The sequence below is a fragment of the Pseudomonas fluorescens genome (assembly GCF_040448305.1).
GTDB lineage: Bacteria > Pseudomonadota > Gammaproteobacteria > Pseudomonadales > Pseudomonadaceae > Aquipseudomonas > Aquipseudomonas fluorescens_BH.
Genome location: NZ_CP148752.1, coordinates 6,256,999 through 6,314,669, shown reverse-complemented (window position 1 = coordinate 6,314,669; position 57,671 = coordinate 6,256,999). Strand labels below are relative to the sequence as shown.

Below are 57,671 nucleotides of genomic sequence, written 5' to 3'. Positions count from 1 at the left end.
GGGCGCGCTGTGCTTCGGACGGCGCCACCAGGCTGATCGCAAGGCCTTTCTCACCGGCGCGGCCAGTACGGCCGACGCGGTGGATGTGGATTTCCGAATCACGGGCCAGTTCGACGTTGATCACCATGTCCAGGGAATCGATATCGAGGCCGCGTGCTGCGACGTCGGTCGCTACCAGCACCGAAGTACTGCGGTTGGCGAACATCGCCAGCACCTGGTCGCGGTCACGCTGTTCCAGATCGCCATGCAGGCCGACGGCGGAAATGCCTTTGGCGGTCAGGTGGTCGACGGTTTCCTGAACCTGCTGCTTGGTGTAGCAGAAGGCCACGCAGGAGGCCGGGCGGAAGTGGCCAAGAACCTTGGTCACCGCACTCATGCGGTCATCCGGGGAAATCTCGTAGAAGCGCTGCTCGATCTGCGTGTCGTCGTGGAACGCCTCGGCCTTCACCTGCTGCGGGTTGCGCATGAACTTCGAGGCCAACTGCTTGATGCCTACCGGGTAGGTGGCGGAGAACAGCAGGGTCTGGCGACGCTCCGGGGCCTGCATGATGATTTCTTCGATGGAATCGTAGAAACCCATGTCGAGCATGCGGTCGGCTTCGTCGAGGATCAGGGTGTTCAGGCCGTGGAGCACCAGCGAACCCTTGCGCAGGTGCTGCTGGATGCGCCCTGGGGTGCCGACGATGATGTGCGCGCCGTGTTCCAGCGAAGCGATCTGCGGGCCGAGGGACACGCCGCCGCACAAGGTCAGGACCTTGATGTTGTCTTCGGCACGGGCCAGGCGACGGATTTCCTTGGCGACTTGGTCGGCCAGCTCGCGGGTCGGGCACAGGATCAGCGCCTGGCAACCGAAGTAACGCGGATTGATCGGGTTCAGCAGGCCGATGCCGAAGGCCGCGGTCTTGCCGCTACCGGTCTTGGCCTGGGCGATCAGGTCCATCCCCTTGAGGATCACCGGCAAGCTTTGCGCCTGGATCGGCGTCATCTGGGCATAACCGAGGGAGTCGAGGTTAGCCAGCATGGCGGCGGACAGCGGCAAAGTATTAAATTCGGTGGCGATGGTGGTCACGGGACTGGCCTGCAAAACAAAATGTCGCGCAGTGTACCAGTCCGGTGGCCATTCGCCCTAAGGCTCTATGTGTTCTTCCGGACGCTTAACTCGCCGTCCGTCATTTTTTGACAGTTGCGAGAAGATCGTAGCGGCCAGCATCGCCATGATTCCTACGGTCACGAAGGTCAATTGGAATGCCCCCAAAACAGTGTCCACGCCATCATTGCCAATCTCCGCTGTAAAGCCACCGAGCAATGCCCCCGCGCACGCAACCCCCAGACTCAGGGACAATTGCGCGACCACCGACAGCAGGCTGTTGCCGCTGCTGGCGCTGGCATCGTCGAGGTCGATCAGGGTCACGGTGTTCATCGCGGTGAACTGCAAGGAGTTGATCGCGCCAAGGATCGCCAGCAGACACAGCAGTAGCCAGTACGGCGTCTGCTCGCTGACCAGGCCCATGCTCGCCAGCATGATCCCCAGCGCCAGGGTATTGCCGGTGAGCACGATGCGGTAACCCAGACGCTCGATCAGCGGCCGCGCCACCCACTTGGCGATCATCGCCGCTGCCGCCAGTGGCAGCATGCTCATCCCGGCCTGGGACGGCGAATAGCCCAGCGCCACTTGCAGCAGCAATGGCACCAGAAAGGGCAGGGCGCCGCTGCCGAGGCGGGCGAACAGGTTGCCGAGAATGCCCACGGCAAAGGTCCGGGTCTTGAACAGCGACGGCGCGAACAACGGGTTCTCGATATGCCCGGCGCGCAGCCAGTACGCCGCCAGACACGCCATGCCGCCGAACAGCAGCAACATCACCCGCAGGTGCGGCAGGTGCAGTTCCCCCAGGCCTTCCATGGCAATGGTGATCAGAATCATCGCCGCGCCGAACAGCACGAAACCCAGGCTATCGAAGCGCGTGCGCTCGGAACCGCGCAGGTCGGGGATGAATTTCCACACGGCGTAGCAACCGACCAGCCCCACCGGCAGGTTGATCAGGAAGATCCAGTGCCAGGTCAGGTATTGCACCATCCAGCCGCCCATCGTTGGGCCGATCAAGGGGCCAAGCAGCCCGGGAATGGTGATGAAGCCCATGATCCGCACCAGTTCCGAGCGCGGATAGGCACGCAACACCACCAGCCGCCCGACCGGCAACATCAACGCCCCGCCCAGGCCTTGAATCACCCGGGCGCCGATCAACTGGGTCAGGCTGGTCGACAATGCGCAGAGCAGCGAGCCGAGGCTGAACAGCAGAATCGCACTGAAGAAGATCTTCCTGGTGCCGAAGCGATCGGCGATCCAGCCGGACGCGGGAATCAGCAAGGCGACGGTGAGCATGTAGGCGATGATCACGCCCTGCATGCGCAATGGATCTTCGGCTAGGTCCCGGGCCATGGCGGGCAGGGCGGTGTTGAGGATCGTCCCGTCGAGGGACTGCATGAAGAAGGCAATGGCGACAACCCAGGGAATCCAGCGGGCGGTGATAGCGTCGAGAGGTGGGCGGTTGGGCATGGGACCTCTTGTTGTCGGGGGTTAATGCACATCCAATGTGGAACTCGATCAATGTGGGAGCGAGCTTGCTCGCGATAGCGGTAAATCACTCGACATGAATGTTGAATGAATTGGCCTCATCGCGAGCAAGCTCGCTCCCACAGGGTTCCCTGTGTGCCAAGAGATGGTGTTTACAGTGTCAGAGTCAATCGGCGGACCAACGCCCCCGGCAACAACGCCGAAGCCGTCGCCCGCTGGCTGTAAGTGCTCGCCGACAACAGCAACTCCCGCTCCTCGGTCAACGCTTCCAGTTGCGAACCGAGCAGGCTGAAAGCGCTGTCATCAAAACGCATGGTGCTGACCGGTGCCTGGATCTCGCCGTTCTCGACCCAGAACGTGGCAAACCGGGTCATGCCGGTCAGGCGTGCGGCCGGTTGGTCCGAGAAGTTCAGGTACCACAGGTTGCTGATGTACAACCCCGTGCCCAGTTGCTTGAGGATGTCCGCGTCAGGCAATGCCCCGGCTTTCATATTCAGCGCGCTCGGTGATTCACCGCCGCTGGCGCCATTGGCGGTCAAGCCGTATTCGGCGGCGCTGCGCGAGCTGACCAGTCGTGCCCCGGCCTTGCCGTCGACGATCAACCCCAGATCGCTGCGCGGATAACCTTCATCGGAAAACGCCGGACTCAGCGAACCGCTGACTTTTTCATCCAGCGAGACCAGCGGGCTGAACGCGCTGTCGCCACCGTAGAGCTTTTGCAGCGGGCTGCTTTTGCTGGCAATCGACTGTGCCGAGAAACCACCCCAGCACAGCATGCCGATGATTTCTTCCAGCGCCGCCGGTGCCAGGTAGGCGCGGTACTGGCCGGGCGGCAAAGTGCGCAGCGGCCGGCCCAGAAACTCAAGCTGCTCGCGAGCTTGCTGGAAGCGTTTGGCAAAGCCTTCGCTGTTCCAGTCGTGCCCGGCGTAGCTGGCTTTCACGGCCTGGCCGTTCTCGTGGAACAGGCTGAAGTCGAAGTTGAAGCTGTTGGCCTGATGCCAGCCGAAGGCGCCCGAAGAGCTGGCAAAGCCACGACTGATCGGGCCGGCAGCGTAGAAACCGACAAGATCCAGGCCTTCGGCGGCCTGGGTGATTTGCGCGACCACCTCTTCAGTGTCCGGCAGCGGATGCGACTGCACGTTGTTGCTCTGCCAGCCATTGTGGTTGAGCAGCAAATAAGGATCCTGAGGCAGCAGCGGCAAGGTTTCCCGCAGCTGTTGCAGGCCTTCGGTCAAACGTCGCAGATCAACCTGGGGATCGCCGGCCAGGGTAATGTTCAGGTCGGCATGCCGGCCTTCGTTGATCAGTTTCAGGCCGATGCTCGCCTGCTGCACCTGACCGGCCTGACGCACCTTGGCATGGTTGAAACGTACGAAGGCCGACGATTCTGCGGCGTAGCTGAGGGTGAACTGCTCGGGCTCGCGCAGGGCTTCACGCAGGCTGTTGACCAGCGCCTTGAACGACGCGGACTGGCTGTTTGAAGGATTCATCAGGCGTCTCCTCCGAATACATCAACGTTGCTGAACACACAGGCCGGTGATGCGTGGCCGACGCGGATCACCTGGTTCGGTTCGCCCTTGCCGCAGTTCGGTGTGCCGAGGACCTTGAGGGTACTGGCATCGCCGACGGCGCTGAGGCTTTTCCAGAACTGCGCGGAGATGCCCCTGTAATTGGGATTCTTCACCACACCCTTGAGTTCGCCGTTTTCGATCAGTTGGCCCCACTCGCAGCCGAACTGGAATTTGTTGCGGGCATCGTCGATCGACCATGAACGGTTGGTCGACATCAGCACTCCGTGTTCGATACCGCCGATCAGCTGTTCGATGGACTGATCCCCCGGCTCGATATTGAGGTTGGCCATGCGGTCGATCGGCGGGCGGTTCCAGCCACAGGCACGACTGTTGGCGACGCCGTCCATACCGGCACGGAATTGCGACAACGCACCGCCCAGCGGGCGCAGCAACAGGCCTTCACGGATCAGGAACTGTTTGCTGGCGGGCGTGCCGTCGTCGTCATGGCCGTAGCTGGCGAGCTCCTCGGGGATGTCCGGGTCGAAGGTCACGTTGAGCAGGCCGGAGCCGTATTGCAGGCGGCCGAAATCACTGGCTTTGACAAAACTGGTGCCCGCGTAATTGCGCTCGTCGCCGAGGATGCGGTCCAGCTCCAGCGGATGGCCGATGGACTCGTGGATTTGCAGCATCATCTGGTCGGGCATCAGCAGCAGGTCGCGCTTGCCTTGCGGGGTGTTCGGCGCCAGGAGCAATTGCAGGGCCTGATCGGCCACCTGGGCACCGGCACCGATCAGGCCGCAGCGGCTGATGACGTCCGCCGCGCCTTGCTGGCCGAAGTTCTCGCGGCCAAGGCTGCGGGTCTGGCTGTCGTTGCCGTCGTAGGCCGTGACGTCCAGGCCGGGGTACACAAAGCGTTGGGCCTGGCGCAGTTCGGCACCGGCGCTGTTGAGGTAGATCTGCTCGACGTGGGTGATACCGAGGCTGACCTGCCAGTTCACCAGGCGGTCGTCCTTGGGTACGGCGGCGGATTCGGCGCCGAGCAACTGGTAGCAGTCGCTCAGGGACGGGAAGGCTTGGTCGAGGTTGGGTGAAAAGTAATCGGCGCGGTCGCTGGAAACAGCCTGCTCGCGCAGGTCCAGCAAGGCGTGGGGCTTGAGTCGACGGGCCTGGAGTTCGGCGCGTTCGAGGGCGGCTTGCAGGCCTTGTTGCGACAAATCGTTGGTGGCCGCATAGGCCTCGACGCCATTGACCCGCACGGTCAGCATCGCCCCTTCGTCACGGCTCAGGCTCGGCGGTTCGGCGACGTTCTTGCGCACCGACAGGTACTGCCCGGATTCGCGCACATAACGCAGGGAAAAGAATTCAGCACCCGTGCGCAAGGCAGCGAAGCGCTGCTTGAGCTGGGGGTAGAAATCGAACATTCGTGAACCTCCTGAGTATGGAGTGGCGGTGGAGCGGTGCTGCGAGGGGAGGGGTGAAACGATTGCGTGGCGCTAGATTAGGCCTGCGAGGGGGGAGGATCAAGGGTGGAGCGGTCTAGAGCGGAGATACTTTGGGAGGGGTGGTGTCTGGTCGGGCCTCATCGCGAGCAGGCTCGCTCCTACATTCAACCGCATTCCCATGAGGGAGCGCGATCAACTGTAGGAGCGAGCCTGCTCGCGAATAGCCGTAACGCGGTGTAACGCCTTAAGCGATCTGGCTCACTTCCCGCACTGGCTTGCCCTTCACCGGCGCTTCACCCGCCACATAGTAAGTGGCAGTGCTGCGCGGCAACGGCTTGCGGCCACGGATCTTGTCGGCGATTTTCTCGGCCATCATGATCGTTGGTGCGTTGAGGTTACCGGTGGTGATGATCGGCATGATCGACGCATCGACCACACGCAGGCCTTGCATGCCATGCACGCGACCTTCGCCATCGACCACGGCCATTTCGTCGGTGCCCATCTTGCACGAGCAGGACGGATGGAACGCGGTTTCGGCGTGCTCGCGGATGAACTTGTCCAGTTGCTCGTCGCTCTGCACATCGATGCCCGGGCTGATCTCGCGACCACGGAAGGCATCCAGTGCAGGTTGCTGCATGATTTCACGGGTCAGGCGGATGCCGTCGCGGAATTCCTGCCAGTCCTGCTCGGTGGCCATGTAGTTGAACAGGATGCTCGGGTGCTGGCGCGGGTCTTTGGACTTGGCCTGGATGCGCCCGCGGCTTGGCGAGCGCATGGAGCCCATGTGCGCCTGGAAACCGTGCTCTTTCACACCGTTGCTGCCGTTGTAGTTAATCGCTACCGGCAGGAAGTGGTACTGGATGTTCGGCCATTCGAATTCCGGACGGGTACGGATGAAACCGCCGGCTTCGAACTGGTTGCTGGCGCCGATGCCGGTGCCGTTGAACAGCCACTCGGCACCGATGGCCGGCTGGTTGTGCAGGAGCAGCGAAGGGTACAGCGACACCGGTTGGGTGCAGGCGTATTGCAGGTACAGCTCAAGGTGATCCTGCAGGTTTTCACCGACGCCCGGCAGGTCGTGAACCACCGGAATGTCGAGCTTGTTCAGCAGCTCGGCCGGGCCGACGCCAGAGCGTTGCAGGATCTGCGGCGAAGCGATGGCGCCGGAGCACAGCAGCACTTCCTTGCGTGCCTTGACCTCAACGCGCTCTTCAGCGGAGCCGATCAGGTAACGCACGCCGACCGCACGCTTGCCTTCGAACAGGATCTTGTCGGTCAGGGCGTGGGTGACGATGGTCAGGGTCGAACGCTTCTTGGCCACGTCCAGGTAACCGCGGGCGGTGGAGGCACGACGACCTTTCGGGGTCACGGTGCGGTCCATCGGGCCGAAGCCTTCCTGCTGGTAGCCGTTCAAGTCTTCGGTACGCGGGTAACCGGCCTGTACGCCGGCTTCAACCATGGCATGGAACAGCGGGTTGTTGCCGGCTTTCGGCGTGGTCACGCTGACCGGGCCGTCGCCGCCGTGGTAGTCGTTCGGGCCGATGTCGCGGGTTTCCGCTTTACGGAAATACGGCAGGCAGTCCAGGTACGACCAGTCTTCCAGGCCTGGCAGTTTCGCCCAGCCGTCGTAGTCCATGGCGTTGCCGCGGATGTAGCACATGCCGTTGATCAGCGAGGAACCGCCCAGGCCCTTGCCGCGACCGCATTCCATGCGACGGCCGTCCATGTGTGGCTCAGCATCGGTTTCGTAGGCCCAGTTGTAGCGACGGCCTTGCAGCGGGAACGCCAAAGCGGCCGGCATCTGCGTGCGGAAGTCGAAACGGTAGTCCGGGCCACCCGCTTCGAGCAGCAGGACGGTGACGCCGGCGTCTTCGGTCAGACGGGTCGCCAGGGTGTTACCGGCGGAGCCGGCACCGATGATGATGTAGTCGAATTCTTGGGACATTGAATGCACCCTCTTTGATGTTGGTCAGGTCAGGCCTGGCGAGTGCTGCGCACTCGATTCGCGAGCAGGCTCGCTCCCACAATGGAATGAGGTCTCCTGTGGGAGCGAGCCTGCTCGCGATGACGGCCTCGCAGGCGAAGCGGATATCGCCTTAGAACACCGAGACGTAATCGCCCAGCTCGACCTGTACCGATTTGATGCGGGTGAAGTTGTTCAGCGAGCTGATCCCGTTCTCACGGCCGACACCCGACTGCTTGTAGCCGCCAACCGGCATCTTCGCGTCGGACTCGCCCCAGGCGTTGATCCAGCAGATACCGGCTTCCAGCTGATGAATCACGCGGTGCGCGCGGTTCAGATCCTTGGTGACGATACCGGCGGCCAGGCCGAAGTCGGTGTCGTTGGCGCGGCGGATCACTTCTTCCTCGGTTTCGTAGGACAGGATCGCCATCACCGGGCCAAAGATTTCTTCACGGACGATGGTCATGTCGTCGGTGCAGTCGGTGAACACTGTCGGCGCTACGAACGCACCCTTGGCGAATTCGCCGTCGGTCAGGCGCTCACCGCCGCACAGCAGGCGGGCACCTTCTTCCTTGCCCTTGGCGATGTAGCCCAGCACGCTTTCCATGTGCGCAAAGCTGACCAGCGGACCGAAGTTGGTGTTTTCGTCTTCCGGGTTGCCGATGCGGATGCGTGCAACGCGTTCGGCGATCTTGGCTTCGAAAGCGGCTTTCAGGTGGGCCGGAACGAACACACGAGTGCCGTTGGTGCAAACCTGCCCGGAGCTGTAGAAGTTGGCCATCATCGCGGTGTCGGCAGCGCGATCGAGGTCGGCGTCGTCGCAGATGATCAGCGGCGATTTGCCGCCCAGTTCCATGGTCACGTCCTTGAGCGAAGAGCTCGAAGCGCTGGCCATGACTTTCTTGCCGGTGTCGGTGCCGCCGGTGAACGAGACTTTCTCGATGCGCGGGTGTTCGGTCAGCCAGGTGCCGACTTCACGGCCGCTGCCGGTCAGGACGTTGAACACACCGTTTGGCACGCCGGCTTCGGTGTAGATCTCGGCCAGTTTCAGGGTGGTCAGCGAGGTGACTTCGCTTGGCTTGAAGATCATCGCGTTACCGGCCGCCAGGGCTGGTGCGGATTTCCATAGGGCGATCTGGATCGGGTAGTTCCACGCGCCGATACCGGCCACGACGCCCAGCGGCTCGCGACGGGTGTAGACGAACGAAGTGGTGCGCAGCGGAATCTGCTCGCCTTCGATGGCCGGTACCAGGCCTGCGTAGTACTCCAGCACGTCGGCACCGGTAACGATGTCTACGTAGCGGGTTTCGGAGTAGGCCTTGCCGGTGTCCAGGGTTTCCAGGGCGGCCAGTTCGTCGTTGCGCTCACGCAGGATTTCCACGGCGCGACGCAGGATGCGCGAACGCTCCATGGCGGTCATGGCGGCCCAGATCTTCTGGCCCTTTTCGGCGCTGACGACGGCGCGTTCGACGTCTTCCTTGGTCGCACGTTGCACTTTTGCGAGGACTTCACCGTTAGCCGGGTTGATGGCTTCGAAAGTGGCGTCGCTGCTGGCGTCGCTGTACGCGCCATCGATGTAGAGTTTTTGCAGTTCGAAACGGGCCATAAAGTCCTCGCAAGTGCATTAAGTGGTTGGCGCGGTTCGTGGGTTGAGCGTTTCTATGTGTGCTCTAACTCACCCGCTTGGCCAGTTGGAAATCCATGTATTCGTAAGCAATCTGGTGCGCTTGCCCGGTGTCGAAAGCATCTCCCGACAGCGCGCCGCGCAACCACAAACCGTCAATCAATGCGGCCAGGCCCCGGGCGGCGCTGCGCGCGTCATCGAGCGGCAGCACACGGCGGAACTGACAGCACAGGTTGGAATACAGACGGTGATCGTTGATCCGCTGCAACCTGTGCAAAGACGGGTGGTGCATGCTGGTGGCCCAGAAGGCCAGCCAGGTTTTCATTGCCGGGCCATTGACCTGGCTGGCGTCGAAGTTGCCTTCGATAATCACCTGCAGATGCGCCCGGGGGCTTTCATCTTTCAGCGCCTGACGGCGCAGGGTGACGTTCTCGCTCAGGACACTCATCAGGTACTGCGCCGTGGCAGCGATCAGGCCGTTCTTGTCCTGAAAGTAGTGACTGATGATGCCATTCGAGACACCGGCCAAACGGGCGATCAGCGCAATGCTGGCGTCCCCCATTCCGACCTGATCGACGGCCTGCAAAGTGGCTTCGATCAATTGCTGGCGACGGATGGGTTGCATACCGACCTTGGGCATCTTGCACATCTCCTTAGGCCTTCCGGTGGACGTGGAACGGCTACCGGGTTGAAGGCCAGTCTATTTTGTTTTGATTGAACGTTCAATCAACAAAGAATAAGATCTGCGACAAATCGTCGCTGCCTACAGATTTTTCCTACATGTAGCGGCGGAAAAAACGACTTCCGAAACTGCTCGAAACCTACGCGCTGCGGCGCTCCAGGGGTTTCGGGCTTTTTTCGGGCTGTCTTTATATCACCCGCCGGTCGGCTGCCCACTAACCGATTGGTCGGGTAACTCGTTTGCCTTGCGTTCTTCTCTCGCACTGCCCGGAGCATCTGTGCCATGAGTTCTGCCTCGCTAATAAAGACCCCACCCGAGAAGGTGACGGTCAACGGTTGGGTGTTCTACACCTCTACCGCGTTGATTCTGTTGTTGACCGCCATTCTGATCATCGCCCCGCAAGAGGCCGGCAGAATGCTGGGTACGGCGCAAGCCTGGTTGTCCCGCAGCTTCGGCTGGTACTACATGGTGGTGATTGCCGCCTACCTGATTTTTGTCGTCGGCCTGGCGTTTTCGTCCTACGGCAAATTGAAACTGGGCAGCAAGGACGACACCCCGGACTTCAGCTACGGCGCCTGGGCGGGGATGCTGTTCTCGTCGGGTATCGGCATCTCGCTGCTGTACTTCGGCGCGTCCGAGCCGCTGGACCACTACTTCAACCCGCCGGAAGGCGTGGCAGGCAGCAACCTGGCGGCACGACAGGCGGTGCAGCTGACGTTCCTGCACTGGGGCCTGCATGGCTGGGCGATCTATGCGCTGGTGGGGTTGGCCGTGGCGTACTTTGCCTACCGGCATAACCAGCCGCTGGCATTGCGTTCGGCGTTGTATCCGCTGGTGGGCGAGCGTTGGGTCAAGGGCGCGGCCGGGCATGCGGTGGACGGCTTCGGCATGTTCGTGACCTTGCTGGGGCTGGTGACCAACCTGGGGATCGGTTCGCTGCAAGTGTCGTCGGGGCTGGAAAACCTGTTCGGCATGGAACACAGCAACACCAACCTGCTGATCGTGATCATCGTGATGAGCACCGTGGCGACCATCGCTGCCGTGTCGGGCGTGGAAAACGGCATCCGTCGCCTGTCCAACCTCAACATCGTGCTGTTCAGCGGCCTGCTGATTTTCGTCCTGCTGTTCGGCCCGACCCTGCACCTGCTCAACGGCTTCGTACAGAACGTCGGTGACTACCTGAATGGCGTGGTGCTGAAGACTTTCGACCTCTATGTGTACGAAGGCGACAGTGAGAAGTCCGACCGCTGGCTGGGCCTGTGGACCCTGTTCTACTGGGCCTGGTGGATTTCCTGGGCGCCATTCGTGGGCATGTTCATCGCGCGTATTTCCCGTGGTCGCAGCGTGCGCGAACTGGTAGCAGGCGTGCTGCTGATTCCGCTGGGTTTCACCCTGGCGTGGCTGTCGATCTTCGGTAACTCGGCTTTGGACCTGGTGATGAACCATGGGGCGGTGGAACTCGGGAAGACGGCGCTGGAACAGCCGTCCATGGCGATCTACCAGTTGCTTGAGCATTACCCGGCGTCGAAGGTTGTAATCGGCGTGTCGATCTTTGTCGGTTTTGTGCTGTTCCTGACCCCGGCGGACTCCGGCGCGGTGATGATGGCCAACCTTTCGTGCAAGGGTGGCAATGTCGATGAGGATGCGCCGCACTGGCTGCGGATCTTCTGGTCGGCGGTGATCACCCTGGTGACCATCGGCCTGCTGTTCGCCGGCAACTTCGAAGCCATGCAAACCATGGTGGTGCTGGCCGGTCTGCCGTTCTCGGTGGTGCTGGTGTTCTTCATGTTCGGCTTGCACAAGGCCATGCGCCAGGACGTGCAGATCGAACAGGAGCAAGCGGAACTGGCGGCACGCGGTCGCCGTGGTTTCAGCGAGCGCTTGACCCAACTGGACCTGCAACCGAGCCAGTCGGTGGTGCAGCGCTTCATGGACAAGCACGTGAGCCCGGCGCTGGAAGATGCGACGGCGCAAATGCGTGCTCAAGGTCTGCAAGTGCAGACACTGTTGGGCAAGTCCAAGCGTTGTATGGGTGTACGGGTGGAGATGGAAGAGGGCAACCCTTTCGTCTACGAAGTGAGTCTGGACGGCTATCTGGCCACGCCGACCGAGTCGGCGCAGGTCGATGAGGTGCGGGCCGATGAAGCGCGTCAGCGTTTTTATCGTGCCGAGGTGTACCTGCACAACGGCAGCCAAGACTACGACTTGATGGGTTTCACCCAGGATCAGATCACCCGTGACGTGCTCGATCAGTTTGAAAGCCATCGGCAGCTCCTTGGCCGGGTTTATAGCTAAAGTGTGAGTGGCGCGGTGTTTCAGTCAGAAGCACCGCGTCGCATTCTTCGCGAGCCAGCTCGCGAAGGGGCCATCAGCCTCAAAGCTGCATTACCCGATATCCCATAAACAAAAACGCCGCGATCTCTCGCGGCGTTTTTGCATCTGTTGCCTTACCCCAGGTTCTTGCCGAGCAGTGCGTGATACAGCTCGCTGTCGCCAAGGATCCCCACCACCTTGTTGTTATCGTGCAGCACCAGTTTGTTGCCGGTCTGATAACGAATCTGCAACGCGTCGCGCATGCCGATGCTGGAGTCCACCAGAGTCGGCTTGCGTTCCAGGCCTTCAACGGCTTGCCCCGGCATCCAGTTCTGCAGGTCCATGTTCGAACCGTTCTTGCGTGCGCCTTTGATGGTGTTGCCTTCAGCCAGGTCCAGCCACGAATCGCCGCCCGGATCGAGGCATACCGAACCGTTGATGCGTTTGCAGTTGTCCAGGCTGCGCATCAGGCTGCGGCCGCACAGCACGTTCAGCGGGTTGGTGTGGGCTACGAAGGTCCGCACGTAGTCGTCCGCCGGGTTGAGGACGATTTCTTCCGGTTTGCTGTACTGGATGATCCGGCCGTCCTTCATGATCGCGATACGGCTGCCAAGTTTCAGCGCTTCATCAAGGTCGTGGCTCACGAAGACGATGGTCTTGTGCAGCTTGCGTTGCAGTTCCAGCAGTTCGTCTTGCAGGCCCTGGCGGATCAGCGGGTCGAGTGCCGAGAACGGTTCGTCCATCAGCAGAATGTCGGCGTCCATCGCCAGTGCGCGAGCCAGGCCCACGCGTTGTTGCATACCACCGGACAGCTCGTTGGGTTTCTTGTTGCGCCACTGGGTCAGGCCCACCAGCTCAAGCTTGTCATCCACCAGTTTGCGACGTTCTTTCTCGGGACGACCCTGCATCTCCAGGCCGAAGCTGATGTTTTCGCGAACGGTCAACCAGGGCATCAGGGCGAACTTCTGGAACACCATCGCGATGCGCTTGGTGCGCATCATTTTCAGTTCTGCCGGCGTGCACGAGGCAATGTCGATCTGCTTGCCTTCGTGCTCGACGAACAGCTTGCCGCGGCTGACGGTGTTGAGGCCGTTGATGCAGCGCAGCAGGCTGGATTTGCCGGAGCCGGACAGGCCCATCAGTACGCAGATTTCACCTTTTTCGACATCCAGGCTGGCCTTTTCGACCCCCACGATCTGCCCGGTCTTTTTCAGGATCTCGTTACGGGTCATGCCTTGATCCAGCAGCTTGAGCGCCTCGCGTGGATCCTTGGAGAAGATAACGTCAACGTTCTCGAAGCGAATAATGCTCATGCGTCACCCCCTACTTTGGCGTCGGGTTGTTTGCAGATACGGTCGAGCATGATCGCCAGCAGTACGATCGCCAGGCCTGCTTCGAAGCCCAAGGCGATATCAGCAGTGTTCAGTGCGTTGACCACCGGTTTGCCCAGGCCATCGGCGCCCACCAGTGCCGCAATCACCACCATCGATAGGGACAGCATGATGCACTGGGTGATACCGGCCGCGATGCTTGGCATGGCGTGGGGCAGTTCGATTCGCGAGAGCAGCTGACGTCGCGAGCAGCCAAAGGCCTTGCCAGCGTCCATCAATTCTTCCGGAACATCGCGGATACCCAGGTAGGTCAGGCGGATGGGCGCGGCAATCGCGAACACCACCGTGGAGATCAGGCCCGGGACCACACCCAGCCCGAAGAGGGTGAGGGTAGGAATGAGGTACACGAAGGTTGGTACGGTCTGCATCAGATCGAGTACCGGACGCATTACAGTATAGAACATCGGCTTGTGCGCGGCGACGATGCCCAGCGGCACGCCGATGACCACGCAGACCAGGGTGGCGAACAGCACCTGGGCGAGGGTTTCCATGGTTTCCTGCCAGTACCCCAGATTGAGGATCAGCAGAAAGGAGGCAACGACAAATGCGGTCAGGCCCCATTTGCGTTGAATGAAGTGTGCCAGTAGTGCGATCAGGCCGATCAATGCCAGCGGGTTGAACCAGGTCAGCGCAAACGTCACGCCGTGGATCATCGTTTCCAGTGTCACGGCGATGGCGTCGAAGGTGTTGGCGCCGTGTTGCGTCAACCATTCAACGAAGCCTGCGATGTACTGGCCTAAGGGTATTTTCTGATCAATCAGCATGGTAGTGAACGTCCGCATGCAAGGTAATTAACAGCCCGGACAGGCGAACCTGCCCGGCATAAACGATGCTCCCTAATTCAAGGCGTCAGTTTGGCTTTCACGGCCTCCAGGCCAGGTTTACCGTCAATGGTGGTCACGCCAGCGAGCCAGGTATCGAGCACCTGTGGATTCTTTTTCAGCCAGGCCTTGGCGGCCGCGTCAGGCTTCATCTTGTCGTCCAGGATGTTGCCCATCAGTTCGCTTTCCATGTCGACGGTGAACTCCAGGTTCTTGAGCAACTGGCCGACGTTGCTGCACTCCTGCGCATAGCCCTTGCGGGTGTTGGTCGCCACGGTGGCGGCACCGAAATCCGGGCCGAAGAAGTCATCACCACCGGTCAGGTATTGAATCTTGAAGCGCTTGTTCATCGGGTGCGGCGCCCAGCCGAGGAATACCACGGCGGTGTCGCGTTTCTGCGCGCGGTCGACCTGCGACAGCATGCCGGCTTCGGAGGATTCGACGACTTTGAAACCGGCGGTCTTCAGGCCGAAGGCATCCTTGTCGATCATGCTCTGGATCAGGCGATTGCCGTCGTTGCCAGGCTCGATGCCGTAGATCTTGCCGTCGAGCTCTTTCTTGAATTTGGCGATATCGGCGAAGTCATGCAGGCCCTTGTCGTACAGCGCCTGAGGGACGGCGAGGGTGTACTTGGCGCCCTTGAGGTTGGTGCGCACGGTTTCCACGGTGCCGGCATCGCGGTAGGCCTTGATGTCGTTTTCCATGGTCGGCATCCAGTTGCCCAGGAACACGTCCATGTTCTTGCCGTCGGCCAGGGACTTGTAGGTCACGGGCACGGAAATCATGGTGGTCTTGGTCTTGTAGCCGAGGGCGTTGAGCACGACGCTGGTAGTCGCGGTGGTCGCGGTGATGTCGGTCCAGCCGACATCGGAGAAGTTTACGGTGCTGCATTGGGCCGGTTCTGCGGCTTGCGCCAGAACCGGCAGACTAAGCATGGCGGCCAACAACAACGACGGGGAACCTTTCATGGATGGACTCCTTGGTGTTTTTTTTGGCAGTGTTCCGACTGGACCACCGCACTTATAGGTTGCGGTTGGATGGCGTTCTGGAGACAGCTCTACCGCGGCGCCTTGCAATCGAGTCGATATGATCATGTACCAGTGAAAATCTGACGCCTACAGGGTGCGTCGTATCCAGTACAGGGATGGTCGCATCCAGTGTCGGTGACGTCGTTTACAGATTTTTTCAGCCCGTTTTCTCCCTCTGAACCGCAAAAAAACGGCGAAAACACGGCGTAAAAGACACGCGGCGCTGGTGGGCATGAGTGCGTCGGTTAGAGACGTCGAACAACTGGATAAAAGCTTGATGATGCGGTCATCTCGGCGGATTGCAGCTTGAGCGTAGCAGCTCCGTCACCGTGCGCTTTCGCGTGCGCAGTGGGCCCATCCAGGAGTTCGGCAGTAATGGCTATCAGTGTTTTCGACCTGTTCAAAATCGGCATCGGCCCTTCCAGTTCACACACCGTGGGACCCATGCGGGCGGCGGCGTTGTTTGTGCAGGGCCTGCGCGAGCGCGGGCTGCTTGAGCAGGTGCGGCGTGTCGAAGTCCAACTGTTCGGCTCGTTGTCGGCCACCGGCATCGGCCACGGCAGTGACAATGCGGTGATCATGGGCCTGATGGGCGAGTGGCCGGATGCGATCGATCCGTCGCAAATAGGCATCCGTATCGTCACCCTGCGCGAAACCGATACGCTGTTGCTCGACGGTCGCTTGTCGGTGCCGTTCATCTGGGCAAGGGACATGCGCCTGATCGACGAGAACCTGCCATTCCATCCCAACGCCATGACCCTGATTGTCGAGGGTGATGACGGCGAGTTGCATCGTGACACCTACTATTCGGTCGGCGGCGGTTTTGTCGTCGATGAGGCTCAGGCCTCCAGCGGTGTCGTCGACCTCGATCGCACCGTGTTGCCTTATGACTTTTCCAGCGCTGCTGAGCTGCTGGAGCTGTGTAAAAAACACAATCTGCGCGTAGCTGAATTAATGATGGCCAACGAGAGGGTGTGGCGCAGCGAGGATGAAATCCGCAGCGGCCTGATGAAGCTCTGGCGCGCCATGCAGGATTGCGTCGAACAGGGCCTCAAACATGAAGGCATCCTGCCCGGCGGGCTGAACGTGCGCCGCCGTGCGGCCAAGCTGCATCGCAGCCTGCAGGAACTGAACAAACCCAACGTGATCGGCTCGACCTTGAGCGCCATGGAATGGGTCAACCTGTTCGCCCTGGCGGTCAACGAAGAAAATGCCGCCGGCGGGCGCATGGTCACGGCACCGACCAACGGCGCGGCGGGGATCATTCCGGCGGTGCTGCACTACTTCATGAAATTCAGCGAGGCCGTGACCGACGCCAATGTCGTCGACTACTTCCTCGGCGCGGCGGCGGTGGGAATCCTGTGCAAGAAGAACGCCTCGATCTCCGGTGCCGAAGTCGGTTGCCAGGGCGAAGTCGGTTCGGCCTGCGCCATGGCGGCGGCGGGGCTGGCGGAAATCCTTGGCGCCACACCAGAGCAGTTGTGCAACGCGGCGGAGATCGGTCTGGAGCACAACCTCGGCCTGACCTGCGACCCGGTGGGTGGGCTGGTCCAGGTGCCGTGCATCGAGCGCAACGCGATTGCCGCGGTGAAAGCGATCAACGCTGCGCAAATGGCATTGCGCGGTGATGGCCAGCACTTTATTTCGCTGGATCGGGTGATCCGCACCATGCGCGATACCGGTGCCGACATGCATGACAAATATAAGGAGACATCGCGGGGTGGGTTGGCGGTGAGTGCGGTGGAGTGTTGAGATCGCATCGACCCCTCGCCACAGCAGACCAGTCAAAACTGCGCGCTAAGTGAACACCCGCTCGAAAACGCGCCACCTTTTGGCGCGTCGCTCACAGATAAATCGTCTTGCCACTGATCGGGGGCCAACCGGCCTTCGACCGCCTGTCACCCGTGCCTGCGGTGACACTCCTTTCCATCGCGGCGCAACGCCGTTCCCACAAGTGCTACCGAATTGCTCACGGCTTGTGGGCCGGGGCGCTTGCCAGTCCTGATGGCCATTTAAATCCCCCTGCCTTGCAAGACATATATAGACACATTCCGACGTCGTTTTTAGGAGTTATTGAACGCGCATTCAAATTTAGGCATGGCAATTGCTCTGTCATTACAAAGCCCGTCTCCCACGCGAGAACGATGGCAATAAAAAGAGCCTCCGCCTGAGGCCATCACCCGCTTTGTGTGAGGAGATACCGCGATGACGACGTTCAACTCCGGGGCCCAACCCCAGAACCGTGCGCCTCAATCCATCGGCTTTCTGCTGCTGGACAATTTCACGCTGATTTCTCTGGCCTCCGCAGTGGAACCCCTGCGCATGGCCAACCAATTGTCCGGTCGCGAGCTGTATCGCTGGACCACCCTCACCGTCGATGGCGGCCAGGTCTGGGCCAGTGACGGCCTGCAGATCACCCCCGACGCCTCCATGCACAAAGCCCCGCCAATGGACACCGTCATCGTCTGCGGCGGTATTGGCATCCAGCGCACTGTTACCCGTGAACACGTGTCATGGCTGCAAAGCCAGGCCCGCCAGTCCCGCCGCCTCGGCGCGGTGTGCACCGGCAGCTGGGCCCTGGCCTGCGCCGGCCTGCTCGACGGTTTCGATTGCAGCGTGCACTGGGAATGTCTGGCGGCGATGCAGGAAGCTTTCCCGCGTGTAGCGATGAGCACCCGCTTGTTCACCCTCGACCGTAACCGTTTCACCAGCTCCGGCGGCACCGCGCCGCTGGACATGATGCTGCACTTGATCAGCCGCGATCACGGTCGTGAGCTATCGGCGGCCATTTCGGAAATGTTCGTCTACGAGCGCATCCGCAACGAGCAGGATCACCAGCGTGTGCCGCTCAAGCACATGCTCGGCACCAACCAGCCGAAGTTGCAGGAAATCGTCGCGTTGATGGAGGCCAACCTCGAAGAACCGATCGATCTGGACGAACTGGCAGTGTATGTCGCGGTGTCCCGTCGTCAGCTCGAGCGGTTGTTCCAGAAATACCTGCACTGCTCGCCGTCGCGTTACTACCTCAAGCTGCGCCTGATCCGCGCGCGCCAGCTGCTCAAGCAAACGCCGATGTCGATCATCGAAGTGGCGTCGGTCTGTGGCTTCGTGTCCACGCCGCACTTCTCCAAGTGCTACCGCGAATACTTCGGCATTCCGCCGCGTGACGAGCGCGTAGGGTCCAACACCACCCAGCAAGTGGCAATGATGCCTTTGCCACAGGCGCTGGTGCTGTCACCGTTGTCCGGCCCGTTGTCGGCGCTGAGCCAGGCGCGCAATGAGTCGACGTTTGCCAGTGTAAGGCTCTAGACCGGGTCGACTTCATTCGCGAGCAGGCTCGCTCCCACATTTGATCTGTGTTGTTCACAGAACCAATGTGGGAGCGAGCCTGCTCGCGAAGGCGTTTTATCGGGCGGTGTGGCTCTGCTGGTACTCCGACAACGCCGGCAGCAATTGTTTGTCGATGGCCTGGCGCACTGCCGGCAGGATCGTCGCGCTGCTGGTGTACATCTCCTTGACCATCTTGCGAAGTTCATACGCTCGAGCATCGTCCAAGCCCCTTACCACGCACTCGCAAGCCTGCTCGGCGGTGGCTCCACTGGGCACGTTGAACCCCAACGACTTGAGCTGGCCCAACAGGTCTTCCTGGTCTATCAAATCGGCGTGCATCATGACGCAATCCTTCTTCAGGGAACGGTGTCGTGGTTCGATTCTGGTGGGGGTGCCGGGTGTCGGCAAGGGCGAATTGTCGCAATGGCTCAATTGGTTATGAACATGTCGTTTTCGGCTAACCTGGTTCGCGGGGGAGTGGGCACACTGGACTCAGCTCGCTTCACGAAGGTTTGGTCACCCTCGCACGGCAGCTCCTCAACAGTACCCTCTGCCTCGATCCTGTCACGGCTTGATCGGGGCTTTTTTTTGCTTGTGAATCGGTGAGTTATGCAGTGACTGGGCCGACGCCTTCGCGAGCAGGCTCGCTCCCACATTCAACCGCGTTCCCATGGGAGAACCCGATTAACTGTGGGAGCGAGCCTGCTCGCGATGAACGATGATGCGGTCTAGCGCTGTAACACCAGAATCCGCGACAACAACTCATCCCGGTCCACATAGCAGCCCTGGAAATGCCGTGCCCCGGTGGCGGGGTCGAAGGCGTTGCGGGCATGCAGGGTGCGGCGGTTGTCGAAGCACCACAGCTCCCCGGGATTGAGCCGCTGCATCAACCTGAATCGAGGCTCGCGGGTCATCGCGATAAAGCGCCGGTAGGCCTGATACAGCTTGGGCATTTGCTCCGCCGAGGCATCGAACGGCCCGCGCAGAAAGTTCGCCATGCGGATTTCCGACACCTGCCCCAAGGCATCCAGGGCAATGATCGGTGCCAGGCAGCGGTAGTCGCTGTGACGGTCCTTGTTGCGAAACTCAACGGGGATTTCGCAGAGGCTTTTGAAAGCCTCCGGATCTTCCCGGCGCAAAGCATCGGCGATGGCGAATCCGTCGACAAAAACGCTCTCGCCACCCTCGGCGTCATTGACCAGGCAATGCAGGAATTGCAGCCCCGGTTGCAACTCCCGGGTCGGCAAATCGCTGTGCAGTGGCAGGTTGAAGGCGGTGTAGGCGTTGCTGTCGGCGTCGGCCTTGGATTGCACGTTGAACAGCACGCCGAAATTGCTCTCGCGGATGAAGGAAATGCGTTGGGCGATCAGCTTCAGAGAACCGGGTTCGGTGGGCACGCCTCGGACCTGGGTCAATCCGACATCCCGTACTGCCAATAACCATTGCAACAAGGCGTCGGAGTCGTTCATCAGTGCTTGATACTCGAACACTGGCAGCTGTAAATCGCTGTGCCAGAGCCTGGCTTTTGGCTTGCGTGCCTGACGCTCGGCGCGGGACTCGTCGTCATAGGCATGGGCGCGCAGCCAGCCGGGGTCGAAGCGGCTGCTGTGGCCGTCCTGCCAGTCAACCGACAGGCAACCTTCGGTGTCGATGTGCACTTGTTCAGGCGTCAGGTCTTGAGCCACATCGACGATTTCCAGCACTTGTTCGCGGGTCACGGTATAGACGCACTGCGGGCACGGGCAGTTATCCCGCAGCCATTGATGGTGGAAAGGGCTGACACGATTGTCGGCCCACTTCACCAGAACACGGTCCGCCAGGGTCTGCACGCCAGTCAACGCGCTGATCAACGGATAGGTACGAAAGTCGGCAAATGCAGCGGCGGTGTTCATGGTGATCTCCTTGTTATTTTTTTGGCGGTAATGCGATCACTCGGCCAATGTAGTCGGGCATTGGCAGGTCCGCCTGTTCGGCGATGATGGCTTGCAGCCGGCCCAAGGACAGTTCGCTGAACGGCGCCGAACGCGGCCCGGCGAGATCCACGTGCAGCAGCATCTGTTCGTTGCCAGCAAGTTCCTGGGCATCACCGACCAGGTGCAGGCTGTGATAGAGGTGCACGCGTTTGCTGTCGTGGGCGATGATTTGGGTGTGCACTTCGACCTGGGCGTCGAGCTTCACTTCGTGCAGGTAATTGAGGTGCAGTTCGAGGGTGAACAGCGAGTTGCCGCTGGCCTCGCGGCTGTTGCTGTCCAGGCCCAGGCGATCCATCAGGGCATCGGTGGCGTAGCTGAAAATCAGCAAGTAGAAGGCGTCGCGCAGGTGGCCGTTGTAGTCGACCCAGTCGGGGATGATGGTGGTTTGGTAGGTGGTGAGGGTGGGCATGGTTTCTGATCCAATTTGTGTGGTGACTGGACTGCCGCTATCGCGAGCAAGCTCGCTCCCACAGTGATTTGCAGTGTGAATACAATCTATGTCACTCAGCAGATCCCCTGTGGGAGCGAGCTTGCTCGCGATGGGGCCAGTGCTGCTGGCCCCAAGCCTGGGGGTTACTCGGCGAAAGCCATCCCATGCTTCTCTTTGGTGGTCTTCACCGCTTCCAGCACCGCCAGCAGGCAGTCATCACGATAGCGCTCCAGCGCCGAAATGCTGTGTTTGCCCAGTTGATCGCTGGTGCCATCGACCACATCGTCGATCAGTTTGTCGGTCAGCTCCGGCGCCGGCAAGTAGGTCCACGGCAACTGCAACGCCGGGCCGAACTGGGCCATGAAGTGGCGCATACCGGCATCGCCACCGGCCAGGGTGTAGGTCAGGAACGTGCCCATGAACGACCAGCGCAAGCCCGCGCCGAAGCGGATCGCATCGTCGATTTCGCCGGTGGTCGCCACGCCGTCGTTGACCAGGTGCAGCGCTTCACGCCACAGCGCTTCGAGCAGACGGTCGGCGATGAAACCCGGTACTTCCTTGCGCACGTGCAGTGGGCGCATCCCCAGGGATTCATAGACCTTCATCGCCGCTTGCACCGCTTCAGGGGCAGTGTTTTTGCCGCCGACCACTTCCACCAACGGCAGCAGGTAAACCGGGTTGAACGGGTGACCGACCACGCAACGTTCCGGGTGCGTGGCACTCTCGTAGAACTCGCTCGGCAGCAGGCCAGAGGTGCTGGAACCGATCAATGCATTGGGCTTGGCCGCCGCGCTGATTTTGCTGTGCAGGTCCAGTTTCAGCTCCAGCCGTTCCGGGGCGCTCTCCTGGATGAAATCGGCATCGCGCACGCATTCTTCGATGGTTGCGACAAAGCGCAAGCGATCCTGCGATGCACCCGGCGCCAGACCTTGTTTCTCCAGTGCTCCCCAGGCATTGGCGACGCGTTTGCGCAAGGCGGCTTCAGCGCCTGGGGCCGGGTCCCAGGCCACTACATCCAGACCATGGGCGAGGGCGCGGGACACCCAACCGCTGCCGATGACACCGCTGCCTAACGCTGCGAAGGTTTTGATTTCGGTGATAAAGCTCATGGCAATTTCCTGAATTTGGCTCGGAAAAAACTGTGGGAGCGAGCCTGCTCGCGATGACGTCGGTACATCCGATGCATCAATTGAGGCAGGTAAACCGCTATCGCGAGCAGGCTCGCTCCCACAGGGGGAAAGTGTGTAAGGGTCAACCGCGCTTGGTCAGGCCCATTTTTGCCCGGCCTTCAGCCGGGGTCAGGACGCGGGCGCCGAGGCGGCTGAGGATTTCGCCGGCGCGCTCGACCAGTTGGCCGTTGGTCGCCAGCACGCCCTTGTCCAGCCACAGGTTGTCTTCCAGACCGACCCGCACGTTGCCGCCGAGCAACACCGCTTGCGCCGCCATCGGCATCTGCATGCGACCGATACCGAAGCCGGCCCAGACCGCGTCGGCCGGCAGGTTGTCGACCATGGCTTTCATGGTGGTGGTGTCCGCCGGAGCGCCCCAAGGGATGCCCAGGCACAGCTGGAACAACGGGTTATCCAGCAGGCCTTCCTTGATCATCTGCTTGGCGAACCACAGGTGGCCGGTGTCGAAGATTTCCAGCTCGGCTTTCACGCCCAGTTCCTGGATGCGTTTGGCGCCAGCGCGCAGCTGGGCCGGGGTGGACACGTAAATGGTGTCGCCGTCGCCGAAGTTCAGGGTGCCGCAGTCGAGGGTGCAGATTTCCGGCAGCAGTTCTTCGACGTGGGCCAGGCGGGTCAACGGGCCGACCAGGTCGGTGTTCGGGCCGAACTCCATCGGATTTTCACCGGCACCGATTTCCAGGTCGCCGCCCATGCCGGCGGTGAGGTTGACGATGATGTCGACGTCCGCCTCGCGGATGCGCTCCATCACTTCGCGGTACAGCGCCACGTCACGGCTGAACTTGCCGGTTTGCGGGTCGCGCACATGGCAGTGAACCACTGTGGCACCGGCCTTGGCGGCTTCCACGGCGGCAGCGGCGATTTGTTTCGGGGTGACCGGCACGTGTGGGCTCTTGCTGGTCGTGTCGCCAGCACCGGTGAGTGCGCAGGTGATGATGACGTCGTGGTTCATGAGGCGGTTCCTTACAGGCGGGTTTTTGGTTTTGGCCAGGCGTGATAGTCCCGTTCGCAGCCCATTGGGCTGCGAGCCGGTGGTTCAAATCAGGGTTATTGGCTGGTCAGTTTCAGGTTTTCAGCGGCCGGTTTGCCATCGAAGGTGGTGACGCCTTCAAGCCAGCGTTTTTTGTCCTGCGGGTGATCCTTGAGCCATTGTTTGGCCGACTCGAAAGCGTCCTTGTGATCCAGCAACGGCTGCATCATCCGGCTCTCGTCTTCGGCGGTGAACGTCAGGTTGCTCAGCAGGCGACCGATGTTCGGACATTGTTCGGTGTATGTCGGTGCGGTGACGGTCCACACGGTGGCCTTGCCTTCGTTCGGGCCGAGGGCGTCGTCGCTGCCGGTGAGGTAGGTCATCTTGACGTTGACGTTCATCGGGTGCGGCGCCCAGCCGAAGAACACCACGGCTTCGTTGCGACGTACGGCGCGATCCACGGCGGCGAGCATGCCGGCTTCGCTGGATTCGACCAGCTGGAACTTGCCGAGGCCGAACTGGTTCTTGGAGATCATCGCCTTGATCTGGGTGTTGGCGCCCGAGCCAGGCTCGATGCCGTAGATCTTGCCGCCCAGTTCTTTTTCAAACTTGGCGATGTCCGCGAAGGTTTTCAGGCCCTTGTCGGCGAGGTAGGTCGGCACGGCGAGGGTCGCGCGGGCGTCCTGCAGGCTTGGCGCTTCAAGCACCTTGACCTGTTTGGCGTCGACGAACGGGGTGATGGTCTGGGTCATCAGCGGGTTCCAGTAACCGAGGAACAGGTCCAGACGCTGGTCGCGGATCCCGGCGAAGATGATTTGCTGGGAGGCGCTGGTTTGTTTGGTGCTGTAGCCGAGGCCATCGAGCAATACCTGGGTCATGGCACTGGTGGCGATCACGTCGGTCCAGTTCACTACACCCATGCGCACGTTCTGGCACGCGGCGGGTTCGGCGGCCATGACACTGGCGCTCAGCAAAGCGGTACCACTGAGTGCAAGAACACAGCTGCTGATCAGTCGTTTCATTCTCAGGTTCCTCGGCAGGTCGTTTATTGTGAGTTCCGGTGTCTGGTGCGCCGGTGATGCCAAGTTACGCAGCAAAGCACCGATGGAAGCGCACTGCGGCGACCAGCTCTTGCACTGCAGCGACCTGTGCTCTTGAATGCCGCTCGCAACTGGCGTATCAACATCCCTACGCTGCCCGCCCTCTCGTTACCTTGCCTCTTGTTACCTGCTAAGCGAGTGCGCTCCATGTCCCAGGATTTCTACTTCTTGTTGATGCCGGGTTTCTCGGCCATTGGATTTATCTCGGCCATCGAGCCGTTGCGGGTCGCCAATCGCTTTCGCGGCGAGCTGTATCGCTGGCATGTGCTGAGCGCGGATGGCGGGGCGGTGCTGGCCAGTAACGGCATGTCGGTCAACGCCGATGCGGCGCTGGAGCCGCTCAAGAAAGGCGCGACACTGCTGGTGGTCGCCGGTTTCGAACCCCTGAAATTCACCACCCCAGCACTGGAACACTGGCTGCGCCGGCTGGACAACGAAGGCGTGACCCTCGGCGCCATCGACACCGGCAGTTTCATCCTCGCGGAAGCCGGCCTGCTCGATGGCCATCGCCTGACCCTGCACTGGGAAGCCATTGACGCCTTCAAGGAGTCTTATCCACAGCTCAGCGTCACCCAGGAGCTGTTCGAGATCGACCGCCGACGCATCACTTCCGCCGGCGGCACCGCTTCCATTGACCTGATGCTGGATCTGATCGCCCAGTCCCACGGTCCCGAACTGGCGATCCAGGTCAGCGAGCAATTCGTGCTCGGCCGCATCCGCCCGCGCAAAGACCACCAGCGCATGGAAGTCGCCACGCGTTACGGCATCAGCAACAAGAAACTGGTGCATGTGATTGGTGAGATGGAGCAGCACAGCGAACCGCCCCTGAGCACGCTGGAGCTGGCGGAATCGATCAAGGTGACGCGGCGACAGCTGGAGCGCCTGTTTCGCCTGCATCTGAACGACACACCGAGTAATTTCTACCTGCGGTTGAGGCTGGAGAAGGCGCGGCAGTTGCTACGGCAGACGGACATGAGTGTGCTGGAGGTGAGCATTGCCTGCGGATTTGAATCGCCGTCGTACTTCACCCGCAGTTATCGGGCGAAGTACGAGCGCTGTCCGCGGGAGGATCGGCGTACCGCCAAAGCCTGAACAAGCCTGGGGTTCACCCTGTTTTGGCAACAGCAGAGAAACCTGTGGGAGCGAGCCTGCTCGCGATAGCGGTCTGTCAGACACCTTGATGTTGACTGATGCGCCGCTATCGCGAGCAGGCTCGCTCCCACAGGTTGACCTGCGGTGTCCTTACTTCTTCACTAACGCCGAACACGCCGCTTTGTAAGCCTCATGCTGATACTTGTTCAGCGTCCCTGGCAGTTCGAAATTGTGCTTTTTAGCCTGGGCATTGATGGTCTGCGGCGACAGCAGGGTCACCTCGCAATTCTCCAGCAACTGGAAAACCCCCTCGATCTTGAACGTGGTCGGCCCGCCGGCGAACTCGCCTTTCTTGCTGCGCTTCTTGATCGCAATGCGGTCGATGGAGTTCTCACGGACAAACGAAGCGACCTGAGCGGCGAACACTTTGACGTTGGCGGCTTCGTCGTCATCGTCCAGGGCTATTTTCTTGGTGGCGAGCGCGACATGGCCCAGCGCCTGACCGTCCAGCATGGCCACGGCGATGATCGCTTCGCTGCCTTTGATTTCGATGCCGCAGACTTTCATGTTGAATCCCTTTACTGGCTGATGGCATGCAGCTTACAGCTCGAGTTGACTGGCGGTGATGCCAAACGCCGAGGCAATTTTTTCGCGAGTGGCTTTACGGGGCTTGGCGACTGTTTCCTGTTGGGCGAATGCGGGTTGAGAAATACCCATGCGTTTGGCCACTTCATCCTGGGTAAGGTTCAAGTGTTCGCGCCAGGCGCGGATGGGAGTGGCTCCATCGACGATACGGCTGACCACCTCGTGGGGGATCAGGTCTGGCTCAATCCTTTGCGCGACATATTGCGCATAGGGGATGACCACGAATGCGGGGTTGCCGTTTTCGTCGTTGATGATTTGAACGTCAGTAGGTGCGTTCATCGCGTTTTTTGACCTCTTGAATACTGACCACTTTGATCGCGCCATCCCAGTTGAACATGACCCTGTAGTTACCGACGCGCAGTCGATAAGCGTAGTCATGATCAACGAGTGCCTTGACCTGACTCACATCAGGCATGTCAGCGAGCGCCGTGATGGCATCACGAACCTGAATCTGGTGAACGGAATGCAATCTCAAGAGTTGCTTAACGGCCTTTCGAGTCCAGTGAATGCTGTTCATGGAAGAATATAAGTCTTTTATAAGATTTACGAATCTTTACTTATATTTTTATGCTTAGCCATCAACAACATTTGTCGGCATGTTGCGTGAAAAGTCCGCAGAGCAGCGGCTTTGGAAAGAAGCTGTAGGTCAGATCAGAGTGCTTTGTGGGAAAAGGGTTTTTTGGCGATTGAAAGCTGGTGGTAGTGCCAGCTTTCAGTGGGATCTTCAGGACTATTCCTGCCCAATCGACTCCAAAAACTCCGACCGTTCATCGCTCATCCGCGCCACACAATCGTTCTGGGCAATGGTGAGCGCCTTGCTGCCGGCGGTGGCCGGGAAGGCTTCGACGGCGCAGTCTGCGTCGCGGGTCTTCAGCCATTGCTGTTGGGCGGCTTTGATCTTGGCGGTGATGTCGGCCAGTTGCGACGGGGTTTTGCCGTACTGCGACTGCATGCGCTCGGTCAGGCCCTGGAGGTTCTCCTTGAGCAGGTCTTCGGCGGAGGTTTTGCTGAAGGCCGAGCATTCCAGTGTCTGGACGTCGTTTTCGACTTTGTCGCACGGGTTGTCGTCGGACACCTCCGCTGCGTGTACGCCGGTCGCAATCAGTGCCATTGCCAGAATGATCGATTTCATTATCGTCGCCGCTCTTGTCCAGTGAAGCATCCAGTGATGCGGCGAATTCTGGCCCAAGCCGAAGGCCTTGAACAGGTCGGTGATTGTGCCTGGCGACGACCCTTTGTCGCGGATTGACGCTTTCGGCAAACCCCCTGTCGTTTTTGCACCCGGCTGCCCCCGCACCGAGGCATATGCTGGCCCCAAAGCGCCGGCAGACGATTCGGCGCATGAATCGCTAATAGGGGACAGCCTGATGAGCCCAGCCGAATTACACGCCGACAGCATCGTTATCGACGGTCTGATCATTGCCAAATGGAACCGCGAGCTGTTCGAAGACATGCGCAAGGGCGGTCTGACGGCAGCCAACTGCACCGTGTCGGTGTGGGAGGGCTTTCAGGCCACCGTCAACAACATCGCCGCGAGCCAGAAGCTGATCCGCGAGAACAGCGATCTGGTGATTCCGGTCCGCACCACCGCCGACATCCGCAAGGCCAAGGAGCAGGGCAAGACCGGCATCCTTTTCGGCTTCCAGAATGCCCACGCCTTTGAAGACCAGATCGGCTATGTCGAGGTGTTCAAGCAGCTCGGCGTCGGCATCGTGCAGATGTGCTACAACACCCAGAACCTGGTGGGCACCGGTTGCTACGAGCGTGACGGCGGCCTGTCGGGCTTCGGTCGCGAAATCGTCGCCGAGATGAACCGGGTTGGCGTGATGTGCGACCTGTCCCACGTCGGTTCCAAGACTTCCGAAGAAGTCATCCTCGAATCGAAGAAGCCGGTCTGCTACTCCCACTGCCTGCCGTCGGGGCTCAAGGAGCACCCGCGCAACAAGTCCGATGAAGAGCTCAAGTTCATTGCCGACCACGGCGGCTTTGTCGGCGTGACCATGTTCGCGCCGTTCCTGGCCAAGGGCATCGATTCGACCATCGACGACTACGCCGAAGCCATCGAGTACGTGATGAACATCGTCGGCGAAGACGCCATCGGCATCGGCACCGACTTCACCCAGGGCCACGGCCAGGACTTCTTCGAATACCTGACCCACGACAAGGGCTACGCCCGCCGTCTGACCAGCTTCGGCAAGATCATCAACCCGCTGGGCATCCGCACCGTGGGCGAGTTCCCGAACCTGACCGAGACCCTGCTCAAGCGCGGCCACTCCGAGCGCGTGGTGCGCAAGATCATGGGCGAGAACTGGGTAAGCGTCCTGAAAGATGTCTGGGGCGAATAAGCCGCCGCACTTCTGAATCCTTTCCCGCTGCCGTCCGTGCAGCGGGCAACACAACGAATTTTCTGGAGTTAAGTTTCCATGGCCAAGATCGCCCCGCAATTGCCAATCGAAGTCGACAGCGAAACCGGTGTCTGGACCTCCGACGCCCTGCCGATGCTGTATGTGCCACGGCATTTCTTCGTCAACAACCACATGGGCATCGAGGAAGTGCTGGGCGCTGAAGCCTATGCCGAAATCCTCTACAAGGCCGGCTACAAGTCCGCCTGGCACTGGTGTGAAAAAGAAGCCGAATGCCATGGCCTGGAAGGCGTCGCGGTGTTCGAGCACTACATGAAGCGCCTGTCGCAGCGCGGTTGGGGCCTGTTCAAGATCCAGGACATCGACCTCGACAAGGGCACCGCCAGCGTCAAGCTCGAACACTCGGCATTCGTCTACGTGTACGGCAAGGTCGGGCGCAAGGTCGACTACATGTTCACTGGCTGGTTTGCAGGGGCCATGGACCAGATCCTCGCCGCTCGCGGCAGCAAGATCCGCACCGTGGCCGAACAAGTCTACGGTGGCTCCGAAGAGGGCCACGAAGACGGCTTGTTCACCGTCAAGCCGTTGTAAGTCGAGGAACCCGCCATGGCTTTCGAAGCAATGTTCCAGCCGATCCAGATCGGCAAACTGACCATCCGCAACCGCGTGCTCAGCACCGCGCACGCCGAGGTCTATGCCACCGACGGCGGCATGACCACCGACCGGTACGTCAAGTATTACGAAGAGAAAGCCAAGGGCGGGATCGGCCTGGCGATTTGCGGCGGCTCCTCCAGTGTGGCCATCGATAGCCCGCAAGGCTGGTGGAAGTCGGTGAACCTGGCGGACGACCGGATCATTCCGCACTTCCAGAATCTGGCCGATGCCATGCACAAGCATGGCGCCAAGATCATGATCCAGATTACCCACATGGGCCGTCGATCCCGTTGGGACGGCGAGCACTGGCCAACCCTGCTGTCGCCGTCGGGCATCCGTGAACCGGTGCACCGTGCAACCTGCAAGACCATCGAGCCGGAAGAAATCTGGCGGGTGATCGGCAACTACGCCAGCGCTGCGGCGCGGGCCAAGGCCGGTGGCCTGGACGGCGTCGAACTGTCGGCCGTGCACCAGCACATGATCGACCAGTTCTGGAGCCCGCGGGTCAACAAGCGTACCGACGAATGGGGCGGCAGCTTCGAGAACCGCATGCGTTTCGGCCTGGAAGTGATCAAGGCTGTGCGCAAGGAAGTCGGTCCGGATTTCTGCGTCGGCATCCGTCTGTGCGGTGATGAGTTCCACCCGGATGGCTTGTCCCATGAGGACATGAAGCAGATCGCCAAGTACTACGACGATACCGGCATGATCGATTTTATTGGTGTCGTGGGTTCAGGGTGCGACACCCACAACACCCTGGCCAACGTTATCCCCAACATGAGTTATCCACCGGAGCCGTTCCTGCACCTGGCGGCCGGTATCAAGGAAGTGGTCAAGGCACCTGTGCTGCACGCGCAGAACATCAAGGACCCGAACCAGGCGACCCGTATTCTGGAGGGCGGCTACGTCGACATGGTCGGCATGACCCGCGCCCACATCGCCGACCCGCACCTGATCGCCAAGATCAAGATGGGCCAGGTCGACCAGATCAAGCAGTGCGTCGGCGCCAACTACTGCATCGACCGTCAGTACCAGGGCCTGGACGTGCTGTGCATCCAGAACGCCGCGACCTCCCGTGAATACATGGGCGTGCCGCACATCATCGAGAAGTCGACCGGTGTGAAGCGCAAGGTAGTGGTGGTCGGTGCCGGCCCGGCCGGGATGGAAGCCGCTCGTGTGTCGGCCGAACGTGGCCACGACGTGACCCTGTTCGAGAAGAAAGAATTCATCGGCGGGCAGATCACTACAGCTTCGAAAGCCCCTCAGCGCGACCAGATCGCCGGTATCACCCGCTGGTTCCAGTTGGAGCTGGCGCGGTTGAAAGTCGATCTGCGCCTGGGTACCGCGGCGGATGCGGCGACCATCATGGACCTGCGTCCGGACGTGGTGGTGCTCGCCGTCGGCGGTCATCCGTTCCTGGAGCAGAACGAACACTGGGGCGCGGCTGAAGGCCTGGTGGTCAGCAGCTGGGACGTGCTCGACGGCAAGGTCGCGCCGGGCAAGAACGTGCTGGTCTACGACACCATTTGCGAGTTCACCGGGATGTCGGTTGCCGACTACCTGGCCGACAAGGGCAGCCAGGTCGAGATCGTCACCGACGACATCAAGCCGGGTGTGGCCATTGGCGGTACGTCGTTCCCGACTTACTACCGCAGCATGTACCCCAAAGAAGTGATCATGACCGGCGACATGATGCTGGAGAAGGTCTACCGCGAAGGCGACAAGCTGGTGGCGGTGCTGGAAAACGAATACACCGGCGCCAAAGAGGAGCGGGTGGTCGACCAGGTGGTGGTGGAAAACGGCGTGCGTCCGGACGAAGAAATCTACTACTCGCTGAAGGAAGGCTCGCGCAACAAAGGCCAGATGGACATCGAAGCCTTGTTCGCGATCAAGCCGCAACCTTCGCTGAGCACAACGGGCGATGGCTACTTGCTGTTCCGTATCGGCGACTGCGTGGCTCAGCGCAATACACACGCTGCGATCTATGACGCGCTGCGGCTTTGCAAGGATTTCTAAGAGCTTGCACATAACCCTGTGGGAGCGAGCCTGCTCGCGAATGCAATTTGTCACTCGACGATGATGTCGCCTGACCCACCGCTTTCGCGAGCAGGCTCGCTCCCACAGAACCGCCGACCGTGTTTCTCCAAGATGTACTGGTGGGAGCTTCACCATGTTGAACACCCTTCTTCCAATCCTGTTGTTCGCAGCCCTTGGCCTTGGTGTCCTGGGCGCGTTGCGGCGGGTGGCCATGTGGCGCCGGGGCCGGGCTTCGAAAGTCGACCTGATCGGCGGCCTGTTCGCCATGCCCAAGCGCTACATGGTCGATTTGCACCATGTGGTCGCGCGGGACAAATACATTGCCAACACCCACGTCGCCACGGCCGGCGGTGCGGTGGCGTCCATCGTGCTGGCGATTCTGGTGCATGGTTTCGGCCTGCATAACCGTTTCCTCGGCTATGCGCTGCTGCTGATGACAGCGGTGATGTTCGTCGGCGCGATCTTTGTTTACCTGCGTCGGCGCAACCCTCCGTCGCGCTTGTCGAAAGGCCCGTGGATGCGCCTGCCGAAAAGCTTGCTGGCGTTCTCGGTCTCGTTCTTCCTGTTGACCCTGCCGGTGGCCGGGATCCTCCCGGAAAACTTCGGTGGCTGGCTGGTGGCGGCGGTTCTCGGGGTAGGCGTGTTGTGGGGCGTGTCGGAACTGTTCTTCGGCATGACCTGGGGCGGGCCGATGAAGCACGCCTTCGCCGGTGCGCTGCACCTGGCCTGGCACCGTCGCGCCGAACGCTTCGGCGGCGGCCGTTCCACGGGCCTCAAGCCTCTGGACTTGAACGACCCGACCGTGCCACTGGGCGTGGAAAAACCCAAGGATTTTACCTGGAACCAATTGCTCGGCTTCGACGCCTGCGTGCAGTGCGGTAAATGCGAAGCAGCGTGCCCGGCCTTCGCCGCCGGTCAGCCGCTGAACCCGAAAAAACTGATTCAGGACATGGTCGTCGGCCTGGCCGGTGGCACCGATGCAAAATTCGCCGGCAGCCCGTATCCGGGCAAGCCGATAGGCGAACACGGGGGCAATCCGCATCAACCGATCGTCAACGGTCTGGTGGACGCCGAAACCCTGTGGTCGTGCACCACCTGCCGTGCCTGCGTCGAGGAATGCCCGATGATGATCGAGCACGTCGATGCCATCGTCGACATGCGCCGCCATCTGACCCTGGAAAAAGGCGCGACTCCGAACAAGGGTGCCGAAGTCCTGGAAAACCTGATCGCCACCGACAACCCGGGCGGTTTCGCGCCGGGCGGGCGGATGAACTGGGCGGCGGATTTGAACCTCAATTTGCTCAGCGAAAAGAAATCCACCGACGTGCTGTTCTGGGTCGGCGACGGCGCCTTCGACATGCGCAACCAACGCACCCTGCGCGCGTTCGTCAAAGTGCTCAAGGCGGCGAAAATCGACTTCGCCGTGCTCGGCCTCGAAGAACGCGACAGCGGTGACGTGGCCCGGCGCCTGGGCGACGAAGCGACCTTCCAGCTGTTGGCCAAACGCAACATCCAGACCCTGGCCAAGTACAGCTTCAACCGCATCGTCACCTGCGATCCGCACAGCTTCCACGTGCTGAAAAACGAGTACGGCGCCTTCGACGGCAACTACCTGGTGCAGCACCACAGCACCTACATGGCAGAAATCATCGATGCTGGCGCGCTCAACCTCGGTCAGCACAAAGGCGACAGCGTGACCTACCACGACCCGTGCTACCTCGGCCGCTACAACGGCGAATACGAGGCGCCGCGTCAGGTGTTACGCGCGCTCGGGATTGAAGTGAAAGAGATGCAACGTTCCGGTTTCCGCTCGCGCTGCTGCGGCGGCGGTGGCGGCGCGCCGATCACCGACATTCCCGGCAAGCAACGCATTCCCGACATGCGCATGGAAGACATCCGCGAAACCGGCGCCGAACTGGTGGCCGTGGGTTGTCCACAATGCACCGCGATGCTCGAAGGCGTGGTCGAACCCCGACCGATGATCAAGGACATTGCCGAGCTGGTGGCCGACGCGTTGCTGGAAGAAGCCGCGTCCAAACCCTCTACGCCGGCCCAACGTGAACCCGCGGAGGTGCACTGATGAGCGACATTATCCGCCGCGACCCTCGGGCCGAATGGATTGCCCGCAACCGTCTGCACCCGCTGCACGCGGCCATGCAACCGGCGCAACACAGCTGGATGGGGCCTAACGGCGTCATCCGCAAGAATCCCCATGGCATTGGCTTTATCGGCCCCAACGGCATCAAGCGCATCGACCGCAGCGGCGCTCAGCAGGGCGGGGCGACCAAACGCTCAGCCGCGGTTGAAGTGCAATTGCCGCTGCATCAAGTGGCTGCACCTGCGTTCTACATCAGCGTGGTGCCGGATATGGTCGGCGGCCGCTTGAGCAGCCACGACCGTGACTTGCTCGGCCTGGCCCATCAGCTGGCCGGCAAGGACGGCGCAGTGCTGGCCGTGGTGTTCGGCGAACACAAGGAAAACGCTTTCGCTACGGCGGGCGTCGACCGCCTGCTGGTGCTGGAAGGCGAAGAATTCAACGGTTATGCACCGGAACAACGGGTCCAGGGCCTGCGGGCTGTGGATAACCAGTTCAGCCCGCGTCACTGGTTGCTGCCGGACAGCCGCAGTGGCGGTGGTGAACTCGGCCGACGTTTTGCCGCAGCACTGGGCGAGCGCCCGGCCACGCGGGTCTGGCAGGTCAAGGATCAGGAGTGCATCGGCCGCGCTGGCGCGGGTCTGCAAGACCTTGCCCGGCCGCTGGCGCGTTTGATTCTGGCGGCTGTCGAGTGCGCCGAACCGGTCAGCGAAACCCGTCACGAAGCCTTGCCGGTGGAGTTATCCACAACCGTGGCGCGCAGCCTGTCGCGGATCGAAGATCTGGGCGCGGTGGCCGTCGATCCGGCGGCAATTCCCATGGCCGAAGCCGAGTTCATTTTCTCCGGCGGCAACGGGGTCAAGGACTGGGGACTTTTCCACAGGACAGCCGAAGCCCTCGGCGCGACCGAAGGCGCCTCGCGGGTGGCGGTGGACGACGGCTTCATGGCCCGCGACCGTCAGGTCGGCGCGTCCGGCACCTGGGTCACCGCACGGGTCTATGTGGCGGTGGGGATTTCCGGGGCGATCCAGCACCTGCAGGGCATTGGTGCCTGCGACAAGGTGGTGGCGATCAACCTCGACCCCGGCTGCGACATGATCAAGCGCGCGGATCTGTCGGTGATCGGCGAGAGCGCGGAGATTCTTCAAGCCTTGATCGAGGCGGTAGAGGCTTATCGCAACGACGCCAAGCGCGATGCGGCTTAAGGGAAGGAAAGGGTTATGAGCACGAAAATCATCAGCCTGGTGTCCATCGGCGCCCACCCGACCTCCGGTCGGCCGCGTCGCGCGGAGCAGGATGCGCGGGCGGTTGAACTGGGCCTGCAACTGGCTGGGGATAACCTGCAAGTGCTGCATGCCGGCGACATTGCCGAGCCTGCATTGCGCGCTTACCTGGGCATGGGGCTTGAGCAACTGCATGTGCTGGAGCAACCCCAAGGCGCCGACGCGCTACCGGCACTGACCGACTATTTGCGCGATGCCGGGGCGCAGGTGGTGTTGACCGGCAGCCAGGCGGAAACCGGTGAAGGCTCGGGCATGCTGCCCTTCCTGCTGGCCGAAAGCCTGGGCTGGCCGCTGGTGGTGGGGCTGGCGCAGGTCGAGTCCATCGATGGCGGTTCGGCGCTGGTGCTGCAAGCCTTGCCCCGTGGTCAACGCCGTCGCCTGAAGGTACGCCTGCCGTTTCTGGCGACGGTGGATAACGCCGCCCCCAAGCCTCGGCAGAGCGCTTACGGCCCGGCCCGACGCGGCGTGCTGCAAGCGCAGGACGTCGAGGTCATCGACGATGAACTGCTCGCGGTCGCCACCCTGCAACCGGCCAAGCCACGGCCCAAGCGCCTGAAGGTGATCAAGGCCAAGAGCGGTGCCGACCGCATGAAAGCCGCGACGGCCAAGGCCAGTGGCGGTGGCGGGCAGGTGCTCAAGGGTGTCACGGCGCAAGCCGGGGCCGAGGCCATCCTCAAATTGCTGATTGAAGAAGGTGTGGTCCGCTAACGTTTTTTGTAGGAGCTGCCGCAGGCTGCTCCTTCATGTGGACTGGATAAATCTGGCAGAGAAAAAACAATGGCAGTTGAATTTCGTTCGGCAGTGTGTGCAGACGCGCGCGCGATTGCGCGTCTGTTCCAGATTTCCTCAGAGGGCGCTTCGGATTACATCTGGAGCCAGTTATCCGAGCCCGGTCAGGACTTGCTGGATGTAGGTGCCATTCGATACGCCCGGGACGACGTGGATTTCTCCTACCAGAACTGCCTGATTGCCGAGGCCGGTGGTCAGGTCATTGGCATGATGCACAGCTACGTGATGCGCCACGATCCACTGGCGGTGCCGACGACCGACCCCGTACTGGCGCCTTACGCCGACATGGAGGTACCCGATACCCTGTACATCTCCAGCCTGGCCCTGCATGAAGGCTGGCGCAATCGAGGGCTGGGCGTGCAGTTTCTCGCCCATGCTCAAGAACGCGCCGACCAACTGGGGCTCAATGGCCTGAGCCTGATCGACTATGCCGCCAACACTGGCGCCCGGCGTTTTTACGAGCGGCACGGTTTCGGGATCATCAAGACCTGCCAGGTGACCCCCCATCCAATGATTCGCGTCATCGGTGACGCCTATCTTATGCACAGGCCCTGAGCTTGCTCGAGCGCTCGGCCGGCGACGGTTATCCACAACGCCACGAACCCTAACTCTCGTCCCACGCTGACGAGGGCGGTGAACTACAGTTTCCTATGCGCTGATCAAGGGTGCGGCACGCTTTCGGGAGCTTTCAGACATTCAGCGCTGACTCATAAAACCTGATTTTTATGACTGGCCTGAATATGAAGACTATCGCTCTTCTGGCGCTCCTTGCATTGGCCATGTGGCTATACACAGGATTGATCTCTGCTGCCCAGACAAAAGTGCCCATGGCACCGGCTGAGGCTGATCAGGATTTTTATCGCTGGATAGACTCCGAACAGGGGCGCAGCGCGTCCCTGGCGCAACTGCGGCTACAGTGCGACAAGGTACTGGATGCCGATAGACACCTCAGCTGTTCAGTGACGGTCTTCGCCAGAATGCTCGAAGCCAAGGTCGCCAACCAACTCCCCGAATACTATCTGGCGATCAAGGCCAGGCATGCCCAGGCGATTGCGGCCAACGCCTATCTGAAGCCCCTGTTCTCCACCTTTGGCAGCAAATCACTGGCTGTCCTGGCGGCGACCGGCGATTTCTCGGTCAGCGGTTCGGTGCGGCATGAGGTGCTGCCGCTCCATCCGTATGCCGACGACTTCTACATCGCTGAACAAGTGCTGCCATTTATCGAGGTCGGCGCGGCCAATGGTGTCTCGGCGCGTTTTGTACTGGACACCGGCGCACCGCAAACCAGGGTCAACATCGACACTGCGAAACAGATGGGCATCAAGTTGTTGCCCGATGCTTTTTATCGCTACAGCACGTTTTATGGCGAAAAGGGCTTGGCCGCGAGGCTGGGAATTCTCCGGTCGTTGAAAGTCGGCACCCGCGAGTTCAGGAACATCCTGGTCTTTGTCAGCGACCGGGACAATCTGTTGGGGCTGGATCTGATCAGCAAGCTGGGGCGCTTGAAGATAACCAGCGGAACACTGGAGCTGAATCCGCCGCCTGCCACACGCTGTGATGCGTCGATTGTCATTAGCCGCCTGGATCTCAATCAACGGTTGGTGGTGGCCGCACAGCTGGATCGTCGGGCAACGCAGGCCATCATCGATACCGGAAATGTCGATTACCTGACGGCCTCGTCGCCCGGCAGGCAGCTCAGCGTTGTGCAGGCGCTGACACCCGGAAGCTCGAGCGTTTCCACCAACGACAACAAGCGTTTCCAACGCTTCGACGGCGTATTGGCCCTGCAAGGCAACACCATGGCGGTCACCTACAAATACTACCCGGGCTTTACCATCCCACCGTCGCTGATAGCAGGGCAATACGTCCCGTCGATATTGCTCGGATGGCGCGCTTTCAAAGACTTTGAATTGAACCTGGATCTGGATTCAGGTCGCTCATGCCTCAATAAAATCTGAACAACTTCGGTGTTTACCCACAATCCCTGTTGGTGGTTCTGTGGATAACATGTTCGCCCCTCGCTACACCCCATACAAATCAAGCCTTGCGAGGCGTCGTTCAAAAAACAACCAGTCTGGTTCGTGGTTTTCCCAAGCTTTTTCAAGGGGATAAGTGCTGCTGTGGATGCAGACTTGCCCCCAATCTCTGTTGGCGCTTCTGTGGATAAGATGTTTGCTATCGGCTGTAGGCCTTATAAACAGCGACTTTCATGGGCTTGATCAAAAAGTGATCAATTGGTGTATTTGAGCCATGGAATTCCACGCAAACACCGGTTTCTTGCGGGTTGTAGCGGTTTTCCACAGAACCTTCGAAGTTAACCCCAAAGTCTGTTGGCGTTTCTGTGGATAAGGTGTTTGCCATCCTCTGAAAGCCTTGTATTCCGTGCCTTTCAGGCTTCTGATCAAAAAATGATCAGTTCGATCGTGGAAGCATGCTTCTGGATAAGTCACGGTTTTTCTTTGGGTTTTGTGGAGAAATTTTGCAGCCTTTCCACAGTTGTCCCCAATAGCTGTGGGTGGAGATGTGGATAACTTGTTCGCGGAAGGCTGGGAGGTGCGGCGGGCATAGGCCTGAACGAGATAGGTCATATTTCGTACAGTTCTAAATGATCGGGGAAATTGAGGCCGCTTTCGCGAGCAAGCCCGCTCCCACATTGACCGAGGCGTTCACAAAATTTGTGTACACCACCGATCCACTGTGGGAGCGGGCTTGCTCGCGAAGCTTTTGATCTTAGCCTTGAACCGGAACCCCTTTGAGGTACGGCGCAGGCTCGGCCCCCAGGTTGCTCAGCAGACGCTCGCTGTACCAGTCCACGAAGTTCACCACGCCGAACTCATAGGTCTTGGAGTACGGCCCAGGCTGGTACGCGGTGGAGTTGATGCCGCGCTGGTTCTCTTCGGCCAGGCGACGGTCCTGGTCGTTGGTGGCGTCCCAGACCTGGCGCATGCGCTCCACGTCGTAGTCCACGCCTTCGACCGCGTCCTTGTGCACGATCCACTTGGTGGTGACCATGGTTTCCTGGGCGCTGATCGGCCACACGGTGAACACGATGATGTGGTCGCCCATGCAGTGGTTCCACGAGTGCGGCAGGTGCAGGATGCGCATCGAGCCCAGGTCCGGGTTCTTGATACGGCCCATCAGCTTGGCGCAGCCCTGCTTGCCGTCCATGGTCATCGACACGGTGCCCTTGAGCAGCGGCATGCGCACGATGCGGTTACGCAGGCCGAAGCTGGCGTGGGCGTAAGGGATCTTCTCGGCTTCCCAGGCAGCGGCGGAGGCGGCTACGTGGTCCTTGAAGGCCTGGTCGGCGCGCGGGTCGGTGACGTCGTCCCATTCCAGCAGGGTTTTCAACAGTTCCGGGTGCGACGCGTTGCAGTGGTAGCACTCGCGGTTGTTTTCCAGCACCAGTTTCCAGTTGGCCTTTTCCATCAAGGTGGTGGTAATTGCCACCTTGGTGTTTTCCATGTCGTACGGTTCCATGTAATGGTTGAGCGTCGACAGGAAGTCATCGATGGCCGGCGGGTTGTCTGCCAGGCTGATGAAGATGTAGCCGCCAGCGGTCTTCACGTTCACCGGCTTGAGGCCGTACTGGTTCATGTCGAAGTCGGCGCCCATTTCGGTGCCGGCGAACAGCAGGCGGCCGTCGAGTTCGTAGGTCCACTGGTGGTAGTGGCAGACTAGCTTGGCAACCTTGCCCTTGTCGCTGGTGCACAGGCGCGAGCCACGGTGGCGGCAGACGTTGTGGAACGCGTGCACCACGCCTTCAGCTCCACGAATGACGATGATCGGGTTCTTGCCGATCTGCAGGGTCAGGTAGTTGCCCTTGGTCGGGATCTCGCAGGTCATGCCGGCGATCAACCACTCTTTCTGAAAGATTTCCTGCATGTCGATATCAAACAGGCGTTCGTCAGAGTAAAACGGCTGCGGCAGCGAGAACGTGCGCTCGCGCTCTTGCAGCATCTGTGCGGTGGCCTTGCGTGCGGGTTCCAGCGGATCGCCCAGGCTCAGGGTAGTAGTGACGTCCATCGATTTAGTCCTCATGGCCATTCTGTGTGGCCGGCGAAATGTGGCTACGGTTGTGCGACGCAAGACAAAAAACAGCAGTTATCTGTTGAAGCGAGTGTGGGGCCGGCGCTGGCCGGAACCTTATCCATGGGCGACATGGTGCAATCTGTTCCCGACGCGCAAGCCCCGGTAGCTGGGGGCTGGTCGCGATAAGCATGTCAATGTCGCAGATAGGTAAATGGGTGGTTCGCGCTATACGCAGAATCGCCAACATGAAGGCCGGCAGTCGGCCGTGGAGATCAGCATGTCCAACAGCTTCCTGAACCCGGTAACCACCCAGACCTGGGCCAATGGTCGACACATCGTCCGTTGCGTCAAAGTCATCCAGGAAACCTGGGATGTGCGCACCTTTTGCTTCATGGCCGACCAGCCGATCCTGTTCTTCTTCAAACCGGGGCAGTTTGTCACCCTGGAGCTGGAGATTGAAGGCCAGCCGATCATGCGTTCGTACACCATTTCCAGCTCGCCATCGGTGCCGTACAGCTTTTCGGTGACCATCAAGCGCGTGCCGGGCGGCAAGGTGTCCAACTGGCTGCACGACACCCTGCACGAAGGCCAGGAGCTGGCGGTGCACGGGCCGGTCGGGCTGTTCAATGCCATGGACTTTACCGCGCCGAAGGTGCTCTACCTCAGCGGCGGCGTTGGTATCACGCCGGTCATGTCCATGGCGCGCTGGTTCTATGACACCAACGGCAATGTCGACATGGTGTTTATCCACAGCGCCCGTTCGCCTAAAGACATCATTTACCACCGTGAGCTGGAACACATGGCGTCGCGGATCGACAACTTCAGCCTGCACCTGATCTGCGAGAAGCACGGTATGGGTGAGCCCTGGGCCGGTTATCGCGGTTACCTGAACCACAGAATGCTTGAATTGATGGCGCCGGACTTCCTTGAGCGCGAAGTATTCTGCTGCGGCCCGACACCGTATATGAATGCGGTCAAGCGCTTGCTGGAAGCCGCTGGCTTCGACATGTCGCGTTACCACGAAGAATCCTTCGGTGCGACCCCGCCAGAGGCGCGCGCTGACGCAGTGGAACACGCCGAACAAGCGGCCGAGGCACCGGAAGTCGACGTGGCGGACCTGCACCAGGTGGAGTTCACGGCGTCCGGCAAGAGCATTCGCGTGGCTCCGGGCGAGACCGTGCATGCCGCGGCGGCCAAGGTCGGCCTGATGATTCCGAAAGCCTGCGGCATGGGGATTTGCGGGACCTGCAAGGTGTTGAAGCTGGGTGGTGAGGTGGAGATGGATCACAACGGCGGGATCACCGAGGAAGACGAAGCGGATGGGTTCATCCTGTCGTGCTGCAGCGTGCCGAAAGGCGATGTGCGGATCGAATATTGATTCGGGTGGGAATATATCTCTGAAAGCAGTGTTGTTCACTTGTGGGAGCGAGCCTGCTCGCGAAGAGGGGGTGTCAGTCAACATCAATGTTACTGACACACCGCCATCGCGAGCAGGCTCGCTCCCACAGGTTTTTAGTCAATAAACAGATCCGTCATCAACTTGTCGCTGCTGTCCGGCGCGAACCGATAGTGTTCGAACTCCGTTACACCGTTTTCCCGCAGAATCTCCTCATCAATCAGCAAACGCCCGGTCAGGCTGCGGTTTGCGCTGCTCAGAATCACATGGGCGGCATCGGCCATGATCGCCGGCAGGCGCGCATGCTTGAACGATTCCCTCGACCCCAGCTGAAACTCGATGGCGGCGGTGGCGATCATCGTCTGTGGCCACAGCGAGTTGACGCTGATCCCGTAGTTCTTGAATTCCTCACTCATGCCCAAAGTCAGCATGCTCATGCCGTACTTGGTAACGGTGTAGGGGCTGTACTGGGCGAACCACTTGGTGGCCAGGTTCAGCGGCGGTGACAGGTTGAGGATGTGGCCGCCGGACTTCTTCAGGTACGGCAACGCAGCCTGGCTGCACAGCAAGACGGCGCGGGTGTTGATCTGGTGCATCAGGTCGAAGCGCTTGAGTTCGAGGTGCTGGACCCCGGTCAGCTTGATCGCCCCGGCGTTGTTGATCAGTGCATCGATACTGCCGAAATGTTCGTTGGCCTGGGCCAGCGCCTCACGTACGGCATCCTCTTCACGTACATCCACCTGCAAGGCCAGCGCCTTGCCGCCTGCGGCTTCCACTTCCCGGGCCACGCTGAAAATCGTGCCCGGCAGCTTGGGGTGGGGTTCGGCACTTTTGGCGGCGATCACAATGTTGGCCCCATCGCGTGCGGCCCGCAGCGCAATCTCGCGGCCGATGCCGCGGCTGGCACCGGTGATGAACAGGGTTTTGCCTTGCAATGACATGCTGACGCTCCTGATTGTTGTTATGTGAGCGGGGTGGCTCGACAAACAATGTAGACGAAGTCTTCAGGTGCGGACTGTCAGGGGATGCGGATGGCTTTTGTAGGAGTGAGCCTGCTCGCGATAGCGGTCTTTCATCCAGCAGATCTGGTGAATGATCGGGCCTCATCGCGGGCAAGCCCGCTCCCACAGGGTTTGTGGCGTTAGTGGGACATCACTTCGCGGATATCCCGAGCCAATTCCCGCACGCGCTCTTGCTCGGTATCCCACGAGCACATGAAGCGTGCGCCGCCGTTGCCGATGAAGGTGTAGAAGCGCCAACCCTTGGCGGTCAGTGCGGCGATGGCCGGTTCCGACAGTTGCAGGAACACGCCGTTGGCCTGTACCGGGAACATCAGTTCCACGCCGGGAATGTCGCTGACCAGCTCCGCGAGCAATTGCGCGCAGTGGTTGGCGTGGTTGGCGTATTTGAGCCAGGCGTCGTTTTCCAGGATCCCGACCCACGGCGCCGACAGGAAGCGCATCTTTGAAGCCAGCTGCCCGGCCTGCTTGCAGCGGTAATCGAAGTCTTCCGCCAGTTTGTGGTTGAAGAACAGAATCGCCTCACCCACCGCCATGCCGTTTTTCGTGCCGCCAAAACACAACACGTCGACGCCGGCCTTCCAGGTCAGGTCAGCCGGGGTGCAGCCGAGGAAGGCGCAGGCGTTGGAGAAGCGTGCGCCGTCCATGTGCAGGTTCAGGCCCAGCTCTTTGCAGGTGGCGCTGATGGCGCGGATTTCGTCCGGGGTGTAGACGCTGCCGACTTCGGTGGCCTGGGTCAGGGTCACGACGCGGGGTTTCGGGTAGTGGATGTCCTGGCGCTTGAGCGCGACCTCGCGGATCGATTCCGGGGTCAGCTTGCCGTTTTCAGTGCGGGCGATCAGCAGTTTGGAGCCGTTGGAGAAGAATTCCGGGGCGCCGCATTCGTCGGTTTCGACGTGGGCGGTTTCCGAGCAGATCACGCTGTGGTAACTCTGGCACAGCGACGACAGCGCCAGCGAGTTGGCGGCGGTGCCGTTGAAGGCAAAAAACACTTCGCAGTCGGTTTCGAACAGTTTGCGGAATCCGTCGGAGGCGCGGGCGGTCCACTCGTCGTCGCCGTATGCGCGCTGGTGGCCGTGGTTGGCCTGTTCCATGGCCGCCCAGGCTTCAGGGCAGATGCCGGAATAGTTGTCGCTGGCGAATTGTTGGCTCTTATCGGTCATGGCCTGCTTCCGTGGTCGAGATGCCTATGGTGAAGCGTCCCGTGGTCAATGAGGGTGCGCACTGTACCCAAGATCGTCAGGTGGAGCGCACAGGATGTCGCTGTCGGGAAAATACACGGTCGAAGGGCAATTATGCACGTGACTATGCACAAGAACATGCACAAGAACATGCACAAGGCCATGCACTTAAAGCCGCGCGACGGGGCACTGGATCTGCTCAAGTGGCTGGCGCTGTTGAGTATGGTGCTCGATCACCTGCGATATGTCGGTTATTCCGCCGATCTGTTGTATGTGCCGGGGCGTTTGGCGTTTCCGTGGTTCTGCCTGGCGATGGCGGCCAATCTGGCGCGCAAGCCTGTTGTGGTGAACGCTGGGCAATGGCGCTATCTGGGCTGGTTGTTGCTGTTTAGTGCGGTGAGTGAAATTCCTTACCGGATGTACATTCCCAATCCCGACACCTTGAACGTGTTGCCCACCCTTGCCCTGGGCTTGCTGGTGATTCGTGGCTGGCAGCAGCCGGTGCTTGCGTCGCGCCTGCTGGCCGTTGGCGCGGTGCTGCTGGCAGGGTTTTTCTCCCAGCGATTGATGTTCGGGTTCTTTGGCGTGCTGTTGCCGCTGGCGATGCTGCTGGTACTGCAGCGGCCCTGGTACTTCGCGCTGTTGGCGGGGTTGGTGTGCCTGGCGGGCAATCAGTGGCAGGTGCTGTATTACGCGGCTCGCCTGGGCAATGTCGCGGCGATTCCGGCCATCGTCATGTGCCTGATTGCGCCATGGCTCGGGCTGTTCTTGTTGCGACATGCAAAGGACGTAAATCCACCACCGATGCGGCGCTGGGCGTATGCGCTGTATCCCTTGCATTTCCTGGTGTTGCTCGCAGTGCGACAGGTCATCGCCTGACCCTGTAGGAGTGAGCCTGCTCGCGATAGCGGCGCCACATTCGGTAATGATGGTGGCTGACCCACCGCTATCGCGAGCAGGCTCGCTCCTACAGGGGATCTGCGCCGGATCGACGGTTGTGTTCGGCATGCCATTTCCCGTCATGTCGTAAACGCACCTTTGCGTGGCGCCCGTAGGCATTTGACGACTCCAAGCCAGTCATACCATCGCTACCAAAGGGCACTGCCGAAACGCCAGTGCCTCACCGAGACGAATGGCGCACCACCGCCGCTGGGAGAGACGCGATGTTCAGCAAGCAAGACCAGATCCAGGGTTACGACGATGCACTGCTGGCGGCGATGAATGCCGAGGAGCAACGTCAGGAAGATCACATCGAGCTGATCGCGTCGGAGAACTACACCAGCAAACGCGTGATGGAAGCGCAAGGCAGCGGCCTGACCAACAAGTACGCCGAAGGTTATCCGGGCAAGCGCTACTACGGTGGCTGCGAGCACGTCGACAAGGTTGAGGCGCTGGCCATCGAGCGCGCCAAGCAATTGTTCGGCGCCGATTACGCCAACGTCCAGCCGCACTCCGGTTCTTCGGCCAACAGCGCCGTGTACCTGGCCCTGCTGCAAGCCGGCGACACCATTCTCGGCATGAGCCTGGCCCACGGCGGTCACCTGACCCACGGCGCCAAAGTGTCGTCCTCGGGCAAGCTGTACAACGCCGTGCAGTACGGCATCGACACCAAGACCGGTCTGATCGATTACGACGAAGTCGAGCGCCTGGCCGTCGAGTGCAAGCCGAAGATGATCGTTGCCGGCTTCTCGGCCTATTCCAAGACCCTCGACTTCCCGCGCTTCCGCCAGATTGCCGACAAGGTCGGTGCGTTGCTGTTCGTCGACATGGCCCACGTTGCCGGTCTGGTCGCAGCTGGTCTGTACCCGAACCCGCTGCCTTACGCTGATGTGGTCACCACCACCACCCACAAGACCCTGCGCGGTCCGCGTGGCGGCCTGATCCTGGCCAGGTCCAACGAAGAAATCGAGAAGAAGCTCAACGCGGCAGTTTTCCCGGGTGCCCAGGGCGGCCCGCTGATGCACGTGATCGCCGGTAAGGCAGTGTGCTTCAAGGAAGCGCTGGAGCCTGGCTTCAAGGCTTACCAGCAGCAAGTGATCGACAACGCCCAGGCCATGGCCGGCGTGTTTATCAAACGCGGCTACGATGTAGTGTCCGGCGGTACCGACAACCACCTGTTCCTGGTCAGCCTGATCCGTCAGGGCCTGACCGGCAAAGAGGCGGACGCAGCCCTCGGTCGCGCCCACATCACTGTGAACAAAAACGCTGTCCCGAACGATCCACAGTCGCCGTTCGTGACCTCCGGCCTGCGCATCGGCACCCCGGCGGTCACCACTCGCGGCTTCAAGGTGACCCAGTGCGTCACGCTGGCCGGCTGGATCTGCGACATCCTCGACAACCTCGGCGACGCCGATGTCGAGGCCAATGTCGCCGAGCAAGTGGCAGCCCTGTGCGCGGACTTCCCGGTTTATCGCTGAGTGCGGTTTTGGAGTAAATGACTATGCAACGCTACTCGGGCTTCGGCCTCTTCAAACACTCTCTCAGCCATCATGAAAACTGGCAGAAAATGTGGCGCACGCCGACCCCTAAAAAGGTCTACGACGTGGTCATCGTCGGTGGTGGCGGGCATGGTCTCGCCACGGCTTACTACCTGGCCAAGGAACACGGCATCACCAACGTGGCCGTGGTCGAGAAAGGCTGGCTGGGCGGCGGTAACACCGCGCGCAACACCACCATCGTTCGCTCCAACTACCTGTGGGACGAGTCGGCGCACCTGTACGAACACGCGATGAAACTGTGGGAAGGCCTGTCCCAGGACCTCAACTACAACGTGATGTTCTCCCAGCGCGGCGTCTACAACCTGTGCCACACCCTGCAGGACATCCGTGATTCCGAGCGTCGGGTCAGCGCCAACCGCCTCAACGGCGTCGACGGTGAACTGCTCGATGCCAAACAGGTTGCCGACGAGATTCCGTACCTCGACTGCTCCAAGAACACTCGCTACCCGGTGATGGGCGCTACCGTCCAGCGTCGCGGCGGCGTGGCCCGTCACGATGCCGTGGCCTGGGGCTTTGCCCGGGCCGCCGACGCCCTCGGCGTGGACCTGATCCAGCAGACCGAAGTGATTGGCTTCCGCAAGGAAAACGGCGTGTGCATCGGCGTTGAAACCAACAAGGGCTTCATCGGCGCCAAGCGCGTCGGTGTAGTGACCGCCGGTAACTCCGGGCACATGGCCAAGCTCGCCGGTTTCCGCCTGCCGATCGAATCCCACCCGCTGCAAGCGCTGGTGTCCGAGCCGATCAAGCCGATTATCGACAGTGTGATCATGTCCAACGCCGTACACGGCTACATCAGCCAGTCCGACAAGGGCGACCTGGTGATCGGCGCCGGTATCGACGGCTACAACGGCTACGGCCAGCGTGGTTCGTACCCGGTGATCGAGCACACCATCCAGGCCATCGTCGAGATGTTCCCGGTGCTGTCGCGGGTACGCATGAACCGTCAGTGGGGCGGCATCGTCGACACCACGCCGGACGCCTGCCCGATCATTTCGAAAACCCCGGTACCGAACATGTTCTTCAACTGCGGTTGGGGCACCGGTGGCTTCAAGGCGACACCTGGCTCGGGCAACGTGTTTGCCGCGAGCCTGGCCAAGGGTGAAATGCACCCATTGGCTGCACCTTTCTCCATCGACCGTTTCCACAACGGTGCGTTGATCGATGAACACGGCGCTGCTGCGGTTGCCCACTAACAGGAGAAATCCCCATGTTGCATATCTTCTGTCCTCACTGCGGCGAGTTGCGCTCCGAAGAGGAATTCCATGCATCCGGCCAGGCGCACATCCCGCGTCCACTGGATCCGAACACCTGCACCGACGAGGAGTGGGGCGACTACATGTTCTTCCGCGATAACCCGCGCGGTCTGCACCACGAGCTGTGGGATCACGTCGCCGGTTGCCGTCAGTACTTCAACGTCACCCGCGACACCGTGACCTACGAGATTCTCGAAACCTACAAGATCGGCACCAAGCCACAATTCACCGACAAGACCGATAGCCCGAAAGCGGCCAGCACGGCTCTGGGAGAGAAGGTATGAGCCAGATCAATCGCCTGTCCAATGGCGGACGGATCGACCGCAACAAAGTCTTGACCTTCACCTTCAACGGCCAGAACTACAAAGGCTTCGAAGGCGATTCCCTGGCCGCTGCACTGCTGGCCAACGGCGTCGACATCATCGGTCGCAGCTTCAAGTATTCCCGTCCCCGCGGCATCTTCGCTGCGGGTGCTGAAGAGCCGAACGCGGTGCTGCAGATCGGCGCCACCGAAGCCACGCAGATCCCGAACGTGCGCGCCACGCAACAGGCGCTGTATCAAGGCCTGGTCGCCACCAGCACCAACGGCTGGCCGAGCGTGAACAACGACATGATGGGGATTCTCGGCAAGGTCGGCGGCAAGCTGATGCCACCGGGCTTCTACTACAAAACCTTCATGTACCCGCAATCGTTCTGGATGACCTACGAGAAGTACATCCGCAAGGCTGCCGGCCTGGGCCGCTCGCCGACCGAGAACGATCCGGACACCTACGACTACATGAACCAGCACTGCGACGTGCTGATCGTCGGCGCCGGCCCTGCTGGCCTGGCCGCTGCACTGGCGGCTGCGCGCAGCGGTGCCCGTGTAATTCTGGCTGACGAACAGGAAGAGTTCGGCGGCAGCCTGCTCGACTCCCGCGAAAGCCTCGACGGCAAGCCTGCGATGGAGTGGGTGGCCAGCGTCATCGACGAACTGAAGAACACCCCGGACGTGCTGCTGTTGCCGCGCGCCACCGTCAACGGCTACCACGACCATAACTTCCTGACCATTCACGAGCGCCTCACCGATCACCTCGGCGACCGCGCACCGATTGGCCAGGTGCGTCAGCGCATCCACCGGGTCCGCGCCAATCGCGTGGTACTGGCGACCGGCGCTCACGAGCGTCCACTGGTCTACGGCAACAACGACGTACCGGGCAACATGCTCGCCGGCGCCATCTCGACTTACGTTCGCCGCTACGGCGTGGCACCGGGCAAGAAGCTGGTGCTGTCGACCAACAACGACCACGCCTACCGCGTTGCCCTGGATTGGCTCGATGCCAGCCTGCAAGTGGTGGCCATCGCCGACGCCCGCAGCAATCCACGTGGTGCGCTGGTGGAAGAAGCCCGCGCCAAAGGCATCCGCATCCTCACCGGCAGCGCCGTGATCGAGGCCCGTGGCAGCAAGCACGTGACCGCTGCCCGTGTGGCCGCCATCGATGTCAAAGCCCACACCGTGACCAGCCCGGGCGAATGGCTCGACTGCGACGTTGTAGCCAGTTCCGGTGGCTACAGCCCCGTGGTTCACCTGGCTTCGCACCTGGGTGGCAAGCCGATCTGGCGCGAAGACATCCTCGGTTTCGTACCGGGCGAAGCACCGCAGAAACGTGTGTGCGTCGGCGGCATCAACGGCGTCTACGGTCTTGGCGATTCCCTGGCCGACGGTTTTGAAGGTGGCGTTCGCGCTGCTGCCGAAGCCGGCTTCCAATCGGTTGAAGGCGTGTTGCCAAAAGCCCTGAGCCGTCTCGAAGAACCGACCCTGGCGCTGTTCCAGGTGCCCCATGAAAAGAATACCGCACGGGCGCCGAAGCAATTCGTCGACCTGCAAAACGACGTCACCGCCGCCGCCATCGAACTGGCGACCCGCGAGGGCTTCGAGTCGGTCGAGCACGTCAAGCGCTACACCGCCCTGGGCTTCGGCACCGATCAGGGCAAGCTCGGCAACGTCAACGGCCTGGCCATCGCTGCCCGCTCGTTGAACGTGACCATCCCGCAGATGGGCACCACCATGTTCCGTCCGAACTACACGCCGGTGACTTTCGGCGCCGTGGCCGGTCGTCACTGTGGGCACATCTTCGAGCCGGTGCGTTACACCGCGCTGCATCAATGGCACCTGAAAAACGGCGCCGAGTTCGAAGACGTCGGCCAGTGGAAACGTCCTTGGTACTTCCCGAAATCCGGTGAAGACCTGCATGCCGCCGTTAAGCGCGAATGCAAAGCCGTGCGCGACAGCGTCGGCCTGCTGGATGCTTCGACCCTGGGCAAGATCGACATCCAGGGCCCGGATGCGCGCGAGTTCCTCAACCGCGTCTACACCAACGCCTGGACCAAGCTCGATGTGGGCAAGGCCCGTTACGGCCTGATGTGCAAAGAAGACGGCATGGTCTTCGACGACGGTGTGACGGCTTGCCTGGCCGACAACCATTTCGTCATGACCACCACCACCGGCGGCGCGGCTCGCGTACTTCAGTGGCTGGAGCTGTACCACCAGACCGAATGGCCGGACATGAAGGTGTACTTCACCTCCGTCACCGACCACTGGGCGACCATGACCCTGTCCGGGCCGAACAGCCGCAAATTGCTCGCTGAAGTCACCGACATCGACCTGAGCAACGAAGCCTTCCCGTTCATGACCTGGAAAGAAGGTCTGGTGGGTGGTGTGCCGGCGCGGGTATTCCGGATTTCGTTTACCGGTGAACTGTCGTACGAAGTCAACGTGCAAGCCGACTACGCCATGGGCGTGCTGGAAAAAATCGTCGACGCCGGCAAGAAGTACAACCTGACCCCGTACGGCACTGAAACCATGCACGTGCTGCGGGCCGAGAAGGGCTTCATCATCGTCGGTCAGGACACTGACAGCTCGATGACCCCGGACGACCTGAACATGGGCTGGTGTGTCGGTCGCACCAAACCGTTCTCGTGGATCGGCTGGCGTGGCATGAACCGTGAAGACTGCGTGCGTGATCAGCGCAAGCAACTGGTTGGCCTGAAGCCGATCGATCCGAACAAATGGCTGCCGGAAGGCGCGCAACTGGTGTTCAACACCAAGCAAGCCATCCCGATGACCATGGTTGGTCACGTGACTTCCAGTTACCTGCACAACTCCCTGGGCTATTCGTTCGCCATGGGCGTGGTCAAGGGCGGGTTGCAGCGGATGGGCGAGCGAGTGTTCGCACCGCTGGCCGACGGCAGCGTGATCGAGGCGGAAATCGTTTCTTCGGTGTTCTTCGATCCGAAGGGCGAACGCCAGAACATCTAATGGCCTCGAGATCTGTGGGCGGGCTGCCATTCGCGAGCAGGCTCGCTCCCACAGGGGAACGCGGTCGAATGTGGGAGCGAGCCTGCTCGCGAAAGCGGCAGAACAGCCACCACAGGAACCAACAGAATTCAGAACAGGTGCTTTATGACCGCAGCCAATGTTTACCAACAACGCCCAACCTCCGGGGCCAAGGCCGAGTCGTCGCTGCATCACGCCGACCTCGCCAGCCTGGTGGGCAAGGGCCGCAAGAACGCCGGCGTGACCGTGCGTGAGAAAAAACTCCTCGGCCACCTGACCATCCGTGGCGATGGCCACGATGCCGCGTTCGCCGCGGGCGTGCACAAGGCCCTGGGCATCGAGTTGCCGGGCGCGTTGAGCGTGATCGTCAAAGGTGAAACCAGCCTGCAATGGATGGGGCCGGATGAGTGGTTGCTGATCGTGCCGACCGGTGAAGAACTGGCCGCCGAGCAAAAACTGCGCAAGGCACTGGGCGATTTGCACATTGCAATCGTCAACGTTAGCGGCGGCCAGCAGGTCCTCGAACTGAGCGGCCCGAACGTGCGCCAGGTGCTGATGAAGTCCACCAGCTACGACGTGCACCCGAACAACTTCCCGGTGGGCAAAGCCGTCGGCACGGTGTTCGCCAAATCGCAATTGATGATCCGTCACACCGCCGAAGACACCTGGGAACTGCTGATTCGTCGCAGCTTCTCGGATTACTGGTGGCTGTGGTTGCAGGATGCTTCTGCCGAGTATGGCCTGAGCGTACAGGCCTGATCACCACCGTCACTGTAGGAGCGAGCCTGCTCGCGATGGACTTCAAGGCAACGCGTTGAATCAGAAAGTACGCGTCATCGTTGGCCTCCATCGCGAGCAGGGCTCGCTCCTACAGTAGGCATCCACCGATTTCTCAGGAGTCACCGCCCTATGAGCCGCGCCCCAGACACATGGATTCTGACCGCCGACTGCCCCAGCGTGCTCGGCACCGTGGACGCGGTGACCCGCTTTCTGTTCGAGCAGGGCTGCTACGTCACCGAGCACCATTCCTTCGATGACCGGCTCTCGGGCCGTTTCTTCATTCGTGTGGAGTTCCGCCAGCCTGACGGTTTCGACGAGCAGTCCTTCCGCGCGGGCCTCGCCGAGCGCGGTGAAGCCTTCGGCATGATCTTCGAACTGACCGCGCCGAACTATCGGCCGAAAGTGGTGATCATGGTCTCCAAGGCTGATCACTGCCTCAACGATTTGCTCTATCGCCAGCGCATCGGCCAGTTGTCGATGGACGTCGCCGCCGTGGTCTCCAACCACCCGGACCTCAAGCCACTGGCCGACTGGCACCAGATTCCGTACTACCACTTCCCGCTGGACCCGAACGACAAACCGTCCCAGGAACGTCAGGTGTGGCAGGTCATCGAAGAGTCCGGCGCCGAACTGGTGATCCTTGCGCGCTACATGCAAGTGCTGTCGCCGGAGCTGTGCCGCAAGCTCGATGGCAAGGCGATCAATATCCACCACTCCCTGCTGCCCGGATTCAAGGGGGCCAAGCCCTATCACCAGGCCTACAACAAGGGCGTGAAACTGGTGGGCGCCACGGCGCATTACATCAACAACGACCTGGATGAAGGTCCGATCATTGCCCAGGGCGTGGAGGCTGTGGACCACAGTCATTACCCGGAAGATTTGATCGCCAAGGGGCGGGATATCGAAGGGCTGACGCTGGCGCGGGCGGTTGGATATCACATTGAACGAAGAGTGTTTTTGAACGCGAACAGAACTGTCGTTCTTTAGATCGCCATCGCGAGCAGGCTCGCTCCTACAGGGGTATGCATTCCAATGTGGGAGCGAGCCTGCTCGCGATAGCGGCATAACAGACAACACAAGACACACAGGCAATAACCCGAGCACTTAACGCGCTGCCTGCCTGGGCAACGCGGTTCCATAAAAACAACAGCGAGGTGAAAGCATGTCTGGCAATCGTGGTGTGGTGTATCTCGGCGCTGGCAAGGTCGAAGTGCAGAGTATTGACTATCCGAAAATGCAGGACCCGCGTGGCAGGAAGATTAACCACGCCGTCATCCTGCGTGTGGTTTCCACCAACATCTGTGGTTCCGACCAGCACATGGTGCGCGGTCGTACCACCGCTCAAACCGGTTTGGTGCTGGGCCATGAGATCACCGGTGAAGTGATCGAGAAGGGCAGCGACGTCGAGAACCTGAATATCGGCGACCTGGTGTCCGTACCGTTCAACGTGGCTTGCGGGCGCTGCCGTTCCTGCAAAGAAATGCACACCGGTGTTTGCCTGAGCGTCAACCCGGCGCGTCCGGGTGGCGCTTATGGTTATGTCGACATGGGCGACTGGACCGGCGGCCAGGCCGAATACGCCATGGTGCCGTATGCCGACTTCAACCTGCTGAAACTGCCGGACCGCGACCGGGCGATGGAAAAAATCCGCGACCTGACCTGCCTCTCGGACATCCTGCCGACCGGCTATCACGGTGCCGTGACCGCTGGCGTCGGCCCGGGCAGCACCGTGTACATCGCCGGTGCCGGTCCGGTCGGTCTGGCGGCGGCCGCATCCGCTCGCCTGCTGGGTGCGGCGGTGGTGATCATCGGTGACGTCAACACCGTTCGCCTGGCCCACGCCAAGGCTCAGGGCTTCGAGATCGCCGACCTGTCCCTGGACACACCGCTGCACGAACAGATCGCCGCACTGCTCGGCGAGCCGGAAGTGGATTGCGCCATCGACGCCGTCGGCTTCGAAGCCCGTGGCCATGGCCATGACGGCGTGAAACACGAAGCCCCGGCCACCGTACTCAACTCGCTGATGGGCGTGGTGCGTGTGGCAGGCAAGATCGGCATCCCCGGCCTCTACGTGACCGAAGACCCGGGCGCTGTCGACGCTGCCGCGAAAATGGGCAGCCTGAGCATCCGCTTCGGCCTGGGCTGGGCCAAGTCCCACAGCTTCCACACCGGCCAGACCCCGGTGATGAAGTACAACCGCCAGTTGATGCAGGCGATCATGTGGGACCGCATCAACATCGCCGAAGTGGTGGGCGTTCAGGTGATCAGCCTGGATCAGGCGCCGCAGGGGTATGGCGAGTTTGACGCGGGCGTGCCGAAGAAGTTTGTGATCGATCCGCACAAGATGTTCAGCGCGGCGTAAGTCTTCAGGCCAAACAAAACGGCGACCTTCGGGTCGCCGTTTTTGTTTGGATATCTTTTTCAAACGGCTGCCAAGGTCTCTGGTTCAATACTGGCCCCGACGGCTGCTCAGTGGTGCCATTCATCGCGTGGCACCCGGTGTTTCACGTTTCATCTACCTGACCTGTGTAAAAACGGATGCGCGGCAAGGAACATGATTGAGGATGCCCGGTCAAACCGGGAGTTTTACCGCCGGTTTTCGGATGGTTTCATGGCACAAGAGGATGTCTGGATGAAGATTTCATGCGGTATTGCACTGGCTTCGCTGTTGGCACTGTCCGCCAGCCCGGCCTTTGCACAGTTCAGCCTGAACGACGCGGCCAATGCGATTTCGGGCATGAAGGGCGGTGACGCGGCCGCGACTGCCGAACCGACGCCGCCGACAGCCGACCTGCTAAGCACCCTCAGTGAATTGAACATCACCCCACAACAAGCCATCGGCGGCGCTGGAGCGATGTTGGGGCTGGCGAAGAACCAGTTGAGTTCGACCGACTACTCGGAACTGGCCAAAAGCGTGCCGGGCATCGACATGCTCTCGGGCGGCGGTGAGTTGGGTGCACTGGCCGGTCTGCTCGGCTCCAGCGGTAAAGCTGCAGGACTGGACAATGCCCTGGGTAACGTCAAGAACACCAACGACCTGAACAACGCCTTCAGCGCCCTGGGCATGGACAGCGGCATGATCGGCCTGTTTACCCCGGTGCTCCTGCAATACCTCGGCCAGCAGGGCGTCGGCGGTTCGCTGCTGAGCAGCCTGGGCGGGATCTGGGGTGCCGGCACTGGTAGCTGATTCAGCGGCGCCCGGCGCGCAAGGCGTCGATGCGCTGATCCTTCTCGATCCAGAGCTGGTTGACCCAGTTCTGGGTTTTTTCGCGAAACAGCGGATCGTTTTCGTAATCGCCCTGCCACAACGCCGGGTCGAGTTCGCGGGTCTGGATATCGATGATGATCCTCGGCACGTTACCGCTGATCAGATCCCAGAAGCCCGGAATCGTTGGCTGCGGATAAACCACCGTCACATCAAGAATTGCATCCAGTTGTTCGCCCATGGCTGCCAGCACAAACGCCACGCCGCCGGCCTTGGGTTTGAGCAAATGGGTGAACGGTGATTGCTGCTGAGTGCGTTTGGCCGCAGTGAAGCGCGTGCCTTCCAGATAGTTGACCACGGTCACCGGCTGACGCTTGAACAGCTCGCAGGCTTGTTTGGTGATCTCCAGATCCTTGCCCGCCAGCTCCGGATGTTTGGCCAGGAAGGCTTTGCTGTAGCGCTTCATGAACGGATAATCCAGCGCCCACCACGCCAGGCCGAGGAAGGGCACCCAGATCAGCTCTTTCTTGAGGAAGAACTTGAAGAACGGCGTGCGCCGGTTCAGCGTCTGGATCAGCGCCGGGATGTCGACCCAGGATTGATGGTTACTGATCACCAGATACGAGGTATCACGACGCAGATCGTCACCGCCACGGATGTCCCATCGGGTGGGGATACACCAGCGGAAAATCAGCTTGTCGATTTCCGACCAGGTCTCGGCGATCCACATCACCGACCATGAGGCGTAATCGCGAAAACGGCCGGGCAGAACCAGTTTGAGCAGGGCAAACACCATCAACGGCCCGATCAGGACCAGGGTATTGAGCACAAGCAGCAGGGTCACGAAACAGCCGGTGAGCAGGCGGCGCATAAGTCACTCGTGGAAACGGTTGGGCGCGCCATGATAAGCAGCTTCGGGTGGCAGGCCAAATCGGTGCTGACGAATGTTTCACTTTTGGGTCGGTAACCTTGTGGGAACGATCAAGCGAACGACGGTCTAAAATCCGACTGCTCATTCTCATGGAAACCCATTACGTGAAATCCCTCCTTGCAGTGTTCTCCCTCATCGCCCTGCCGGTCATGGCCGCCGAGCCGACCCTCTATGGGCGTTACGAATATATCGCCCTGCCGGAAATCGGCGGGAAGGTCCTCAAGGCGAAGATGGACACCGGCGCCCTGACCGCGTCGCTGTCGGCCAAGGACATCGAAACCTTCAAGCGTGACGGCGAAGACTGGGTGCGTTTCCGCCTCGGCACCAAGGATGCTGGCAACCAGGTCTACGAGCACAAGATCGCGCGCATCAGCAAGATCAAGAGCCGTTCCGAAGAGGAGGAGGATGACAGCGAAGTGGTCGCACCCACCAAGCGTCCGGTGGTCGATCTGGAGCTGTGCCTGGGTAACGTCAAGCGCACGGTCGAGGTCAACCTGACTGACCGCAGCAGCTTCAACTACCCGTTGCTGATCGGCGCGAAGGCATTGCGTGAGTTTGGGGCGGCGGTGAATCCGGCTCGGCGGTTTACGGCGGATAAGCCGGATTGCTGATTGACGAGGTGTGAGGCTTGGGGCACCGTTCGCCCACATCCCTGCCGGGCTCGGACGCCATGCCTCATATCCTGATTGTCGAAGACGAAGCGGCCATTGCCGACACCCTGGTATTCGCCCTGCAAGGCGAGGGCTTCACCACCACATGGCTGAGCCTCGGCGCGGCGGCGCTGGAGTATCAGCGCCAGAGCCCGGCGGATCTGATCATTCTCGATATCGGCCTGCCGGACATCAGCGGCTTCGAAACCTGCAAGCAACTGCGGCGCTTCAGCGAAGTGCCGGTGATGTTCCTCAGCGCCCGGGATGGCGAGATCGATCGCGTCGTGGGCCTGGAAATCGGCGCCGACGATTACGTGGTCAAGCCGTTCAGCCCTCGGGAGGTGGCGGCGCGGGTCCGGGCGATTCTCAAACGCATGGCGCCGCGCACGATGAGCGAACCGTCGACGACGCTGTTTCACATCGATAGCGAACGTGTGCAAATCAGTTATCGCGGTCAACTGCTGACCCTGACCCGCCATGAATTCCGTCTGTTGCAATGCCTGCTGGAGCAGCCCGAGCGCGTTTTCAGTCGCGAGCAGTTGCTCGATGCCCTGGGCGTGGCCGCCGACGCCGGTTACGAGCGCAGCATCGACAGCCACATCAAGAGCGTGCGCGCCAAATTGCGACTGGTGAAAGCTGACGCCGAGCCGATCCAGACCCACCGCGGCCTCGGCTACAGCTACAGCCCGGGACAAAGCTGATGCCGTTGGGAATCCGGATTTTCCTGGTCTACGCACTGTTCATCGGCCTGGCCGGCTACTTTGTGCTCAACACGGTCATGCAAGAGATCCGCCCCGGCGTTCGCCAGTCCACCGAAGAAACCCTGGTCGATACCGCCAACCTGATGGCCGAGATCCTGCGCGACGATTTCAAGGTCGGCAGCCTCAACCAGAACCGCTGGCCGGAGTTGCTCGAGGCCTATGGTGAGCGACAGCCCGGAGCGAAAATCTGGGGTTTGCCAAAGAATCAGGTCAACCACCGCATCTACGTCACCGACGCCAGGGGCATCGTCGTGCTGGATTCCAGCGGGGCGGCGGTGGGGCAGGATTACTCGCGCTGGAATGACGTCTACCTGACCCTGCGTGGCGAATACGGCGCTCGCTCCACGCGCAATGACCCGAACGATCCGGGGTCTTCGGTGATGCACGTCGGCGCGCCGATTCGCGACAACGGCCAGATCATCGGCGTGGTCACCGTGGCCAAGCCCAACAGCTCGTTGCAGCCTTATGTGGATCGTACTGAGCGCCGGTTGCTGGCTTATGGCGCCGGGTTGATCGGCCTCGGTTTGCTGTTCGGCGCGTTGTTGTCCTGGTGGCTGAGCCGTGCCCTGCGAAGATTGACGGCGTACGCCCAAGGCGTCAGTGAAGGCCGGCGGGTTGAAGTGCCGCATTATCGCGGCGGTGAACTGGAGCAGTTGGCCACGGCGGTGGAGCAGATGCGCACGCAGCTTGAAGGCAAGGCTTACGTCGAGCGATACGTGCACACCTTGACCCATGAACTGAAGAGTCCGCTGGCGGCGATTCGCGGTGCGGCGGAGTTGTTGCAAGGCGAGATGCCGTCGGCCCAACGACAGCGGTTTGTCGGCAATATCGACAGCGAAAGTGCGCGCATGCAGCAGTTGATCGAGCGGCTTTTGAACCTGGCGCAGGTCGAGCAACGCCAGGGCTTGGAGGAACGCGTCGATGTGCCGCTGGGCGCATTGGTGAGCGAGTTGCTGAGTGCTCAGGCGGCGCGAATTGAAAGTCGTCAGTTGCAGGTGGAACAAAGCATTGCAGCGGATTTGATGCTCAGTGGTGAGCCGTTTTTACTGCGCCAAGCGCTGGGCAACCTGTTGGAAAACGCCCTGGATTTCACCCCGGTTCAAGGCCTGCTGCGCCTCAGTGCCCGGCGAGTTGGCGAGCAGGTCGAGTTCAAATTGTTCAATCAGTCCGAAGCCATTCCGGACTATGCGTTGCCAAGGCTGAGCGAGCGGTTCTACTCGCTCCCGAGACCGGACAGCGGGCGCAAAAGCACCGGGCTTGGGCTCAATTTTGTCGAAGAGGTGGTCAAGCTGCATGGCGGGACGATGAGTATTGGTAATGTCGACGGCGGTGTGGAAGTGACAGTGCACCTGCCTTA

Annotated in this window: 50 protein-coding genes (2 of these 50 only partly in view); 25 read left to right on the top strand and 25 right to left on the bottom strand. The window is 60.9% G+C overall.

All coding sequences use genetic code 11. From position 1 onward, the window contains the following. The 7 genes from dbpA to betI form a co-directional block, all read right to left on the bottom strand. On the bottom strand, positions 1-1,021 hold the 5' portion of the coding sequence (dbpA, locus tag WHX55_RS28830) for an ATP-dependent RNA helicase DbpA (protein ID WP_256589093.1). The gene continues 317 nt to the left of window position 1, outside the view; only the first 1,021 of its 1,338 coding nucleotides appear in the window; its start codon is at positions 1,019-1,021; its stop codon lies off the left edge, out of view. Positions 1,022-1,126: 105 nt separating this feature from the next. Beyond that, positions 1,127-2,554 (bottom strand): multidrug transporter subunit MdtD, encoded by a 1,428-nt coding sequence (gene mdtD, locus WHX55_RS28825; protein WP_150756672.1) that lies wholly within the window; start codon positions 2,552-2,554, stop codon positions 1,127-1,129. A 170-nt stretch (positions 2,555-2,724) separates the two neighbouring features. Continuing rightward, a complete protein-coding gene (locus WHX55_RS28820) occupies positions 2,725-4,062 on the bottom strand; it encodes a TldD/PmbA family protein (RefSeq protein ID WP_353741720.1) in 1,338 nt (445 codons plus the stop codon). Beyond that, positions 4,062-5,504, bottom strand: coding sequence for a TldD/PmbA family protein (locus WHX55_RS28815; protein ID WP_150725109.1), 1,443 nt, complete (start codon positions 5,502-5,504; stop codon positions 4,062-4,064). Before WHX55_RS28815 ends, WHX55_RS28820 begins: the two co-directional genes overlap by 1 nt. A 265-nt stretch (positions 5,505-5,769) precedes the next feature. Then, positions 5,770-7,470 carry a choline dehydrogenase gene (gene betA, locus WHX55_RS28810; protein ID WP_150725110.1) on the bottom strand — a complete coding sequence of 567 codons (1,701 nt, stop codon included), beginning with the start codon at positions 7,468-7,470 and terminating at the stop codon, positions 5,770-5,772. A 151-nt stretch (positions 7,471-7,621) separates the two neighbouring features. After that, positions 7,622-9,094: a betaine-aldehyde dehydrogenase gene (gene betB, locus WHX55_RS28805; protein ID WP_057712979.1), complete on the bottom strand. Its 1,473-nt coding sequence runs from the start codon at positions 9,092-9,094 to the stop codon at positions 7,622-7,624. Between the two features lie 64 nt (positions 9,095-9,158). Then, a complete protein-coding gene (betI, locus tag WHX55_RS28800; RefSeq protein WP_150725112.1) occupies positions 9,159-9,752 on the bottom strand; it encodes a transcriptional regulator BetI in 594 nt (197 codons plus the stop codon). A 381-nt stretch (positions 9,753-10,133) separates the two neighbouring features. Between betI and WHX55_RS28795 the strand changes: the two genes are divergently transcribed. Next, entirely contained in the window at positions 10,134-12,089 is a 1,956-nt protein-coding gene (locus WHX55_RS28795) for a BCCT family transporter (protein ID WP_224789678.1), read from the top strand. A gap of 152 nt (positions 12,090-12,241) precedes the next feature. Here the strand turns inward: WHX55_RS28795 and choV are convergent, their stop codons facing one another. The 3 genes from choV to WHX55_RS28780 all read right to left on the bottom strand — a co-directional run bounded on the left by choV (position 12,242) and on the right by WHX55_RS28780 (position 15,287). Beyond that, positions 12,242-13,420, bottom strand: coding sequence for a choline ABC transporter ATP-binding protein (choV, locus tag WHX55_RS28790; RefSeq protein WP_150756185.1), 1,179 nt, complete (start codon positions 13,418-13,420; stop codon positions 12,242-12,244). After that, positions 13,417-14,262 carry a choline ABC transporter permease subunit gene (gene choW, locus WHX55_RS28785; protein WP_150756184.1) on the bottom strand — a complete coding sequence of 282 codons (846 nt, stop codon included), beginning with the start codon at positions 14,260-14,262 and terminating at the stop codon, positions 13,417-13,419. The genes choV and choW overlap by 4 nt, the downstream gene beginning before the upstream one ends. Before the next feature lie 77 nt (positions 14,263-14,339). Next, complete coding sequence (locus WHX55_RS28780) at positions 14,340-15,287, bottom strand: choline ABC transporter substrate-binding protein (protein ID WP_056726557.1); 948 nt, start codon at positions 15,285-15,287, stop codon at positions 14,340-14,342. Between the two features lie 435 nt (positions 15,288-15,722). Between WHX55_RS28780 and WHX55_RS28775 the strand changes: the two genes are divergently transcribed. Further along, the gene (locus tag WHX55_RS28775) at positions 15,723-17,099 is read left to right on the top strand and encodes an L-serine ammonia-lyase (RefSeq protein WP_150725117.1); all 1,377 of its coding nucleotides are present in this window, start codon (positions 15,723-15,725) and stop codon (positions 17,097-17,099) included. Positions 17,100-17,552: 453 nt separating this feature from the next. Continuing rightward, positions 17,553-18,656 (top strand): GlxA family transcriptional regulator, encoded by a 1,104-nt coding sequence (locus WHX55_RS28770; RefSeq protein WP_007975492.1) that lies wholly within the window; start codon positions 17,553-17,555, stop codon positions 18,654-18,656. Between the two features lie 96 nt (positions 18,657-18,752). Here the strand turns inward: WHX55_RS28770 and WHX55_RS28765 are convergent, their stop codons facing one another. The 6 genes from WHX55_RS28765 to WHX55_RS28740 form a co-directional block, all read right to left on the bottom strand. Further along, complete coding sequence (locus WHX55_RS28765; RefSeq protein WP_150725118.1) at positions 18,753-19,019, bottom strand: hypothetical protein; 267 nt, start codon at positions 19,017-19,019, stop codon at positions 18,753-18,755. Between the two features lie 386 nt (positions 19,020-19,405). Then, entirely contained in the window at positions 19,406-20,569 is a 1,164-nt protein-coding gene (locus WHX55_RS28760) for a gamma-butyrobetaine dioxygenase (RefSeq protein ID WP_353741719.1), read from the bottom strand. A 13-nt stretch (positions 20,570-20,582) separates the two neighbouring features. Beyond that, the gene (locus WHX55_RS28755) at positions 20,583-21,059 is read right to left on the bottom strand and encodes a thioesterase family protein (protein WP_150756182.1); all 477 of its coding nucleotides are present in this window, start codon (positions 21,057-21,059) and stop codon (positions 20,583-20,585) included. Positions 21,060-21,223: 164 nt separating this feature from the next. Beyond that, entirely contained in the window at positions 21,224-22,189 is a 966-nt protein-coding gene (locus WHX55_RS28750) for an L-carnitine dehydrogenase (protein ID WP_008019487.1), read from the bottom strand. 142 nt (positions 22,190-22,331) lie between these two features. Then, the gene (locus WHX55_RS28745; RefSeq protein WP_150725122.1) at positions 22,332-23,219 is read right to left on the bottom strand and encodes a 3-keto-5-aminohexanoate cleavage protein; all 888 of its coding nucleotides are present in this window, start codon (positions 23,217-23,219) and stop codon (positions 22,332-22,334) included. Between the two features lie 95 nt (positions 23,220-23,314). Continuing rightward, positions 23,315-24,259, bottom strand: a complete 945-nt coding sequence (locus tag WHX55_RS28740; RefSeq protein ID WP_150756181.1) for a choline ABC transporter substrate-binding protein — start codon at positions 24,257-24,259, stop codon at positions 23,315-23,317. A 225-nt stretch (positions 24,260-24,484) separates the two neighbouring features. Here WHX55_RS28740 and WHX55_RS28735 point away from each other — a divergent pair, with 225 nt between their 5' ends. Further along, entirely contained in the window at positions 24,485-25,429 is a 945-nt protein-coding gene (locus tag WHX55_RS28735; protein WP_150756180.1) for a GlxA family transcriptional regulator, read from the top strand. A 150-nt stretch (positions 25,430-25,579) separates the two neighbouring features. On the opposite strand, the gene WHX55_RS28730 is transcribed toward WHX55_RS28735, so the two are convergent. The 4 genes from WHX55_RS28730 to WHX55_RS28715 form a co-directional block, all read right to left on the bottom strand. Continuing rightward, positions 25,580-25,996 (bottom strand): DUF3010 family protein, encoded by a 417-nt coding sequence (locus WHX55_RS28730; RefSeq protein ID WP_150759052.1) that lies wholly within the window; start codon positions 25,994-25,996, stop codon positions 25,580-25,582. Positions 25,997-26,029: 33 nt separating this feature from the next. Beyond that, positions 26,030-26,353: a helix-turn-helix transcriptional regulator gene (locus WHX55_RS28725; protein WP_223460444.1), complete on the bottom strand. Its 324-nt coding sequence runs from the start codon at positions 26,351-26,353 to the stop codon at positions 26,030-26,032. Further along, complete coding sequence (locus WHX55_RS28720) at positions 26,337-26,591, bottom strand: type II toxin-antitoxin system RelE/ParE family toxin (RefSeq protein ID WP_353741718.1); 255 nt, start codon at positions 26,589-26,591, stop codon at positions 26,337-26,339. Before WHX55_RS28720 ends, WHX55_RS28725 begins: the two co-directional genes overlap by 17 nt. Positions 26,592-26,804: 213 nt before the next feature. Beyond that, complete coding sequence (locus tag WHX55_RS28715) at positions 26,805-27,206, bottom strand: lysozyme inhibitor LprI family protein (RefSeq protein WP_150756178.1); 402 nt, start codon at positions 27,204-27,206, stop codon at positions 26,805-26,807. A gap of 235 nt (positions 27,207-27,441) precedes the next feature. Between WHX55_RS28715 and WHX55_RS28710 the strand changes: the two genes are divergently transcribed. The 8 genes from WHX55_RS28710 (at position 27,442) to WHX55_RS28675 (ending at position 37,250) form a co-directional block, all read left to right on the top strand. Then, entirely contained in the window at positions 27,442-28,419 is a 978-nt protein-coding gene (locus tag WHX55_RS28710) for a dipeptidase (RefSeq protein ID WP_150725129.1), read from the top strand. 78 nt (positions 28,420-28,497) lie between these two features. After that, positions 28,498-29,028 carry a DUF5943 domain-containing protein gene (locus WHX55_RS28705; RefSeq protein ID WP_008048169.1) on the top strand — a complete coding sequence of 177 codons (531 nt, stop codon included), beginning with the start codon at positions 28,498-28,500 and terminating at the stop codon, positions 29,026-29,028. A gap of 15 nt (positions 29,029-29,043) precedes the next feature. Beyond that, entirely contained in the window at positions 29,044-31,104 is a 2,061-nt protein-coding gene (dgcA, locus tag WHX55_RS28700) for a dimethylglycine demethylation protein DgcA (RefSeq protein WP_150756177.1), read from the top strand. A 154-nt stretch (positions 31,105-31,258) separates the two neighbouring features. Next, the gene (gene dgcB / locus WHX55_RS28695) at positions 31,259-33,205 is read left to right on the top strand and encodes a dimethylglycine demethylation protein DgcB (RefSeq protein ID WP_353741717.1); all 1,947 of its coding nucleotides are present in this window, start codon (positions 31,259-31,261) and stop codon (positions 33,203-33,205) included. After that, entirely contained in the window at positions 33,205-34,425 is a 1,221-nt protein-coding gene (locus WHX55_RS28690) for an electron transfer flavoprotein subunit alpha/FixB family protein (protein WP_150756175.1), read from the top strand. Before dgcB ends, WHX55_RS28690 begins: the two co-directional genes overlap by 1 nt. Before the next feature lie 15 nt (positions 34,426-34,440). Further along, positions 34,441-35,211 carry an electron transfer flavoprotein subunit beta gene (locus WHX55_RS28685; protein WP_056726573.1) on the top strand — a complete coding sequence of 257 codons (771 nt, stop codon included), beginning with the start codon at positions 34,441-34,443 and terminating at the stop codon, positions 35,209-35,211. 69 nt (positions 35,212-35,280) lie between these two features. Then, the gene (locus WHX55_RS28680) at positions 35,281-35,847 is read left to right on the top strand and encodes a GNAT family N-acetyltransferase (RefSeq protein ID WP_353741716.1); all 567 of its coding nucleotides are present in this window, start codon (positions 35,281-35,283) and stop codon (positions 35,845-35,847) included. 185 nt (positions 35,848-36,032) lie between these two features. Continuing rightward, positions 36,033-37,250, top strand: coding sequence for a retropepsin-like aspartic protease (locus tag WHX55_RS28675; protein ID WP_353741715.1), 1,218 nt, complete (start codon positions 36,033-36,035; stop codon positions 37,248-37,250). Between the two features lie 261 nt (positions 37,251-37,511). On the opposite strand, the gene WHX55_RS28670 is transcribed toward WHX55_RS28675, so the two are convergent. After that, a complete protein-coding gene (locus WHX55_RS28670; RefSeq protein WP_353741714.1) occupies positions 37,512-37,880 on the bottom strand; it encodes a hypothetical protein in 369 nt (122 codons plus the stop codon). Between the two features lie 142 nt (positions 37,881-38,022). Next, positions 38,023-39,318: a glycine-betaine demethylase subunit GbcA gene (gbcA, locus tag WHX55_RS28665; protein WP_353741713.1), complete on the bottom strand. Its 1,296-nt coding sequence runs from the start codon at positions 39,316-39,318 to the stop codon at positions 38,023-38,025. A 283-nt stretch (positions 39,319-39,601) separates the two neighbouring features. Here gbcA and gbcB point away from each other — a divergent pair, with 283 nt between their 5' ends. Continuing rightward, the gene (gene gbcB, locus WHX55_RS28660) at positions 39,602-40,702 is read left to right on the top strand and encodes a glycine-betaine demethylase subunit GbcB (RefSeq protein WP_150725139.1); all 1,101 of its coding nucleotides are present in this window, start codon (positions 39,602-39,604) and stop codon (positions 40,700-40,702) included. Between the two features lie 134 nt (positions 40,703-40,836). Here the strand turns inward: gbcB and WHX55_RS28655 are convergent, their stop codons facing one another. Further along, positions 40,837-41,661: an NAD(P)-dependent oxidoreductase gene (locus WHX55_RS28655; protein WP_150725140.1), complete on the bottom strand. Its 825-nt coding sequence runs from the start codon at positions 41,659-41,661 to the stop codon at positions 40,837-40,839. A gap of 200 nt (positions 41,662-41,861) precedes the next feature. Further along, positions 41,862-42,902 (bottom strand): low specificity L-threonine aldolase, encoded by a 1,041-nt coding sequence (locus tag WHX55_RS28650; RefSeq protein WP_150725141.1) that lies wholly within the window; start codon positions 42,900-42,902, stop codon positions 41,862-41,864. Between the two features lie 132 nt (positions 42,903-43,034). On the opposite strand from WHX55_RS28650, the gene WHX55_RS28645 reads away from it, so the two are divergent. The 9 genes from WHX55_RS28645 (at position 43,035) to WHX55_RS28605 (ending at position 53,954) form a co-directional block, all read left to right on the top strand. Continuing rightward, a complete protein-coding gene (locus WHX55_RS28645) occupies positions 43,035-43,799 on the top strand; it encodes a TraX family protein (RefSeq protein WP_353741712.1) in 765 nt (254 codons plus the stop codon). A gap of 284 nt (positions 43,800-44,083) precedes the next feature. Continuing rightward, positions 44,084-45,337 carry a serine hydroxymethyltransferase gene (glyA, locus tag WHX55_RS28640; protein ID WP_353741711.1) on the top strand — a complete coding sequence of 418 codons (1,254 nt, stop codon included), beginning with the start codon at positions 44,084-44,086 and terminating at the stop codon, positions 45,335-45,337. Positions 45,338-45,360: 23 nt separating this feature from the next. Next, the gene (locus tag WHX55_RS28635) at positions 45,361-46,611 is read left to right on the top strand and encodes a sarcosine oxidase subunit beta (RefSeq protein WP_007947735.1); all 1,251 of its coding nucleotides are present in this window, start codon (positions 45,361-45,363) and stop codon (positions 46,609-46,611) included. 14 nt (positions 46,612-46,625) lie between these two features. Then, positions 46,626-46,955, top strand: a complete 330-nt coding sequence (locus WHX55_RS28630) for a sarcosine oxidase subunit delta (RefSeq protein WP_046039383.1) — start codon at positions 46,626-46,628, stop codon at positions 46,953-46,955. Beyond that, positions 46,952-49,969 carry a sarcosine oxidase subunit alpha gene (locus tag WHX55_RS28625; protein ID WP_150756170.1) on the top strand — a complete coding sequence of 1,006 codons (3,018 nt, stop codon included), beginning with the start codon at positions 46,952-46,954 and terminating at the stop codon, positions 49,967-49,969. The genes WHX55_RS28630 and WHX55_RS28625 overlap by 4 nt, the downstream gene beginning before the upstream one ends. Positions 49,970-50,113: 144 nt before the next feature. After that, positions 50,114-50,746: a sarcosine oxidase subunit gamma family protein gene (soxG, locus tag WHX55_RS28620; RefSeq protein WP_150725144.1), complete on the top strand. Its 633-nt coding sequence runs from the start codon at positions 50,114-50,116 to the stop codon at positions 50,744-50,746. Between the two features lie 150 nt (positions 50,747-50,896). Continuing rightward, positions 50,897-51,754, top strand: a complete 858-nt coding sequence (gene purU, locus WHX55_RS28615; RefSeq protein WP_007981374.1) for a formyltetrahydrofolate deformylase — start codon at positions 50,897-50,899, stop codon at positions 51,752-51,754. 175 nt (positions 51,755-51,929) lie between these two features. Beyond that, a complete protein-coding gene (fdhA, locus tag WHX55_RS28610) occupies positions 51,930-53,129 on the top strand; it encodes a formaldehyde dehydrogenase, glutathione-independent (protein WP_150756169.1) in 1,200 nt (399 codons plus the stop codon). 270 nt (positions 53,130-53,399) lie between these two features. Then, on the top strand, positions 53,400-53,954 hold the full coding sequence (locus WHX55_RS28605; protein WP_150756168.1) for a DUF2780 domain-containing protein: 555 nt from the start codon (positions 53,400-53,402) through the stop codon (positions 53,952-53,954). A 1-nt stretch (position 53,955) separates the two neighbouring features. On the opposite strand, the gene WHX55_RS28600 is transcribed toward WHX55_RS28605, so the two are convergent. Next, positions 53,956-54,843, bottom strand: coding sequence for an acyltransferase (locus tag WHX55_RS28600; RefSeq protein ID WP_353741710.1), 888 nt, complete (start codon positions 54,841-54,843; stop codon positions 53,956-53,958). A 164-nt stretch (positions 54,844-55,007) separates the two neighbouring features. Between WHX55_RS28600 and WHX55_RS28595 the strand changes: the two genes are divergently transcribed. The 3 genes in view from WHX55_RS28595 to creC are tightly spaced (at most 59 nt apart) and all read left to right on the top strand, a layout consistent with a single transcriptional unit that may run on beyond the window. Next, on the top strand, positions 55,008-55,514 hold the full coding sequence (locus tag WHX55_RS28595) for an ATP-dependent zinc protease (RefSeq protein ID WP_353741709.1): 507 nt from the start codon (positions 55,008-55,010) through the stop codon (positions 55,512-55,514). 59 nt (positions 55,515-55,573) lie between these two features. Beyond that, on the top strand, positions 55,574-56,254 hold the full coding sequence (gene creB, locus WHX55_RS28590) for a two-component system response regulator CreB (RefSeq protein WP_353741708.1): 681 nt from the start codon (positions 55,574-55,576) through the stop codon (positions 56,252-56,254). Further along, a protein-coding gene (gene creC / locus WHX55_RS28585) for a two-component system sensor histidine kinase CreC (protein WP_353741707.1) crosses the window boundary here: on the top strand, positions 56,254-57,671 show its 5' portion. It continues 1 nt past the right edge of the window; the window shows 1,418 of its 1,419 coding nt (coding positions 1-1,418); the start codon lies at positions 56,254-56,256; only part of the stop codon is in view: it crosses the right edge, with 2 bases visible at positions 57,670-57,671. Before creB ends, creC begins: the two co-directional genes overlap by 1 nt.

Coding starts and splice junctions, on each gene's coding strand:
- WHX55_RS28690 (WP_150756175.1), top strand. CDS start 33,205: ATGAGCGACATTATCCGCCGCGACCCTCGGGCCGAATGGATTGCCCGC.
- WHX55_RS28735 (WP_150756180.1), top strand. CDS start 24,485: ATGTCCCAGGATTTCTACTTCTTGTTGATGCCGGGTTTCTCGGCCATT.
- WHX55_RS28680 (WP_353741716.1), top strand. CDS start 35,281: ATGGCAGTTGAATTTCGTTCGGCAGTGTGTGCAGACGCGCGCGCGATT.
- WHX55_RS28730 (WP_150759052.1), bottom strand. CDS start 25,996: ATGAAAGTCTGCGGCATCGAAATCAAAGGCAGCGAAGCGATCATCGCC.
- WHX55_RS28780 (WP_056726557.1), bottom strand. CDS start 15,287: ATGAAAGGTTCCCCGTCGTTGTTGTTGGCCGCCATGCTTAGTCTGCCG.
- creB (WP_353741708.1), top strand. CDS start 55,574: ATGCCTCATATCCTGATTGTCGAAGACGAAGCGGCCATTGCCGACACC.
- WHX55_RS28670 (WP_353741714.1), bottom strand. CDS start 37,880: ATGACCTATCTCGTTCAGGCCTATGCCCGCCGCACCTCCCAGCCTTCC.
- WHX55_RS28745 (WP_150725122.1), bottom strand. CDS start 23,219: ATGAACCACGACGTCATCATCACCTGCGCACTCACCGGTGCTGGCGAC.
- WHX55_RS28635 (WP_007947735.1), top strand. CDS start 45,361: ATGCAACGCTACTCGGGCTTCGGCCTCTTCAAACACTCTCTCAGCCAT.
- WHX55_RS28815 (WP_150725109.1), bottom strand. CDS start 5,504: ATGTTCGATTTCTACCCCCAGCTCAAGCAGCGCTTCGCTGCCTTGCGC.
- WHX55_RS28715 (WP_150756178.1), bottom strand. CDS start 27,206: ATGAAATCGATCATTCTGGCAATGGCACTGATTGCGACCGGCGTACAC.
- WHX55_RS28675 (WP_353741715.1), top strand. CDS start 36,033: ATGAAGACTATCGCTCTTCTGGCGCTCCTTGCATTGGCCATGTGGCTA.
- choV (WP_150756185.1), bottom strand. CDS start 13,420: ATGAGCATTATTCGCTTCGAGAACGTTGACGTTATCTTCTCCAAGGAT.
- choW (WP_150756184.1), bottom strand. CDS start 14,262: ATGCTGATTGATCAGAAAATACCCTTAGGCCAGTACATCGCAGGCTTC.
- WHX55_RS28760 (WP_353741719.1), bottom strand. CDS start 20,569: ATGAACACCGCCGCTGCATTTGCCGACTTTCGTACCTATCCGTTGATC.
- WHX55_RS28765 (WP_150725118.1), bottom strand. CDS start 19,019: ATGATGCACGCCGATTTGATAGACCAGGAAGACCTGTTGGGCCAGCTC.
- gbcB (WP_150725139.1), top strand. CDS start 39,602: ATGTCCAACAGCTTCCTGAACCCGGTAACCACCCAGACCTGGGCCAAT.
- WHX55_RS28740 (WP_150756181.1), bottom strand. CDS start 24,259: ATGAAACGACTGATCAGCAGCTGTGTTCTTGCACTCAGTGGTACCGCT.
- WHX55_RS28645 (WP_353741712.1), top strand. CDS start 43,035: ATGCACGTGACTATGCACAAGAACATGCACAAGAACATGCACAAGGCC.
- WHX55_RS28750 (WP_008019487.1), bottom strand. CDS start 22,189: ATGAGCTTTATCACCGAAATCAAAACCTTCGCAGCGTTAGGCAGCGGT.
- fdhA (WP_150756169.1), top strand. CDS start 51,930: ATGTCTGGCAATCGTGGTGTGGTGTATCTCGGCGCTGGCAAGGTCGAA.
- WHX55_RS28770 (WP_007975492.1), top strand. CDS start 17,553: ATGACGACGTTCAACTCCGGGGCCCAACCCCAGAACCGTGCGCCTCAA.
- purU (WP_007981374.1), top strand. CDS start 50,897: ATGAGCCGCGCCCCAGACACATGGATTCTGACCGCCGACTGCCCCAGC.
- WHX55_RS28725 (WP_223460444.1), bottom strand. CDS start 26,353: ATGAACGCACCTACTGACGTTCAAATCATCAACGACGAAAACGGCAAC.
- betA (WP_150725110.1), bottom strand. CDS start 7,470: ATGTCCCAAGAATTCGACTACATCATCATCGGTGCCGGCTCCGCCGGT.
- WHX55_RS28705 (WP_008048169.1), top strand. CDS start 28,498: ATGGCCAAGATCGCCCCGCAATTGCCAATCGAAGTCGACAGCGAAACC.
- dgcB (WP_353741717.1), top strand. CDS start 31,259: ATGTTGAACACCCTTCTTCCAATCCTGTTGTTCGCAGCCCTTGGCCTT.
- WHX55_RS28655 (WP_150725140.1), bottom strand. CDS start 41,661: ATGTCATTGCAAGGCAAAACCCTGTTCATCACCGGTGCCAGCCGCGGC.
- dgcA (WP_150756177.1), top strand. CDS start 29,044: ATGGCTTTCGAAGCAATGTTCCAGCCGATCCAGATCGGCAAACTGACC.
- mdtD (WP_150756672.1), bottom strand. CDS start 2,554: ATGCCCAACCGCCCACCTCTCGACGCTATCACCGCCCGCTGGATTCCC.
- betI (WP_150725112.1), bottom strand. CDS start 9,752: ATGCCCAAGGTCGGTATGCAACCCATCCGTCGCCAGCAATTGATCGAA.
- WHX55_RS28650 (WP_150725141.1), bottom strand. CDS start 42,902: ATGACCGATAAGAGCCAACAATTCGCCAGCGACAACTATTCCGGCATC.
- WHX55_RS28820 (WP_353741720.1), bottom strand. CDS start 4,062: ATGAATCCTTCAAACAGCCAGTCCGCGTCGTTCAAGGCGCTGGTCAAC.
- WHX55_RS28600 (WP_353741710.1), bottom strand. CDS start 54,843: ATGCGCCGCCTGCTCACCGGCTGTTTCGTGACCCTGCTGCTTGTGCTC.
- WHX55_RS28775 (WP_150725117.1), top strand. CDS start 15,723: ATGGCTATCAGTGTTTTCGACCTGTTCAAAATCGGCATCGGCCCTTCC.
- soxG (WP_150725144.1), top strand. CDS start 50,114: ATGACCGCAGCCAATGTTTACCAACAACGCCCAACCTCCGGGGCCAAG.
- gbcA (WP_353741713.1), bottom strand. CDS start 39,318: ATGGACGTCACTACTACCCTGAGCCTGGGCGATCCGCTGGAACCCGCA.
- WHX55_RS28755 (WP_150756182.1), bottom strand. CDS start 21,059: ATGCCCACCCTCACCACCTACCAAACCACCATCATCCCCGACTGGGTC.
- WHX55_RS28605 (WP_150756168.1), top strand. CDS start 53,400: ATGAAGATTTCATGCGGTATTGCACTGGCTTCGCTGTTGGCACTGTCC.
- WHX55_RS28685 (WP_056726573.1), top strand. CDS start 34,441: ATGAGCACGAAAATCATCAGCCTGGTGTCCATCGGCGCCCACCCGACC.
- WHX55_RS28710 (WP_150725129.1), top strand. CDS start 27,442: ATGAGCCCAGCCGAATTACACGCCGACAGCATCGTTATCGACGGTCTG.
- WHX55_RS28720 (WP_353741718.1), bottom strand. CDS start 26,591: ATGAACAGCATTCACTGGACTCGAAAGGCCGTTAAGCAACTCTTGAGA.
- glyA (WP_353741711.1), top strand. CDS start 44,084: ATGTTCAGCAAGCAAGACCAGATCCAGGGTTACGACGATGCACTGCTG.
- WHX55_RS28625 (WP_150756170.1), top strand. CDS start 46,952: ATGAGCCAGATCAATCGCCTGTCCAATGGCGGACGGATCGACCGCAAC.
- WHX55_RS28630 (WP_046039383.1), top strand. CDS start 46,626: ATGTTGCATATCTTCTGTCCTCACTGCGGCGAGTTGCGCTCCGAAGAG.
- betB (WP_057712979.1), bottom strand. CDS start 9,094: ATGGCCCGTTTCGAACTGCAAAAACTCTACATCGATGGCGCGTACAGC.